This window comes from Pseudomonas sp. AC083, from assembly GCF_979253165.1.
In genome coordinates, this window is the sequence record NZ_CEEDDH010000015.1 from 55319 (window position 1) to 111463 (window position 56145).

At 60.3% G+C, this 56145-nt stretch carries 53 protein-coding genes and 4 tRNA genes (2 of these 57 only partly in view); 35 read left to right on the top strand and 22 right to left on the bottom strand.

All coding sequences use genetic code 11. From position 1 onward, the window contains the following. Positions 1-2940, bottom strand: the 5' portion of a protein-coding gene (morA, locus tag AC0IXA_RS20270) for a cyclic di-GMP receptor MorA (RefSeq protein ID WP_110603143.1). The gene continues 909 nt to the left of window position 1, outside the view; the window shows 2940 of its 3849 coding nt (coding positions 1-2940); its start codon is at positions 2938-2940; the stop codon falls past the left edge of the window. Positions 2941-3227: 287 nt separating this feature from the next. Here morA and ettA point away from each other — a divergent pair, with 287 nt between their 5' ends. Next, on the top strand, positions 3228-4892 hold the full coding sequence (ettA, locus tag AC0IXA_RS20275) for an energy-dependent translational throttle protein EttA (RefSeq protein ID WP_016773108.1): 1665 nt from the start codon (positions 3228-3230) through the stop codon (positions 4890-4892). Positions 4893-5242: 350 nt separating this feature from the next. Next, entirely contained in the window at positions 5243-6580 is a 1338-nt protein-coding gene (gdhA, locus tag AC0IXA_RS20280; RefSeq protein ID WP_471814393.1) for an NADP-specific glutamate dehydrogenase, read from the top strand. On the opposite strand, the gene AC0IXA_RS20285 is transcribed toward gdhA, so the two are convergent. From AC0IXA_RS20285 to AC0IXA_RS20300, 4 genes are all read right to left on the bottom strand, one after another. After that, positions 6577-7071, bottom strand: a complete 495-nt coding sequence (locus AC0IXA_RS20285; RefSeq protein WP_110646711.1) for a GreA/GreB family elongation factor — start codon at positions 7069-7071, stop codon at positions 6577-6579. The two genes, gdhA and AC0IXA_RS20285, sit on opposite strands and share 4 nt — an antisense overlap. A 70-nt stretch (positions 7072-7141) precedes the next feature. After that, entirely contained in the window at positions 7142-7498 is a 357-nt protein-coding gene (locus tag AC0IXA_RS20290) for a hypothetical protein (RefSeq protein ID WP_471814419.1), read from the bottom strand. Positions 7499-7717: 219 nt separating this feature from the next. Beyond that, on the bottom strand, positions 7718-9571 hold the full coding sequence (locus AC0IXA_RS20295) for an Lnb N-terminal periplasmic domain-containing protein (RefSeq protein ID WP_024014368.1): 1854 nt from the start codon (positions 9569-9571) through the stop codon (positions 7718-7720). 242 nt (positions 9572-9813) lie between these two features. Beyond that, positions 9814-10302 (bottom strand): DUF3015 domain-containing protein, encoded by a 489-nt coding sequence (locus AC0IXA_RS20300; RefSeq protein ID WP_016773112.1) that lies wholly within the window; start codon positions 10300-10302, stop codon positions 9814-9816. A 302-nt stretch (positions 10303-10604) separates the two neighbouring features. Here AC0IXA_RS20300 and AC0IXA_RS20305 point away from each other — a divergent pair, with 302 nt between their 5' ends. Beyond that, positions 10605-13043, top strand: a complete 2439-nt coding sequence (locus tag AC0IXA_RS20305) for a Lon protease family protein (RefSeq protein WP_471814394.1) — start codon at positions 10605-10607, stop codon at positions 13041-13043. A 325-nt stretch (positions 13044-13368) separates the two neighbouring features. After that, positions 13369-13689: a PA4575 family protein gene (locus AC0IXA_RS20310; RefSeq protein WP_016773114.1), complete on the top strand. Its 321-nt coding sequence runs from the start codon at positions 13369-13371 to the stop codon at positions 13687-13689. On the opposite strand, the gene AC0IXA_RS20315 is transcribed toward AC0IXA_RS20310, so the two are convergent. After that, the gene (locus tag AC0IXA_RS20315) at positions 13686-15515 is read right to left on the bottom strand and encodes a hypothetical protein (protein WP_471814395.1); all 1830 of its coding nucleotides are present in this window, start codon (positions 15513-15515) and stop codon (positions 13686-13688) included. The genes AC0IXA_RS20310 and AC0IXA_RS20315 overlap by 4 nt on opposite strands. Before the next feature lie 160 nt (positions 15516-15675). On the opposite strand from AC0IXA_RS20315, the gene AC0IXA_RS20320 reads away from it, so the two are divergent. From AC0IXA_RS20320 to AC0IXA_RS20330, 3 genes are all read left to right on the top strand, one after another. Then, positions 15676-16164 carry a TIGR00645 family protein gene (locus AC0IXA_RS20320; protein ID WP_016773116.1) on the top strand — a complete coding sequence of 163 codons (489 nt, stop codon included), beginning with the start codon at positions 15676-15678 and terminating at the stop codon, positions 16162-16164. Positions 16165-16295: 131 nt separating this feature from the next. After that, on the top strand, positions 16296-16601 hold the full coding sequence (locus AC0IXA_RS20325) for a DUF6482 family protein (protein WP_471814396.1): 306 nt from the start codon (positions 16296-16298) through the stop codon (positions 16599-16601). 120 nt (positions 16602-16721) lie between these two features. Beyond that, positions 16722-17339, top strand: coding sequence for an FKBP-type peptidyl-prolyl cis-trans isomerase (locus AC0IXA_RS20330; protein ID WP_016773117.1), 618 nt, complete (start codon positions 16722-16724; stop codon positions 17337-17339). 139 nt (positions 17340-17478) lie between these two features. Here AC0IXA_RS20330 and AC0IXA_RS20335 read toward each other — a convergent pair whose 3' ends face one another. The 3 genes from AC0IXA_RS20335 to AC0IXA_RS20345 form a co-directional block, all read right to left on the bottom strand. Beyond that, positions 17479-17736: a PA4570 family protein gene (locus AC0IXA_RS20335; protein WP_016773118.1), complete on the bottom strand. Its 258-nt coding sequence runs from the start codon at positions 17734-17736 to the stop codon at positions 17479-17481. Positions 17737-17940: 204 nt separating this feature from the next. Then, positions 17941-18282 carry a zinc ribbon domain-containing protein YjdM gene (locus AC0IXA_RS20340; RefSeq protein ID WP_016773119.1) on the bottom strand — a complete coding sequence of 114 codons (342 nt, stop codon included), beginning with the start codon at positions 18280-18282 and terminating at the stop codon, positions 17941-17943. A gap of 148 nt (positions 18283-18430) precedes the next feature. Then, positions 18431-19399: a polyprenyl synthetase family protein gene (locus AC0IXA_RS20345; protein WP_016773120.1), complete on the bottom strand. Its 969-nt coding sequence runs from the start codon at positions 19397-19399 to the stop codon at positions 18431-18433. Positions 19400-19778: 379 nt separating this feature from the next. Here AC0IXA_RS20345 and rplU point away from each other — a divergent pair, with 379 nt between their 5' ends. The 5 genes from rplU to AC0IXA_RS20370 all read left to right on the top strand — a co-directional run bounded on the left by rplU (position 19779) and on the right by AC0IXA_RS20370 (position 23534). Then, entirely contained in the window at positions 19779-20090 is a 312-nt protein-coding gene (gene rplU / locus AC0IXA_RS20350) for a 50S ribosomal protein L21 (RefSeq protein WP_007924746.1), read from the top strand. 35 nt (positions 20091-20125) lie between these two features. Then, entirely contained in the window at positions 20126-20383 is a 258-nt protein-coding gene (gene rpmA, locus AC0IXA_RS20355; RefSeq protein ID WP_016773121.1) for a 50S ribosomal protein L27, read from the top strand. 193 nt (positions 20384-20576) lie between these two features. Further along, positions 20577-21800 (top strand): Obg family GTPase CgtA, encoded by a 1224-nt coding sequence (gene cgtA, locus AC0IXA_RS20360; RefSeq protein ID WP_016773122.1) that lies wholly within the window; start codon positions 20577-20579, stop codon positions 21798-21800. A gap of 137 nt (positions 21801-21937) precedes the next feature. Continuing rightward, positions 21938-23056: a glutamate 5-kinase gene (proB, locus tag AC0IXA_RS20365; RefSeq protein WP_471814397.1), complete on the top strand. Its 1119-nt coding sequence runs from the start codon at positions 21938-21940 to the stop codon at positions 23054-23056. Between the two features lie 10 nt (positions 23057-23066). Next, positions 23067-23534 (top strand): CreA family protein, encoded by a 468-nt coding sequence (locus AC0IXA_RS20370; RefSeq protein ID WP_039761698.1) that lies wholly within the window; start codon positions 23067-23069, stop codon positions 23532-23534. A 184-nt stretch (positions 23535-23718) separates the two neighbouring features. Here AC0IXA_RS20370 and rpsT read toward each other — a convergent pair whose 3' ends face one another. Further along, positions 23719-23991 carry a 30S ribosomal protein S20 gene (rpsT, locus tag AC0IXA_RS20375; protein WP_003228351.1) on the bottom strand — a complete coding sequence of 91 codons (273 nt, stop codon included), beginning with the start codon at positions 23989-23991 and terminating at the stop codon, positions 23719-23721. Positions 23992-24243: 252 nt separating this feature from the next. Here rpsT and murJ point away from each other — a divergent pair, with 252 nt between their 5' ends. The 6 genes from murJ to ispH all read left to right on the top strand — a co-directional run bounded on the left by murJ (position 24244) and on the right by ispH (position 31796). After that, positions 24244-25782 carry a murein biosynthesis integral membrane protein MurJ gene (gene murJ / locus AC0IXA_RS20380; protein ID WP_016773124.1) on the top strand — a complete coding sequence of 513 codons (1539 nt, stop codon included), beginning with the start codon at positions 24244-24246 and terminating at the stop codon, positions 25780-25782. Between the two features lie 129 nt (positions 25783-25911). Beyond that, positions 25912-26850, top strand: a complete 939-nt coding sequence (gene ribF / locus AC0IXA_RS20385) for a bifunctional riboflavin kinase/FAD synthetase (protein ID WP_341639220.1) — start codon at positions 25912-25914, stop codon at positions 26848-26850. A gap of 13 nt (positions 26851-26863) precedes the next feature. Next, entirely contained in the window at positions 26864-29695 is a 2832-nt protein-coding gene (gene ileS / locus AC0IXA_RS20390) for an isoleucine--tRNA ligase (RefSeq protein ID WP_133339081.1), read from the top strand. After that, positions 29688-30200: a signal peptidase II gene (lspA, locus tag AC0IXA_RS20395; protein ID WP_024014359.1), complete on the top strand. Its 513-nt coding sequence runs from the start codon at positions 29688-29690 to the stop codon at positions 30198-30200. The genes ileS and lspA overlap by 8 nt, the downstream gene beginning before the upstream one ends. Further along, complete coding sequence (gene fkpB, locus AC0IXA_RS20400; RefSeq protein ID WP_206421544.1) at positions 30193-30645, top strand: FKBP-type peptidyl-prolyl cis-trans isomerase; 453 nt, start codon at positions 30193-30195, stop codon at positions 30643-30645. Before lspA ends, fkpB begins: the two co-directional genes overlap by 8 nt. 206 nt (positions 30646-30851) lie before the next feature. Further along, positions 30852-31796 carry a 4-hydroxy-3-methylbut-2-enyl diphosphate reductase gene (ispH, locus tag AC0IXA_RS20405; protein ID WP_016773129.1) on the top strand — a complete coding sequence of 315 codons (945 nt, stop codon included), beginning with the start codon at positions 30852-30854 and terminating at the stop codon, positions 31794-31796. Here the strand turns inward: ispH and AC0IXA_RS20410 are convergent. After that, positions 31753-32322, bottom strand: a complete 570-nt coding sequence (locus AC0IXA_RS20410; RefSeq protein ID WP_341639219.1) for a GspH/FimT family pseudopilin — start codon at positions 32320-32322, stop codon at positions 31753-31755. The genes ispH and AC0IXA_RS20410 overlap by 44 nt on opposite strands. Positions 32323-32452: 130 nt before the next feature. On the opposite strand from AC0IXA_RS20410, the gene AC0IXA_RS20415 reads away from it, so the two are divergent. From AC0IXA_RS20415 to thiO, 7 genes are read left to right on the top strand one after another with little or no spacing between them, the layout of a single operon-like run. Then, entirely contained in the window at positions 32453-32926 is a 474-nt protein-coding gene (locus AC0IXA_RS20415) for a GspH/FimT family pseudopilin (RefSeq protein ID WP_041477800.1), read from the top strand. Continuing rightward, a complete protein-coding gene (pilV, locus tag AC0IXA_RS20420) occupies positions 32923-33372 on the top strand; it encodes a type IV pilus modification protein PilV (RefSeq protein WP_016773132.1) in 450 nt (149 codons plus the stop codon). Before AC0IXA_RS20415 ends, pilV begins: the two co-directional genes overlap by 4 nt. Beyond that, complete coding sequence (locus AC0IXA_RS20425; RefSeq protein WP_341639218.1) at positions 33369-34082, top strand: PilW family protein; 714 nt, start codon at positions 33369-33371, stop codon at positions 34080-34082. The genes pilV and AC0IXA_RS20425 overlap by 4 nt, the downstream gene beginning before the upstream one ends. Before the next feature lie 10 nt (positions 34083-34092). Further along, a complete protein-coding gene (locus tag AC0IXA_RS20430; RefSeq protein ID WP_341639217.1) occupies positions 34093-34572 on the top strand; it encodes a pilus assembly PilX family protein in 480 nt (159 codons plus the stop codon). After that, positions 34559-37648, top strand: coding sequence for a pilus assembly protein (locus AC0IXA_RS20435; RefSeq protein ID WP_471814398.1), 3090 nt, complete (start codon positions 34559-34561; stop codon positions 37646-37648). Before AC0IXA_RS20430 ends, AC0IXA_RS20435 begins: the two co-directional genes overlap by 14 nt. Positions 37649-37663: 15 nt before the next feature. Further along, the gene (locus AC0IXA_RS20440) at positions 37664-38065 is read left to right on the top strand and encodes a type IV pilin protein (RefSeq protein ID WP_039761672.1); all 402 of its coding nucleotides are present in this window, start codon (positions 37664-37666) and stop codon (positions 38063-38065) included. Between the two features lie 57 nt (positions 38066-38122). After that, positions 38123-39223, top strand: coding sequence for a glycine oxidase ThiO (thiO, locus tag AC0IXA_RS20445; RefSeq protein WP_471814399.1), 1101 nt, complete (start codon positions 38123-38125; stop codon positions 39221-39223). Positions 39224-39311: 88 nt separating this feature from the next. Here thiO and AC0IXA_RS20450 read toward each other — a convergent pair whose 3' ends face one another. The 4 genes from AC0IXA_RS20450 to AC0IXA_RS20465 all read right to left on the bottom strand — a co-directional run bounded on the left by AC0IXA_RS20450 (position 39312) and on the right by AC0IXA_RS20465 (position 43611). Beyond that, positions 39312-40658, bottom strand: coding sequence for a sigma-54-dependent transcriptional regulator (locus tag AC0IXA_RS20450; RefSeq protein ID WP_471814400.1), 1347 nt, complete (start codon positions 40656-40658; stop codon positions 39312-39314). Beyond that, entirely contained in the window at positions 40655-42244 is a 1590-nt protein-coding gene (locus AC0IXA_RS20455) for a sensor histidine kinase (protein WP_471814401.1), read from the bottom strand. The genes AC0IXA_RS20450 and AC0IXA_RS20455 overlap by 4 nt, the downstream gene beginning before the upstream one ends. Further along, positions 42234-42467 carry a PP0621 family protein gene (locus AC0IXA_RS20460; protein WP_217865196.1) on the bottom strand — a complete coding sequence of 78 codons (234 nt, stop codon included), beginning with the start codon at positions 42465-42467 and terminating at the stop codon, positions 42234-42236. Before AC0IXA_RS20460 ends, AC0IXA_RS20455 begins: the two co-directional genes overlap by 11 nt. Positions 42468-42594: 127 nt before the next feature. After that, the gene (locus tag AC0IXA_RS20465; protein ID WP_016773139.1) at positions 42595-43611 is read right to left on the bottom strand and encodes an outer membrane protein assembly factor BamD; all 1017 of its coding nucleotides are present in this window, start codon (positions 43609-43611) and stop codon (positions 42595-42597) included. Between the two features lie 151 nt (positions 43612-43762). Here AC0IXA_RS20465 and rluD point away from each other — a divergent pair, with 151 nt between their 5' ends. From rluD to AC0IXA_RS20505, 8 genes are all read left to right on the top strand, one after another. Next, positions 43763-44725 carry a 23S rRNA pseudouridine(1911/1915/1917) synthase RluD gene (gene rluD / locus AC0IXA_RS20470; protein WP_016773140.1) on the top strand — a complete coding sequence of 321 codons (963 nt, stop codon included), beginning with the start codon at positions 43763-43765 and terminating at the stop codon, positions 44723-44725. Further along, complete coding sequence (pgeF, locus tag AC0IXA_RS20475; RefSeq protein ID WP_471814402.1) at positions 44722-45444, top strand: peptidoglycan editing factor PgeF; 723 nt, start codon at positions 44722-44724, stop codon at positions 45442-45444. Before rluD ends, pgeF begins: the two co-directional genes overlap by 4 nt. Positions 45445-45574: 130 nt before the next feature. After that, positions 45575-48139, top strand: a complete 2565-nt coding sequence (clpB, locus tag AC0IXA_RS20480; RefSeq protein WP_471814403.1) for an ATP-dependent chaperone ClpB — start codon at positions 45575-45577, stop codon at positions 48137-48139. Between the two features lie 297 nt (positions 48140-48436). Further along, a tRNA-Asn gene (locus tag AC0IXA_RS20485) sits at positions 48437-48512 on the top strand. 9 nt (positions 48513-48521) lie between these two features. Further along, positions 48522-48598, top strand: a tRNA-Pro gene (locus AC0IXA_RS20490). Positions 48599-48603: 5 nt separating this feature from the next. Continuing rightward, positions 48604-48679, top strand: a tRNA-Lys gene (locus AC0IXA_RS20495). A gap of 97 nt (positions 48680-48776) precedes the next feature. Continuing rightward, positions 48777-48853: transfer RNA gene (locus tag AC0IXA_RS20500), tRNA-Pro, on the top strand. 161 nt (positions 48854-49014) lie between these two features. Then, positions 49015-50640, top strand: coding sequence for a methyl-accepting chemotaxis protein (locus tag AC0IXA_RS20505; RefSeq protein WP_137215604.1), 1626 nt, complete (start codon positions 49015-49017; stop codon positions 50638-50640). A 154-nt stretch (positions 50641-50794) separates the two neighbouring features. Here the strand turns inward: AC0IXA_RS20505 and AC0IXA_RS20510 are convergent, their stop codons facing one another. The 4 genes from AC0IXA_RS20510 to AC0IXA_RS20525 form a co-directional block, all read right to left on the bottom strand. After that, the gene (locus tag AC0IXA_RS20510; protein WP_016773144.1) at positions 50795-52093 is read right to left on the bottom strand and encodes an NAD(P)/FAD-dependent oxidoreductase; all 1299 of its coding nucleotides are present in this window, start codon (positions 52091-52093) and stop codon (positions 50795-50797) included. 63 nt (positions 52094-52156) lie between these two features. Beyond that, positions 52157-52330, bottom strand: a complete 174-nt coding sequence (locus AC0IXA_RS20515) for a DUF3094 domain-containing protein (RefSeq protein WP_007909875.1) — start codon at positions 52328-52330, stop codon at positions 52157-52159. A gap of 51 nt (positions 52331-52381) precedes the next feature. Beyond that, on the bottom strand, positions 52382-52909 hold the full coding sequence (locus AC0IXA_RS20520; RefSeq protein WP_471814404.1) for an MOSC domain-containing protein: 528 nt from the start codon (positions 52907-52909) through the stop codon (positions 52382-52384). Beyond that, positions 52906-53532: a DUF1780 domain-containing protein gene (locus AC0IXA_RS20525; protein ID WP_007909887.1), complete on the bottom strand. Its 627-nt coding sequence runs from the start codon at positions 53530-53532 to the stop codon at positions 52906-52908. Before AC0IXA_RS20525 ends, AC0IXA_RS20520 begins: the two co-directional genes overlap by 4 nt. 190 nt (positions 53533-53722) lie before the next feature. Here AC0IXA_RS20525 and AC0IXA_RS20530 point away from each other — a divergent pair, with 190 nt between their 5' ends. Both AC0IXA_RS20530 and AC0IXA_RS20535 read left to right on the top strand, forming a co-directional pair. Continuing rightward, positions 53723-54412, top strand: coding sequence for an energy-coupling factor ABC transporter permease (locus tag AC0IXA_RS20530; RefSeq protein ID WP_471814405.1), 690 nt, complete (start codon positions 53723-53725; stop codon positions 54410-54412). 65 nt (positions 54413-54477) lie between these two features. Beyond that, on the top strand, positions 54478-54693 hold the full coding sequence (locus AC0IXA_RS20535; RefSeq protein ID WP_016773148.1) for a hypothetical protein: 216 nt from the start codon (positions 54478-54480) through the stop codon (positions 54691-54693). A gap of 7 nt (positions 54694-54700) precedes the next feature. Here the strand turns inward: AC0IXA_RS20535 and yacG are convergent, their stop codons facing one another. The 3 genes in view from yacG to AC0IXA_RS20550 are tightly spaced (each overlapping or abutting the next) and all read right to left on the bottom strand, a layout consistent with a single transcriptional unit that may run on beyond the window. Further along, the gene (gene yacG / locus AC0IXA_RS20540; RefSeq protein WP_016773149.1) at positions 54701-54901 is read right to left on the bottom strand and encodes a DNA gyrase inhibitor YacG; all 201 of its coding nucleotides are present in this window, start codon (positions 54899-54901) and stop codon (positions 54701-54703) included. After that, positions 54898-55521 carry a dephospho-CoA kinase gene (gene coaE / locus AC0IXA_RS20545; RefSeq protein ID WP_341639207.1) on the bottom strand — a complete coding sequence of 208 codons (624 nt, stop codon included), beginning with the start codon at positions 55519-55521 and terminating at the stop codon, positions 54898-54900. The genes yacG and coaE overlap by 4 nt, the downstream gene beginning before the upstream one ends. Further along, a protein-coding gene (locus AC0IXA_RS20550; RefSeq protein ID WP_471814407.1) for a prepilin peptidase crosses the window boundary here: on the bottom strand, positions 55518-56145 show its 3' portion. It continues 245 nt past the right edge of the window; 628 of the gene's 873 nt are visible here — the last part of the coding sequence; the start codon falls outside the window, past its right edge; the stop codon is at positions 55518-55520. The genes coaE and AC0IXA_RS20550 overlap by 4 nt, the downstream gene beginning before the upstream one ends.

The window sequence follows — 56145 nt, forward strand, 5'->3', positions numbered from 1 at the left end:
ACTCAGGGCGATGCCGATACTGGCGGTGACGAAGAACTCGCGGCCCTCGAGCACGAACGGCCGCACCAGGCTGGCGAGAATCTGCTCGGCGACATGAATCGCCCGGTTCAGCGCCAGTTCGCGATTGGAGCGATGCTGCAGCAGCAAGGTGAATTCGTCGCCGCCCATGCGCGCCACGGTGTCGTCGTCATCGACGCAGGCCAGCAGGCGCGTGGCCATGTCCTTGAGCATGCGGTCGCCGGCGGCGTGGCCGAGGGAGTCGTTGATCGGTTTGAAACGGTCGAGGTCGAGGAACATCAATACCACCCACGACTTCTGCCGTTCGGCCGCTTGCAGCGCGGTGTGCAGACGATCCTGGAACAGCGTGCGGTTCGGCAGGTGGGTGAGGGCGTCGTAATAGGCGAGGCGGTGGATGCGCTGCTCGCTGGCCTTGCGCTCGCTGATGTCGCTGAAGAAACACACGTAACTGGCCAGATCGCCCTCGTCGTCGAGCACGGCAGTAATGCCGACCCACGCCGGGTAGTGCTCACCGTTACGGCGCTTCATCCATACTTCGCCTTCCCAGGTGCTGTGCTCGTGCAACTGCTTGAGCACGTAGCGCAAGTGCGCGTCCTGCTGCTCGTCGACAGTGAGCATGTTCGGCAACTGGTCGAGCACTTCGCCCACGCTGTAGCCGCTGACCCGACTGAACGCTTCGTTGGCCTGGACGATGTACCCAGCGGGGTCGGTGATCAGGATCGCCGAAGTCGAGTGCTCGAATACCGTGGCGGCCATGCGCAGATCTTTTTCGGCACGGCGCTGCTGGCTGATATCGCGACCAACGCCGAGCACGCCTTCGAACGCGCCGTGTTCGTCCCATACCAGCACCAGGCGCAGTTCGATCGGAATCTTGCGGCCGTCGGCGCGCAGGCAATCGAAGAGGAACAGCTGCGTTTGCACCTGACTGCGCAGCAATGCCAGTTGCTCGGGCTTGTCCAGCGCCTTGCTGACGCGGTCCATCAGCACATGAATGCCATTCAGTTGCCCGGGATTGGCGATGATCGATTGCCAGCCGTTCTGGAAAATCCATTCGGCGTTGTAACCGAGCACCGCCTGCACCGACGGGCTGACGTAGTTCAGCGAGAGCTTGCTGTCGGTGGAGAAAATCACGTCGCTGATGCTTTCGGCGAGCATGCGGTAACGCTGCTCGCTGTCACGCAGCGATTCGCTGGCCTCGATCTGTTCGGTGATGTCCTTGGCCACGCCGATGATCCGCGTGACCTGATCGTGCTTGTCCCGCGCCAGCGCCTGTTCACGGATGTCGAAGCGCCGCCACTTGCCGTCGCGATGGCGGAAGCGCAATTGGCATTGCAACAACTGGCTGTAACCGGCGTGACGCTGCAACTGCCGCGAACGATGGTAATAGTCAGCGTCTTCCGGATGCAGAAGGATTTCCCAGAAGTACTCGCCCATCTGATGCAGTTCAGTGCGGTTGTAGCCCAGGGTCTGGCCGAGGTGGTGGTTGCTGAAGATCATCCGCTGGCTGATCACGTCCTGCACATACAGATGATCGGGCACGGTGCGCACCACATCCGACCAGAAACCTTCACGCTCCAGCAGCGACAGTTCGATCAGCTTGCGGCTGGTGATGTCGTTGATGCTGAGGATCACCGCTTTATAGTCGTGCTGCTCGCTCGGCAGGCGCAAAACCATCCACAGATGCTGGTCGCGACCGTTGCTGTTGGGCAGTTTGATTTCCAGTTCCAGCTGCTTCTGCTGTTGCAGGACGGCGTCGAGGATCTGCTGACCGATCGCGCACTGCGGATGGCGCTGGCCATCGATCAGCAGTTGCCAGGCATCGTCGCAGGAGTGCACATCGAGCAGTTGCAGGGCGACCTGGTTGACTTCGGTGACGCGCATTTCCGCAAGCAACTGCTGGCGCTGCTGCGGTTGGTCGAGCCAGGCCTTGAGCTGGTCACTGGTCTGGATCTGCGCCTTGTCGAACATCTGCTTGAGGCCGGACAGGTCAAGCACGCACAAGGCCACGCCGGTGCCTTCGAAAATATCCTGATAACGCCGCCGGCCTTCATGTACCTGGCGCTGGCGCCGACGCATGTTCAGCAACGCGATCACCGGCAACATCGAGAACGCCAGGCCGAGCAGGCATTTGCCAATGAACGCCGGCAGCAACTCTTCCAGTACGCGCTGGCGGTCGAATAGCCCGCGCAGTTGCCAGTCGCTGCTGCTCAGCGGCACGGTCAGCACGGTGTTGGCGACATCGTCAGGCGTCAGCCCGCCAGCCTTGACCGAGGGCAGCCCGGCGTCGCGGCTGATGATCTGGTGATTGAGGCGGTTTTCCACCAGCCACAACGGGCGCAGGGCGGTGGCGTCCTGTTTGGTCAGCGAATCGAAGAAGGTTGGCGTCAGGCGCAAGGCCCAGTAACCGCGACTGCTGCCGCTGGCCTGATGCAACAGCAGATGCACCACCGAGCCGTCATCGGCATTGCTGAAGTAATGCGCCTGGGCACGGCTGCGGCGTACCAGTTCGGTCAGGTAATCGGCGTCGGAACTGTCGGTGGCGCTGTCGCTGATGATGCGGCCGGAGGGCGAGAGCAGGGCCATGCTGCGAAGATCGGGCAGCGAGCGTTGCAGTTTGCGCAGGAGCATCTGCTGTTCGTCGGCAGTTTGCGGTTGTTCGACGATCGGTAGCAGATTGAGGGCGATTTGCGCATTCAGCGCCATGTTCAGGCTGACCTGAGCGGCGAGGTCGGCGGTGTAATCGATGGTGTACTGGCGCTGGTTCTTCTGGGTTTCACGCAATTGATCGAGCAATTGCCAGAACAGCAACGCGAGCAATAACAGCACGAGGGTGGCCAGCGCACCCTTTAATGTCCCGCGCAGGGGCGAGCCGGGCGCCGGTGGGGTGCTGCTCACAGAGGCTGGCGGAGTGACATTGGTCAAGCTGTGATCCTGCGATTTGGCTGGACTGGCGCGACGTGCACTATAAGCCGGACGCCCGAAGGGCGGCTAGCATGCCTTGACTCGTGGCGAAGTGCCAGCCCCTCGCGGCTGGACTGCCTTCCAGCATTAAGGTAGCTTTGCCGGTTAGACCGGGGGCGTTCCAGCCCCTACAATCAGACTTTTTCCAGCGCGCACGCATTGATCGCGATCAAGTGAACGACGCGCACAGTCTGGCCAGGCATCGCCTGCGCTCCAATCATTCATCTGTCACTGACCCAAGGTTCTCCATGGCTCAATACGTCTTCACCATGCATCGGCTGGGCAAAGTTGTTCCGCCGAAGCGGGAAATCCTCAAGAACATTTCGCTGTCCTTCTTCCCCGGCGCCAAGATCGGCGTGCTCGGCCTCAACGGTTCGGGTAAATCCACGCTGCTGAAAATCATGGCCGGCGTCGACACCGAGTTCGAAGGCGAAGCCCGTCCGATGCCGGACCTGAACATCGGTTACCTGCCGCAAGAGCCGCAACTCGACCCTGCCAAGACCGTGCGTGAAGTGGTCGAAGAAGCAGTCAGCGTGATCAAGGATGCGCAAGCGCGTCTGGACGAGGTCTACGCGGCCTACGCCGACCCGGATGCCGACTTCGACAAACTTGCTGCTGAACAGGCCAAGCTCGAAGCGATTCTGCAAGCCAGCGACGGCCACAACCTCGAGCGCCAACTGGAAGTCGCCGCCGATGCGCTGCGTCTGCCAGCCTGGGACGCGAAAGTCGAACACCTGTCCGGTGGTGAAAAGCGCCGTGTCGCCCTGTGCCGTCTGCTGCTGTCCGCGCCGGACATGCTGCTGCTCGACGAACCGACCAACCACCTGGATGCCGATTCGGTGGCGTGGCTGGAGCATTTCCTCCACGACTTCCCGGGCACCGTGGTCGCGATCACGCACGACCGCTACTTCCTCGACAACGTCGCCGGCTGGATTCTGGAACTCGACCGCGGCGCGGGCATTCCTTACGAGGGCAACTACTCGGGCTGGCTCGAAGCCAAATCCGATCGTCTGGCCCAGGAATCCAAACAGCAGTCGGCTCATGAAAAAGCCATGAAGGAAGAACTGGAGTGGGTGCGCAAAGGCGCCAAGGCCCGCCAGTCGAAATCCAAGGCACGTCTGCAACGCTTCGAAGAAATGCAATCGCAGGAATTCCAGAAGCGCAGCGAGACCAATGAGATCTACATCCCGGCCGGTCCACGCCTGGGCGACAAGGTCATCGAATTCAAGAACGTCACCAAAGGCTACGGCGATCGCGTGCTGATCGACAACCTGTCGTTCTCCATGCCGAAGGGCGCCATCGTCGGCGTGATCGGCGGTAACGGTGCCGGTAAATCGACGCTGTTCCGCATGCTGATGGGCAAGGAAACTCCGGATTCGGGCAGCATCGAAATCGGTGAAACCGTGCAGCTGGCCTGCGTCGATCAGAGCCGCGAAGACCTCGACGGCAGCAAGACCGTGTTCCAGCAGATTTCCGACGGTTCCGACCAGATCCGCATCGGCAACTACGAGATCCCTTCGCGCACCTACGTCGGTCGCTTCAACTTCAAGGGCGGCGACCAGCAGAAGTTCGTCAAGGATCTGTCCGGCGGTGAGCGCGGTCGTCTGCACCTGGCGCTGACCCTGAAGGAGGGCGGCAACGTCCTGCTGCTCGACGAACCGTCCAACGACCTCGACGTGGAAACCCTGCGTTCGCTGGAAGAAGCCCTGCTGGACTTCCCGGGCGCCGCCATTGTGATCTCCCACGATCGGTGGTTCCTTGACCGTGTCGCCACGCACATCCTGGCGTACGAAGACGACTCGCAAGCGGTGTTCTTCGAAGGCAACTACACCGAGTACGAAGCCGACCGCAAAAAACGCCTCGGCGAAGCAGCGGCCCAGCCTCACCGGGTGCGTCACAAGAAACTGGCCTGATTCGGGTTGGTTGCACAAGAGCGGAGCCTTCGGGCTCCGTTTTTATTTGCCCTGGGTTTTTCCTGATAAACCGAGTTGCGGCTTTCGCGAGCAGGCTCGCTCCCACAGGGGTAACGCAATCCAAATGTGGGAGCGAGCCTGCTCGCGAAGACGGTGTAACTATTGGTGCAAGTCTTGAATCTGTGCTCCCCGCTCAGGTGCAAAAACGCATCAAAAACCCCTCGGATTTATATCCTGTGCACCATTTAATTTCATAACTGCGACATCTTGCTCTGTTCCTGTGCGCAATTCGTTTGTTACAGTCCGGCCCAATCTCCTCCAACGACAATAAATTTGCCGAGACTTTGCCCATGATCGAATCCGTCGAATCCTTCCTTGCGCGCCTGAAAAAACGCGACCCGGATCAACCCGAATTCCACCAGGCTGTCGAAGAAGTCCTGCGCAGCCTGTGGCCGTTTCTTGAAGCCAATCCGCATTACCTGACTTCGGGCATTCTGGAGCGCATCTGCGAGCCGGAGCGCGCGGTGGTGTTTCGCGTGTCGTGGGTCGACGATCAGGGCAAGGTCCAGGTCAATCGCGGCTTCCGTATCCAGATGAACAGCGCCATCGGCCCGTACAAGGGCGGCCTGCGCTTCCATCCGTCGGTGAACCTCGGCGTGCTGAAATTCCTCGCCTTCGAACAGACTTTCAAGAACTCGCTGACCTCCCTGCCCATGGGCGGTGGCAAGGGCGGTTCGGACTTCGATCCGAAGGGCAAGAGCGACGCTGAAGTCATGCGTTTCTGCCAGGCATTCATGAGCGAGTTGTATCGCCACATCGGCGCCGACGTTGACGTGCCGGCCGGTGATATCGGTGTCGGTGCGCGGGAGATCGGTTTCCTCTTTGGCCAGTACAAGCGCCTGAGCAACCAGTTCACCAGCGTCCTCACCGGCAAGGGCATGACCTACGGCGGCAGCCTGATTCGCCCGGAAGCCACCGGTTTCGGCTGCGTGTACTTCGCCGAAGAAATGCTCAAGCGCCGCGGGCAGAGCGTGGAAGGCAAGCGCGTGGCGATTTCCGGTTCCGGCAACGTCGCGCAGTACGCGGCGCGCAAGGTCATGGATCTGGGCGGCAAGGTGATTTCCCTGTCCGATTCCGAAGGCACGCTGTACTGCGAAGCAGGACTGAGCGAAGAACAGTGGCTGGCGCTGCTGGAATTGAAGAACGTCAGACGCGGGCGCATCAGCGAACTGGCGAGCGCCCATGGTCTGGAATTCCGCGCCGGGCAGCTTCCATGGTCGTTGGCGTGCGACATCGCGCTGCCCTGCGCGACGCAAAACGAACTCGACGCCGAAGCCGCGCGCACGCTGCTGCGCAACGGCTGCGTCTGTGTGGCTGAAGGCGCGAACATGCCGACCACGCTGGAGGCTGTGGATATCTTTATCGAGGCCGGCATTCTCTTTGCGCCGGGCAAAGCTTCGAATGCCGGCGGCGTGGCCGTGAGCGGTCTGGAGATGTCGCAGAACGCCATGCGCCTGCTGTGGACGGCGGGCGAGGTCGACAGCAAGCTGCACGCGATCATGCAGTCGATCCACCACGCCTGCGTGCATTACGGCGAAGACAACGGTCAGATCAATTACGTCAAAGGCGCGAACATTGCCGGCTTCGTCAAAGTCGCCGATGCGATGTTGGCGCAAGGCGTGGTTTAAGCCGGTTCGATGCGGATCACTTCGATCAGTTGATCGCCGGCAGGCCGCTGCCACAGCACCTCATCGTTGAGCCGGGCGCCGAGCAAGGCCCGGCCCAGCGGTGAGGCCCAGTTGATCAGGCCCTGACTGGCGTCGGCCTGATCCTCGCCGACCAGTTGCACGCGGTGTTCAGTGTCGTGTTCATCGGCAAAAGTCACCCAGCTACCGATCTGCACCTTGTCGGTGGAAGTCGCAGCGACTGCAACTTGGGCGCTGCTCAGGCGTTGAGTGAAATAACGCAGATCCCGTTGCAGATCGGCCAAGCGTTGCTTGTCGGCCTGCTCGCCCTTGGCCGTTTGCTCGGCGTGCAGGCTCTGCAACTCGGTGACCTTCGCCTGCAACTGCGCCAGACCTTGCGGGGTGACGTAGTTGGGCTGCGTGCTGACCTGACGTTCGACGGGCTGATCGGCCTGCGCGGCGGCGTTGTCTTCGTTGACGAATGCGCGACTCATGAAGTCCTCCTGTTAAAGGATTTGGGCCATGGTTGCCGGCATTTGGTTTCAACGGATGTCTGCAAACGACCTATTGCGAGCGATAAGCCCGCCAGACGTCCTGGTCCTTCTGCTGCTGCCAGGCGCGTTCGCGTTCGTCCCAATGCTCGTTGCGATATTGCTCGCGATCCCTGTTTTCGAGCATCGCCTGACATTGGCGGAAGCCGTCGACCCAGCCGTCGGCGTATTGCTGGTCCTTGAGATAGCGCGGCACATTTTTGCGAAACTCACCGCTGATCGAGCCCGCCGCTTGCCGGCCGCTGACGCAACCGTCATCGAAACCGTCGGCGAAGGCCGGTGGATAACCCTTGGCGATCAAGTCTTCATGGGTGGTCTGGCAACCGCCCAGCGCCATTACAACACCCAACAACCCCACGCACCGCCACATCGCACTCTCCCGCGCCGATACTCGGCTCATAAGGAAAGTCTAGAAGGGGATTCATGAGGCGGCTGTCGAACGCCTGTGAAAAATCCATTGCACACCACAAAGCCCCTGTGGGAGCGAGCCTGCTCGCGAAGGCGTCGTGTCAGGCAACACTAATATTGACTGACCCACCGCTTTCGCGAGCAGGCTCGCTCCCACAGGGAGATTTACACAGGCTCGGGATCAGTAGTGATACCACTTCACTTCAAGCATGACTTCCGTTTCCGGGCTGGCGAGCTGGCTGAATTCACGTTGCGCGCTCAAGCGCAAACCGAGGTTGCGCGACAGCTCCCACTGCTGATTCAGGCTCAGGCTGCGGCGTACTTCGCCGTTGAAGAAGTAGTCGCCCTTGGCCTCCAGGCTCAGATTGCCCAGCGGGTTTTTCCACAGCACGCCGGTGTTGAAGCCACCGGCCGGGGAAACAAACTCGGCGAAGTCATTGTTGTGTTCCACGCGCACCGTGCCCAGCGCAAAGCCGAGCACGTCTTCGCCCAACTGCCACGTGCCGCCGCCGCCACCGTTGACATGGCTGACCAGCGTTTCGTCGTCATGCTTGCCCGGCACGCGCTCAAGGCCACCGGTGACTTGCCACGACAATGGTTGCAGCAGCTCGTTGCGCGGTGTCAGCGAACGAATGGTCGCCAGATCCAGTTGCTGTAGCTGCCAGTCATTGCCTTCGTATTGGCGCAGCTTCAGTTGCAGGATCTCAATCTGCGCGCCGAGAGGAAAGCTTTCGGCGTTGTCATTGAGGTCGTGATAAGCCATGCGCAGGCCATATTCGCCGAACGCGCGATCGCCGCGCGTACCGAGGCCTGCCTGCCAGGTGCGGGACTCGTGGCCATCTTCGGGCAGACCGGGTTGCGGAATTTCCAGCTCCGGCGCCGGGTTCTTGTTGATCGCCCGCAGCAGTTCGAAACTGCGCTGCGCTCGTTGCGGGTCGCGCTCCTGACCGTTGGCGCGGTAGCGCTCCAGACGATAGGCAGCGTCAACGATCAACGCCTGACGCGCGCGCGGCAGCGCTTTGAACGTTGGCTCTTGCAGGACTTTTTGATCGGCGCTGACTTTCAGCACCCATTGCTGTTCGTCATCGCTCAAAGGCTCGGCGCGGCTGAGCAGTTCACGTTCGCGGGACGGGCGATATTCGATGTGCTCGACCAGCCCGGCCTCTTTCACCGCTTTGACAGTGTCGGTCGGGATCGCGGTCAGTGGGAATTGTTCGGTCAGGCGCAGGCTCGGCCGCGCCACTTGCAGCAGCTCCAGCAAGCGATACGAGCAGTTTTCGTCGAAGAAGAAATAGTCGAACTGGATCTGCTTGAGCTCCCACACATGTTCGACCATGCGTGCGGTTTCTTCCTGAGTCAGATTGAGGCGGTATTCCCACAGATCGCGGTTTTCCAGGCTGCGGTATTCCGAGAGTTTTTCCTGATACGGCACCAGCGCGAACAGCCCCGGGTAGCCGCCCATCAAGCCTTTCCAGGCATACAGAATGCTGTTGTCCGAGCCTTCGATGTAGGCACCGAAGTTGATCGCGTAGCTGAGCAGCGAAGTCTTGTCGGCCTGCACGTCCGCCTGATCGATGCGCAGCAGGGTGTGGCCGAACATCGACGACGGGCTGTTGAGATACGCCGCCGGGAAAATCATCACCGCGCTGTGCGGCGAGACGTCCTTGAACCATTGCTTGTATTCGGCGCATTCCGGCGCTGGCAGGTCGGCGAGATTGAGCTGCGCTTTCAGCCAGCGTGTACGCGCCGGGTAGACGCATTGTGCGTGTTGTTCGCCGAGACTGGCCGGGGCGTACAACGCCTGCACGGTGGCGGCCAGTTCGCGGTCCGGATGCTCGTTGCCGTCGGGCGCGAGAAAGAACTTCTTGTCGCTGACATAGCTGCGCCAGCCGCCGAGTTTGGCGGTTTCGTAATGACCGAGGGAAATCCAGAAGCGGTCGTTGGCCAGTTGCTGCAAACGTTGAGGATCGATGTGAGGCGCGGCGGACAGCGGGGCGCAGACACAGAGCGCCAGCCAGGCAAGGCGTTTGAGCATAGGTGGCAACTTAAGTCGAAAGAAAACAAATCCCGGATCGGGGGTAATCACTGCACCCTGTGGCGAGGGGATTTATCCCCGCTGGGCTGCGAAGCGGCCCCATAAGCTGTGTCACCAATGCATCGGATACATCGCATGCACAGGTTTTACGACTGCTTCGCAGCCGAACGGGGAAAATCCCCTCGCTACAGACCGTATTCAAAATAAAACCCGCTTCCCGAAGGAAGCGGGCGGGGTCGAGCTTAAGCCTGAGTTGCGTACTTGGCCAGACGTGGGTCCGATTTCAGTACTGCCAGGGTGTTGGTATGCACGTCTTCAGCGGTCACGTCAGCTTTGCTGAAGATCTGCTGGAAGTGCTCGTGGGTCACTTGCGCGAAGTGCGCGCGATCTTCCGGTGCTACGCCCAGGACCACGGCATAAGTGGTCAGCGCTTCGCCGTTGCCTTTGGCCATGTCTTCGGACAGCTCGTTCATCATGCCATTCATGGCGAACCAGGATTTGCCGCCATAAGTCAGGGACGCGTTGGTCGAGCAGCCGTTGGTACCGGAGGTCATACCGAAGGTAGCGTTACCGGAAGTGCCGTTGGTGGTGGAAGCAAGGAAGTGCGCCGGGGTGCCACGCTGACCTTCGAACAGCATGTTGCCCCAACCGCAATCCGGGCCGCCCGGGGCTTGCGCCATTGCGTTGATGGATACAGCGGTGAAGAGAGTACCGAGAAGAATCCGTTTCATAGCTTTGTTCTCTTTATGTGCATACCAATGGACAGGGTTCTGGCCCTTCGCGCTCTGCCCGAGGACAAAGCCGAAAGTGTCAGTGGGCCGGTATTAGTTCCAGCCGCGCAGTTTGGAGTTTAGGCACGTTCCAGCGGTTCCGTGACTTTTTGCAAAATATTTGGAATAAACCTCTGATTTATCGGGACGCGTCGGCCGGCCGCGCGCTTGTCTATGCTTTGTCATGTGGCGCGCCTTGCCAGTGGGGCACGGGCAGCGCCAGAATGCCGCTACCTGCCCCGCCTGATTGTTAAGGAAGCCCGATGCCTGATCCTGTTGCTGCCAGCCTGCGTCTTGCGCCCGAAGCGCTGACTCGTCCGTTTTCCGCTGAACAGTTCAGCTTCACTAGCACCAATGATCTGGAGCCCTTTCGCGGTGTGCTCGGCCAGGAACGCGCGGTCGAAGCCTTGCAGTTCGGTGTGGCGATGCCACGCCCCGGTTACAACGTATTCGTCATGGGCGAGCCCGGCACCGGCCGTTTCTCGTTCGTCAAACGCTACCTGAAAGCCGAAGGCAAGCGCCTGCAGACCCCGGCGGACTGGGTCTACGTCAACAACTTCGATGAGCCGCGCGAACCGCGCGCACTGGAGCTGCCATCGGGCACGGCGGCCTCGTTCATCGGCGACATCAACGGCCTGATCGACAACCTGCTGGCGACTTTTCCGGCGGTTTTCGAACACCCGTCCTACCAGCAGAAAAAAAGCGCCATCGACCGCGCCTTCAACCAGCGCTACGACAAGGCGCTGGACATCATCGAGCGCCTGGCTCTGGAAAAAGACGTCGCCCTGTACCGCGACAGCAGCAATATCGCCTTCACCCCGATGCTCGACGGCAAGGCCCTGGACGAAGCCGAATTCGCGCAGTTGCCGGAAGCCGAGCGCGAGCGTTTTCACGATGACATTTCCGGCCTCGAAGAGCGCCTGAACGAAGAACTAGCCAGCCTGCCGCAGTGGAAGCGCGAGTCGAACAATCAACTGCGTTCGCTCAACGAAGAAACCATCACCCTGGCCTTGCAGCCGTTGCTGGCGCCGCTGTCGGAGAAGTACGCAGAGAACGCCGGGGTCTGCGGTTACCTGCAAGCGATGCAGGTCTACCTGCTGAAAACCGTGGTCGAACAACTGGTCGACGACAGCAAGACCGACGCCGTCGCGCGCAAGTTGCTGGAAGAACAATACGCACCGAGCCTGGTGGTCGGGCATCCGGCCAGCGGCGGTGCACCGGTGGCGTTCGAACCGCATCCGACCTACGAAAACCTGTTCGGCCGCATCGAGTACACGACCGATCAGGGCGCGCTCTACACCACTTACCGGCAGTTGCGTCCGGGTGCGCTGCACCGCGCCAATGGCGGTTTCCTGATTCTCGAAGCGGAAAAAATGCTCAGCGAGCCGTTCGTGTGGGATGCGCTCAAACGCGCCCTGCAATCGCGCAAACTGAAAATGGAATCGCCGCTGGGCGAGATGGGCCGCTTCGCTACCATGACCCTGAACCCGCAGCACATTCCGCTGCAGGTCAAAGTCATCATCATCGGTGCGCGGCAGCTGTATTACACGCTGCAGGATCTCGATCCGGACTTCCAGGAGATGTTCCGCGTTCTGGTCGACTTCGACGAAGACATCCCGATGGTCGACGAAAGCCTCGAGCAGTTCGCCCAGCTCCTGAAAACCCGTACTTCGGAAGAAGGCATGGCGCCGCTGACCGCCGATGCGGTGGCGCGGCTGGCGACCTACAGCGCACGGCTGGCCGAGCATCAGGGGCGCTTGTCGGCGCGCATTGGCGATCTGTTCCAACTGGTCAGCGAGGCGGATTTCATTCGCCATCTGGCCGGCGATGAAATGACCGACGCAGGCCATATCGAACGCGCCCTGAAAGCCAAGGCCACCCGCACCGGGCGGGTCTCGGCGCGGATTCTCGACGACATGCTCGCCGGGATCATCCTCATCGACACCGATGGCGCGGCAGTCGGCAAGTGTAACGGGCTGACGGTGCTGGAGGTCGGCGATTCGGCGTTCGGCGTGCCGGCGCGGATTTCCGCCACGGTCTACCCGGGCGGCAGCGGCATCGTCGACATCGAGCGTGAGGTCAACCTCGGCCAGCCGATTCACTCCAAAGGCGTGATGATCCTCACCGGTTATCTGGGCAGCCGTTACGCCCAGGAATTTCCGCTGGCGATCTCGGCGAGCATTGCGCTGGAACAGTCGTACGGTTACGTCGACGGCGACAGCGCATCGCTGGGCGAGGCGTGCACGCTGATTTCGGCGCTGTCGAAAACCCCGCTCAAGCAATGTTTTGCCATCACCGGTTCGATCAACCAGTTCGGCGAAGTGCAGGCAGTCGGCGGGGTCAACGAGAAGATCGAAGGCTTCTTCCGCCTCTGCGAAGCGCGCGGCCTGACCGGCGAGCAGGGCGCGATCATTCCCCAGGCCAACGTCGCCACTTTGATGCTCGATGAAAAAGTCCTCGCCGCCGTGCGCGCCGGGCAGTTCCACGTGTATGCGGTGCGTCAGGCCGATGAGGCGTTGAGCCTGCTGGTGGGCGAGCCGGCCGGGGAGCCGAACGCCGATGGCGAATTCCCCGAAGGCAGCATCAATGCCCGAGTGGTCGAGCGCCTGCGCGATATCGCCGAGATGATCAGCGAAGAGGACCTGAAAGAGGCCGAGAAGGAACTGGCGCAGGAGGCTCTCGCCGAAGCCAAACCGGCCTGATCAGTTCACGCCAGACCCTGTGGGAGCGAGCCTGCTCGCGAAAGCGCTGTATCAGTCGACGAATGAGTTGGCTGATCCATCGTCTTCGCGAGCAGGCTCGCTCCCACAATTTCTTTTCCAGATTGATCTCTGCGGGGATCTTCGGGGAATGTGCCACTACTCTGACGCCAATATTCACACAATGACCATTCGGCGCCTTCTGGTTCCATTTGGCTTGCGCGGGACACTTTTCTTCTATTCTCAGGTCAAGGATATCGACAGTATCACTGGATCGAGCCAGTCCTCCCGTGGGGGCTGAATACCGGCTTTACCGAGGGTCGCCGCCATGTCGCGCAACCTCTGTCTCACCCGTCAATGCCTGGGTCTGGTGACCCGGATCGAATGCGCCGTCAAGCCGCTGGCCGGCGACAACGGCATGTGGACGCTGCTCTTCGCGGCCGGCATGGCCGGCGAACAACCTTCCGCGATCAAAGCCCAAGGCCCGTTCCACGGCCCGGTGGCGGCCGAGTCGATTCTCGACACCATCGTTGAAAGCCTGACCCTGCATGGTTACGAACTGGCCGATGATCCGCAGATCTGGAGCCTGCACTTGCAAGCGCAGTTGCGGCAGATCAACGGCGGCCGTGGGCGCAGCCTCAACGGTTAAGGTGCTGACTGGTCGACCTGCGCCTTTTCGAGCTTGACCTCAAAACCGTATTGCACGGTGGCGAGGTCGGTGCGCTGATAGGTCTCCACGCGAGTCGGGCGACCATAAAAGTAGTGCACGCCGAGTAGCGCCGGGCCTTCGGTGCTGGCGTCGTGGCTGACCGAAAGAATCTGCTTGAGGTAATGGCCACTGTCGTCCTTGACGAAGAAACGCCATTCGTTGGCCGGGAAGGTTTTCAGGTCGACCACCAGCGTGTTGTCCTTGATCGCCAGGCCTTTGGGCAATGACTGCGCGTCGTAGGATTGCTTCGCCACCGTGGCCAGGAACAACGGCATCGAGCCCACGGCAATCGCCGGGGTTTCCGGAAACAAGTTCAGATCATAAGTAATCGTCGCTTGCAGCGGATCGACCTGGTACGCCTCGGGCGGCAGTTCGATCGGCTCGTCGAGTTTGCCGCCGCGCTTTTCCGTGAAGAAGGTCACGGGACTGACGCCGGGGTTGAGTTCGTCGCCAAGCAATTCGTCATTGAAGGTGCGGCGGTGGGAAAACTCGATACGCGCCGCGCTCGGCTCTTCCACCGATTGATGAATGCGCACGCCGGCCTTCAATTGTTGCTCAGTCAGGTCCGCGCCTTTGAGCCAGTTGGCGGCGAGATCGTCATACACCACCACGGGCAGGTCCAGCGGCTGCACGGCTTTGGCCGTGGTGTGCGGATTGAAGGTGCGCACCGGCAGATCCAGGGATTTGCGCGTCACCGTCGCCGAGGAGAAGTCGAGCACGCTGACTTCCAGTGTCTCGATCGGGCCGTGGAAATACACCTTGTTGTAGCGACGCGGGTGGTCTTTCTCGAAGGCTTGCTGGTCGTCGCTGAGCTGTTTTTCCAGGGTGTCGCTCCAGCTCTTCTGCTTCTGTAACTGCGTGAGTTGTTTCTGGTAAAACGCGACCTGCTCTGGGCTTTCGTTGATCGAACCGGCGCGCACCAGGTATTGGCCGCTGGCGTCGCGGGCCTGGACGATCAGCGGATTGATCCGGGTTTCGGCGACTTCTGCCGCCAGCGGCAGGCTGTTGCTGACTTCGACCTCGGCATAGTTCTTTTCCAGCTTGAGCAGTTTGACGCTGAGGTTGTCGTTCGTGCGAGTCTGGCCGACGTCTTTCTGCGTCAGGTCGAAACTGTACAGGCGACGCGGCGCGATGACTTCGACCTGGCCTTGCAGGCTGACCGGTTGTGGCAGGGTTTTCTTGTCGACGTTGAGGCCATCGATGAACGGGTAGGTCACCGTCAGGTCATCGGGGTTGGTCACGTTGGAGCTGGACGGGCTGAGTTGAATGCCCGGGTCGGTTTCCGACCACTCCGGCTGCCAGGCGATCACGCGTTTGTTGCTCAGCGTCACCGAATGCCATTCGATGCCGTGCGGAAACAGGAACCCGCCGGGAATGTTCAGGTTGAACGGGAATACCGGTTGCAGATCGGTCAGGTAATCCGAGCTGGCGTCCTTGTGCAGCACGAACAGACCGTTGATGAAGGTATCGACCAGCGCTTGCGGGGTAGGGTAGTGCTTGAGCACGGCGAGGGCGTCTGCGCCGTATTCGGTGTGCGGCGCGATGTCGTCGAGCTTGAGCCGGGCGCGTTCGAGCAACAGCAGCGAACCGCCGAGTTCGGTGATGGCGTCCTTGAGCTTGGGATCGCTGATCGTGTCCAGTGACTGTTCGAAGGTGGCGGTCTTTTCGTCGAGGTTGGCGACTTGTTTTTCATCGCCGGGCGAGCAACCGCCGATGAGCAAGGCGAGGCAGATACCGGCAGTCGTCAAGGCTGATCGCACATCCATTTCCACGCGTCCTGTCCACTGTCATTGGGCTGTCAATGCTTTGGACACTAGCAGAAAAACTTTGTCACACACACGCAGGTGGCGGATTTTCCGGCGGTTTCTGGCTGTCACAGCGGGCTGTTATACTCGCCGCCATTTCCAGCCCCTTGTGTGAGAGTCAATGGAACGCTTTATCGAAAATGCAATGTACGCCACCCGCTGGCTGCTGGCGCCGATCTACATCGGCCTGTCCCTCGGTCTGCTGGCGCTGGCATTGAAGTTCTTCCAGGAAATCATCCATATCCTGCCCAACGTCTTCGCCATGGCTGAATCGGATCTGATCTTGGTGCTGCTGTCGCTGATCGACATGGCGCTGGTGGGTGGTCTGCTGGTGATGGTGATGATTTCCGGCTACGAGAACTTCGTCTCGCAACTGGACATCGACGAAGGCAAAGAGAAGCTCAGCTGGCTGGGCACCATGGACTCGTCGTCGCTGAAGATGAAAGTCGCGGCGTCGATCGTGGCGATTTCTTCGATCCACCTGCTGCGCATCTTCATGGATGCCAAGAACGTCGATCCCGAGCATCTGATGTGGTACGTGATCATTCACATGACTTTTGTGGTGTCCGCGTTTGCCATGGGTTACCTGGACAAGGTCACCAAGCACTGATCAGCCGATCAAGGCAAAAAAACCGCCCGTCTGTTGCGAAACAGACGGGCGGTTTCGTTTGTGGCTTGTGCTTTCAAGCGCAGCGGCCTATGCCTGTAACGGTGCGATTCGCCACGGTGTGAGGTGCTTCCATGAACCTGCAAGAGTTGAACGCGTTTGCTGTTGCCAAAAAGGTCGACGAGTTGAACCTGATCTCCATGGAAGGAGGCATTTACCTGTTGGAAGCGAGGATGCATGGGACGGAGTATCCGTTGAGCGATCTCAAGGGCAATATGCTGACGCTGCGCTCAGTGGAGCACGCGCGGGATCTGCTGCATGCCTTCCCGGTGCTGCCATTCAACCTTGTGCACACCTCAGTCCATGACGAAATGTGCGGGCTGGTCGCTGACCTCGATGAAAGCCTGAAAGTGCCGCTCGCCTGGCGCTCGGCCCTGTAGCCTCGGCCCCAAGTCCGGGGTATCTGTGCTAGTCTGCTCGCCCTTTTGGTTCCGGGCGCGCCGGGACGCGCTGTGCACGCACGGCAAGTCCTGTGGCCGTCCGCACAGCGGAGCAGTGTCATGTCCGAAGTAAATCTGTCCACCGACGAAACCCGCGTCAGCTACGGTATCGGCCGTCAACTCGGCGACCAGCTGCGCGATAACCCGCCACCGGGTGTCAGCCTAGACGCGATCCTGGCCGGTCTGACCGACGCTTTCGCCGGCAAGCCAAGCCGTGTTGGCCAGGAAGAAATGTCCGCCAGCTTCAAAGTGATCCGCGAGATCATGCAAGCCGAAGCAGCTGCCAAGGCTGAAGCTGCGGCTGGCGAAGGCCTGGCCTTCCTCGCCGAAAACGCCAAGCGTGACGGCATCACCACCCTGGCTTCCGGCCTGCAATTCGAAGTACTGACTCAGGGCGATGGCGCCAAGCCGACCCGTGAAGACCAGGTGCGTACGCATTACCACGGCACCCTGATCGACGGCACTGTGTTCGACAGCTCCTACGAGCGCGGCCAGCCTGCAGAATTCCCGGTTGGCGGCGTGATCGCTGGCTGGACCGAAGCCCTGCAACTGATGAATGCCGGCAGCAAATGGCGCCTGTACGTGCCGAGCGAACTGGCTTACGGCGCGCAAGGCGTGGGCAGCATCCCGCCGCACAGCGTTCTGGTGTTCGACGTCGAGCTGCTGGACGTTCTGTAAAACCGAGCCTGCCTTGATGGCGGGCTGAAAAATGTGGGAGCGAGCTCGCTCGCGAAGGCGGTTTTTCAGTCGACTCATTCGTTGACTGATTTATCGCTTTCGCGAGCAAGCTCGCTCCCACAGGTTTTTTTAATGCTGCTCATATTTCGATCTTGTTGTGCAGCTCATTGGTCGGGCGCAACGCCCGGGCATAGCAGAACAGGAACAGATTGCGCACCAGCTCCTTGAGCACCAGCGGCTCGCTGGAATTGAGGCTGCTGACGTCCAGATCGCCTTGATCCTGCAGCTCATGCAACGCTTCTTCTTCAAGCACCGCACAGACTTCGCCGGTTTCCCGATGGAGGATTCTGAGGTACGGGTGTGGGCGATCCAGCCAGGCGTCGATCAAATAAGTCATGGGGTTCATCTCCTTGAAAGGTTTCAATGAGAATAATTCTTATTCATCAAATAGCAAGTGCCTATTGGCGGATCGTGGAGTTTTCCGGGTAAAGGTTGTGTCAGGTCAAAATGGCTGGCTGATGGCCATGCGCGGATTCATTGAGCTGAAGCGGGGAGGGCAAAGCTCCATCCCACGGCTGGCGCAGGATGGATGACGCAAGGCTCAGACTTTTCTGACGAACTCGGATTTGAGCTTCATTGGGCCGATGCCGTCGATCTTGCAGTCGATGTCGTGGTCGCCATCGCACAGGCGGATGTTCTTGACCTTGGTGCCGACCTTGACCACCAGCGACGTGCCTTTGACCTTGAGGTCCTTGATCACGGTGATGGTGTCGCCGTCCTGCAGGACGTTGCCGACCGAATCTTTCTTCACGGCATCATCAGCCGCCACTTCGGCTTCGCCGCTGGCAGACCACTCGTGGGCGCACTCGGGGCAGACCAGTTGGGTGCCGTCTTCGTAGGTGTATTCGGAATTGCATTTCGGGCAGGGTGGCAACGTGCTCACTAAGGTTCCTTAGGTATCAGGAGGGCTAAAGGGCGCACATTGTATAGGGTTTTAGCTTTTCAGGCAGGCAAAAGCAAAAGATCGCAGCTTCGACAACCCCCGTAGGAGCTGCCGAAGGCTGCGATCTTTTGATCTTGTTTCAGCAATATCAGTGCGTGCGGGCGACCGCGAACTCGCTCAGTTCCACCAGCGCATCTCGGTATTCGCTAGCGGGCAGCGCCTCGAGGCACTTGATCGCGCGTGCCACGTAATCGCGGGCCAGCTGCGCGGTGTACTCCAGCGAGCCGGACGCTTCGACGGCGATGCGGATGCTTTCCAGGTCTTCGATCCCGCCTTTCTGGATCGCCTGACGCACCAGTGCCGCCTGTTCGGCCGTACCTTCGCGCATGGTGTAGATCAGCGGCAGGGTTGGCTTGCCTTCGGCCAGATCGTCGCCGACGTTCTTGCCCAGGGTTTCCGCGTCGCCTTTGTAATCGAGCAGGTCATCAACCAGCTGGAACGCCACACCCAGGTGATCGCCGAACGTGCGCAGGGCTTCGCTCTGCTCGGCGGTCGCGCCAGCCAGGGCGGCGGCGCTGTGGGTCGAGGCTTCGAAGAGCATCGCGGTCTTGCCGCGGATGACTTCCATGTAGGTTTCTTCGCTGGTGCTGGCGTCACGCACCTTGGACAGCTGCAACACTTCGCCTTCAGCGATGATCCGCGTGGCTTGAGACAAAATCTTCATCACCGGCATCGAGCCCAGTTCGACCATCATTTCGAACGAGCGCGAATACAGGAAGTCGCCGACCAGCACGCTCGGGGCATTGCCCCACATGGCGTTGGCGGTCGAGCGGCCACGGCGCATGCCGGACATATCGACGACGTCGTCATGCAGCAGGGTCGCGGTGTGCAGGAATTCGATGGTGGCGGCCAGCAGGCGCATGTCGTCGCCTTCGCGACCCAGGGCCTTGCCACACAGCAACACTAATAAAGGACGCAGGCGTTTGCCGCCGGCCGACGTGATGTAATCGCCGATTTTCGATACCAGCGGCACTCGAGACGTCAGCTGCTTCTTGATGATGCCGTCGACGGCGCTAAAATCGTCCGCCACCGCGCGGTAGAAAGCTTGGGGTTGCATCAGCGAGAGTCGCTCCAGAAGGGTTGCGCGGCATGCTAGGACCCCCACCCAGACCTGTCAAGGCACGATCAGGCACTGTGAAAGCTGCTGCGCTCGGCAATCCTGCGTCAAAAACAGGCTCGGAATGCTCATTTACAACCCGTAAACTCCGCTTCCTCGCCTGTTTTTTCCTTGTCTTGCCTTCGCTCGCGACGCTTTCACAGTGCCTGTCGGCCACTTGCGCGAGGCAGATTGCTTGCGTACAATCGCGCACCCTGAACTTCCTGGGCAGCACCTGCCTTACGCAATTGCACTTGGGCCGTTCCAGCCCCATGCAGCCATGCCAGCCAATACCTCTTCTTATAAAGAGCTGGGTGAGCAGGATTATCGGAGAAATACCATGTACGCAGTAATCGTTACCGGCGGTAAGCAATACAAGGTCGCTGAAGGTGAATACCTGAAGATCGAAAAACTGGAAATCGCTACTGGCGAATCCGTGACTTTTGATCGCGTTCTGCTGGTCGCCAACGGCGACGACGTGAACATCGGCGCACCAGTTGTTGCTGGCGCAACCGTCAAGGCTGAAGTGATCTCCCAAGGTCGTCACGATAAAGTCCGCATCATCAAGTTCCGTCGCCGTAAGCACCACATGAAGCGTATGGGCCACCGCCAGTGGTTCACCGAGATCAAAATCACCGGTATTCAGGCTTAATTACAGCCTAATTCCTCACTAGGAGAATTGAACTCATGGCACACAAAAAAGCTGGTGGTAGTACCCGTAACGGTCGCGACTCAGAAGCCAAACGCCTTGGCGTGAAGATGTATGGCGGCCAGGTCATCAAGGCCGGCAACATCATCGTGCGTCAGCGCGGCACCCAATTCCACGCTGGCTACGGCGTTGGCATGGGCAAGGATCACACTCTCTTCGCTAAAATCGAAGGCGTGATCAAGTTCGAAGTAAAGGGCGCCTTCGGTCGTCGTTACGTGAGCGTAATCGCGGCTTAATCGCGAGATCGCTGGAGAAGCCCTGTCTTGCGACGGGGCTTTTTCGTTTGTGGGGTGAGTCTCTTGCAAAGCTGTTTGTATGGGCTGTCGGCGTGCGATGCAGGTCGTGTCTTGGGGTCGCTGCGCTCATTTTTGCAAGAGTCTTATGTCTTGATTGTTTTTCGGCTCGTCCGTACGGCGAGAGGCGTTGGTTATGAAGTTTGTTGATGAAGTATCGATTCGCGTAAAGGCCGGTGACGGTGGCAACGGTGCCATGAGTTTCCGCCGGGAAAAATTCATTGAAAACGGCGGCCCGAACGGCGGTGATGGCGGTGACGGCGGTTCCATCTACATGATGGCCGACGAAAACCTCAACACCCTGGTCGACTACCGTTACACCCGTCACTTCGATGCCGAGCGTGGCTCCAACGGCGGCAGCACCGACTGCACCGGCAAGAAGGGCGAAGATCTGATCCTGCGCGTGCCGGTCGGCACTACCGTGATCGACTCTGCCACTCAGGAAGTCATCGGCGACCTGACCAAGGCCGGTCAGAAACTGATGGTAGTGCAGGGCGGCTGGCACGGTCTGGGCAACACCCGTTTCAAATCCAGTACCAACCGTGCGCCGCGTCAGACCACGCCAGGCAAGCCGGGCGAGCAGCGTGACCTGAAACTGGAAATGAAAGTGCTGGCCGACGTCGGTCTGCTGGGCTTGCCGAACGCCGGTAAAAGTACCTTTATCCGTTCGGTCTCGGCGGCCAAGCCGAAAGTCGCCGACTACCCGTTCACCACGCTGGTGCCGAACCTGGGTGTGGTCAGCGTCGATCGCTGGAAGAGCTTCGTCATTGCCGACATTCCGGGTCTGATCGAAGGCGCTTCCGACGGTGCCGGCCTGGGCATTCGCTTCCTCAAGCACCTGGCGCGTACGCGTTTGCTGCTGCACCTCGTCGACATGGCGCCGCTGGATGATTCCAGTGCTCCGGACGCGGCTGAAGTGATCGTCAACGAGCTGATCAAGTTCAGCCCGTCGCTGGCCGAGCGTGATCGCTGGCTGGTGCTGAACAAGTGCGACCAGATCCTTGAAGAAGAGCACGATGCTCGCGTCAAGGAAATCGTCGATCGTCTGGAGTGGACCGGTCCGGTGTACGTGATCTCGGCCATCGCCAAGATCGGTACCGAGCGTCTGTGCCATGACATCATGCGCTACATGGAAGACCGTGCCGATCGCCTCGCCGCAGACCCTGCGTACAAGGAAGAACTGGCCGATCTCGATCAGCGCATCGAAGACGAAGCCCGTGCGCAGTTGCAGGCGCTGGACGACAAGCGTGCCCTGCGTCGCAGTGGCGTGAAGTCGGTGCATGACATCGGCGACGATGACTGGGACGAAGAAGATGTGGATGACGAAGACGGTCCGGAAATCATTTACGTGCGTGACTGATCCGTTGCGATAAACTTGAACGCCGCTCAATCGAGCGGCGTTTTAGTATCCGGAAATCGATCGTTGGTCAGCAATCGCCACGATTAACGTCACGGGCAGAGCCAGGTCGCGCTGCCCTCAAGCTAAGGTTGAAGATGATGCGGAGCAAGGTGACAGGTGCGCAGCGTTGGGTCGTGAAGATCGGCAGCGCTTTGCTGACAGCTGACGGCAAAGGGCTGGATCGCGCGGCAATGAGTGTCTGGGTCGAGCAGATGGTGGCGCTGCATGAGGCGGGCGTCGAGCTGGTGCTGGTGTCCTCCGGGGCGGTGGCGGCCGGCATGAGTCGCTTGGGCTGGACCGCACGACCCAGTGCCATGCACGAGCTCCAGGCGGCCGCTGCAATCGGTCAGATGGGGCTTGTGCAGGCGTGGGAGTCGAGCTTCGCCGAGCATAGCCGGCACACTGCGCAGATTCTCCTGACCCACGACGACCTCTCCGATCGCAAGCGCTACCTCAACGCCCGCAGTACCTTACGTGCGCTGGTCGAGCTGAAAGTCATTCCGGTGATCAACGAAAACGACACCGTGGTCACCGATGAAATCCGTTTCGGCGACAACGACACGCTGGCGGCGCTGGTGGCCAATCTGGTCGAGGCCGATCTGCTGGTGATCCTTACCGATCGCGACGGCATGTTCGACGCCGATCCGCGCAACAATCCCGATGCGCAGCTGATTTATGAAGCACGCGCCGATGATCCGGCGCTGGATGTGGTTGCGGGCGGTACCGGCGGTGCGCTGGGGCGTGGCGGCATGCAGACCAAACTGCGTGCAGCGCGCCTGGCAGCGCGTTCCGGTGCGCACACCATCATCGTCGGCGGGCGCCTTGAACGTGTGCTTGATCGTCTCAAGGCGGGCGAGCGCATCGGCACGCTGCTATCGCCGGAGCGCGGCATGCTCGCGGCGCGCAAGCAGTGGCTGGCCGGGCATCTGCAAACCCGTGGCACTCTGGTGCTGGATGAGGGGGCGGTGTCGGCGTTGTCCAAGGGCAACAAAAGTCTGCTGCCGGTGGGGGTGAAACTGGTTCAAGGCAGTTTCCGTCGTGGCGAGATGGTCGTCTGCGTAGCGCCGGATGGTCGGGAGATCGCTCGGGGTCTGGCCAATTACAGCGCCCTGGAAGCGCAAAAAATCATCGGTCAGTCGTCGGATGCGATTGTCGGTTTGCTCGGTTACATGGCGGAGCCGGAACTGGTTCACCGTGACAATCTGATTCTGGTCTAAGGAAAATTCGATGCGTGTAGCGAAAGGATTATTGGGCCTGCTGATGGCCATGCCATTGCTGGCCTCGGCCGAGGAAATCGGTCAGGTGTCGACGGTGTTCAAGTTCGTCGGGCCGAATGACCGGATCGTGGTCGAGGCCTTCGACGATCCGAAAGTCGAAGGCGTGACCTGCTACCTGTCACGCGCCAAGACCGGTGGAGTGAAGGGTGGTCTCGGTCTGGCAGAGGATCGTGCTGAGGCGTCGATCGCTTGTCGCCAGGTCGGGCCGATCAAATTCAAGGGTGAGCTGAAGGATGGCGACGAGGTGTTCAAGGAGCGCACTTCGCTGGTGTTCAAGACCATGCAGGTGGTGCGTTTCCTCGACAAGAAGCGCAACACGCTGGTGTATTTGGTCTACAGCGATCGCTTGATCGAGGGCAGTCCGCAGAATGCGGTCACGGCCATCCCGATCCTGCCGTGGGTGCCGGTCCAGCAATAAGCGCCACCAATCCGAACTGTGGGAGCGAGCCTGCTCGCGAAGAGGTCATGTCGGTCGATAGAAATATCAACTGGCAGATCGCATTCGCGAGCAGGCTCGCTCCCACACTTTTTTGCCTGTAGCTTGTTAAATCACAGGCAATAAAAAACCGACCCTGAGGTCGGTTTTTTAATGACTACGTCGATTAAGCGGCTTCTTTCAGCGCTTTGACGTGGCCATTCAGACGGCTCTTATGACGAGCAGCCTTGTTCTTGTGGATGATGCCTTTATCGGCCATACGGTCGATAACTGGCACAGCCAGAACGTATGCAGCTTGAGCTTTTTCAGCGTCTTTTGCGTCGATGGCCTTAACTACATTCTTGATGTAGGTACGAACCATGGAACGCAGGCTGGCGTTGTGGCTGCGACGCTTCTCAGCCTGTTTTGCACGTTTTTTGGCGGAAGGTGAGTTGGCCACCGTCGAGCTCCTCGAAAGACTTTTTAGGAAATAGCAAACAAAATAGGCCGCGAATCATGCCGATGAAGACTTGTCTTGTCAAGGGCACTTGAATCGTTCCGCTAAGTGGTAGGTATAAAGAGGCGGGATATTTATTTCCGGCGCTTGACCTGTAAACTCGCGAGCTTTGGCTCTGTGCTGTTGCGGCGCGGAGTATCGCACAAGTAGGCGCATTGTTCGCCTGCTGTTTATCGACAGGCACAAACTCTCTCAATGAATCTGCTCAAATCGTTGGCCGCCGTCAGCTCTATCACGATGCTTTCCCGGATTCTGGGTTTTGTTCGTGACACGCTGATCGCGCGGACATTCGGCGCCGGGATGGCCACGGATGCCTTCTTTATTGCGTTCAAACTGCCCAACCTGCTGCGGCGCATTTTCGCCGAGGGGGCGTTTTCCCAGGCGTTCGTGCCGATCCTTGCCGAATATAAAAGCCAGCAGGGCGAAGAGGCGACGCGCACCTTTATTGCCTATGTGTCGGGCCTGCTGACGCTGGTATTGGCGGTGGTGACGGCGCTGGGCATGATCGCTGCGCCCTGGGTGATCTGGGCCACAGCGCCCGGTTTTACCGATACCCCGGAGAAATTCCAGCTCACCTCCGATCTGTTGCGGGTGACCTTTCCTTATATATTGCTGATCTCGCTGTCGTCGCTGGCCGGCGCGATCCTCAACACTTGGAACCGCTTCTCGGTGCCGGCCTTCGTACCGACTCTGCTCAACGTCAGCATGATCGTGTTTTCGCTGTTCCTCACGCCGTATTTCGATCCGCCGGTCATGGCCCTTGGCTGGGCGGTGTTGGTCGGGGGTCTGGCGCAGTTGCTGTATCAGCTGCCGCACCTGAAAAAGATCGGCATGCTGGTGCTGCCGCGCCTGAACCTGCGCGACAGCGGCGTTTGGCGGGTGATGAAGCAGATGCTGCCGGCGATTCTCGGTGTTTCGGTGAGCCAGATTTCATTGATCATCAACACCATTTTCGCCTCGTTTCTGGTCGCAGGTTCAGTGTCCTGGATGTACTACGCCGACCGCTTGATGGAGTTGCCGTCGGGTGTATTGGGCGTAGCGCTCGGCACGATTCTGCTGCCGACGCTGGCCAAGACCTATGCCAGCAAGGATCGCCACGAGTATTCGCGAATCCTCGATTGGGGGCTGCGCCTGTGCTTTGTGTTGGTGCTGCCGTGCGCATTGGCGCTGGGGATTCTTGCTGAACCGCTGACTGTTTCATTGTTTCAGTACGGCCAGTTCAGTGGCTTTGATGCCGAGATGACCCAGCGTGCGCTGATTGCCTATTCGGTCGGCCTGCTCGGGATTATCGTGATCAAAGTGCTGGCGCCGGGCTTTTATGCGCAACAGAACATTCGCACCCCGGTGAAAATCGCAATTTTCACGCTGGTCTGCACGCAGTTGTTCAACTTGGCGTTGATCGGCCCACTGGCCCACGCCGGCCTTGCCTTGGCGATCAGTGCCGGTGCCTGCCTGAACGCCGGGCTGCTGTTCTATCAGCTGCGCAAGCAAAAGATGTATCAACCGCAGCCGGGCTGGGGCAAATTCGGCTTCAAGCTGGTCGTTGCGGTGACCGTGATGTCGGCGGTGTTGCTGGCGGGCATGCATTTCATGCCCGCGTGGGATGAGGGGCATATGCTTGAGCGCTTCCTGCGTCTCGGCGCGCTGGTGGTGGCCGGTGTGGTGGCGTATTTCGGTATGTTGCTGCTGCTGGGTTTCCGTCTGCGCGACTTCAATCGCAAGGCCTTGAGCTGAGGTTTCAGCCTTCATGAGCAGGCATGGGCCGGCGGTTTTGTCGGCTCGTTCACTTTGCGTTACGGTGTTGCCTGTCGTCGGCCGTCGGGTGTGGTTATAATCGACCACTTTATGAGCAAGAAGCGCGTTATGCAGCTGGTTCGAGGCCTCCACAACTTGCGCCCCCAGCATCGGGGCTGCGTCGCCACTATTGGCAACTTTGACGGTGTTCACCGTGGTCACCAGGCTATCCTGGCCCGGCTGCGTGAGCGTGCGCTCGAGTTGGGCGTACCCAGCTGCGTGGTGATTTTCGAGCCGCAGCCACGGGAGTTCTTTGCCCCCGACACCGCTCCGGCGCGTCTGGCGCGGTTGCGTGACAAGCTGCAGTTACTGGCCGCTGAAGGCGTCGACCGGGTGCTGTGCCTGGCGTTCAACCAGCGGCTGAGCAAGCTCAGCGCCAGTGAGTTCGTCGATACCATTCTGGTCGATGGCCTTGGCGTGCAGCATCTGGAGGTCGGTGACGATTTCCGTTTCGGTTGCGACCGCCTCGGCGATTTCGATTTTCTGATGCAGGCCGGGCAGGTTCACGGTTTCACTGTCGAAGCTGCGCAAACCGTTGAGCTGGACGGCATTCGCGTCAGCAGCACGCAGGTGCGCAACGCCTTGGCTGCGGCCGATTTTGCCTTGGCCGAACGCCTGCTCGGCCGTCCGTACCGCATCGCCGGTCGCGTATTGCATGGGCAGAAACTGGCCCGGCAACTGGGCACGCCCACTGCCAACATTCAACTCAAGCGTCGTCGCGTGCCGTTCACCGGGGTCTATCTGGTGAATGTCGACATCGACGACAAGACCTGGCCCGGTGTCGCCAATATTGGCGTGCGCCCTACGGTGCAAGGGGATGGCAAAGCCCACCTCGAGGTCCATCTGTTAGATTTTGCCGGCGATCTGTATGACCGGCGTTTGACGGTGGTTTTCCACCAAAAGCTGCGTGAAGAGCAGCGCTTCGCCTCTCTGGAGGCATTGAAAACGGCGATCAATGCGGATGTCGCCACCGCCCGTGCACTAGCCGCACCTAGCGCCCATCGCTAATGAAGAGCCTTAAATGACCGACTATAAAGCCACGCTAAACCTTCCGGACACCGCCTTCCCAATGAAGGCCGGCCTGCCACAGCGCGAACCGCAGATCCTGCAGCGCTGGGACAGTATTGGCCTGTACGGAAAGTTGCGCGAGATTGGCAAGGATCGTCCGAAGTTCGTCCTGCACGACGGCCCTCCGTACGCCAACGGCACGATCCACATCGGTCACGCACTGAACAAGATTCTCAAGGACATGATCATCCGCTCGAAAACCCTGTCGGGTTTCGACGCGCCGTATGTCCCGGGCTGGGATTGCCACGGCCTGCCGATCGAGCACAAGGTTGAAGTGACCCACGGCAAGAACCTCGGCGCGGATAAGACCCGCGAGCTGTGCCGTGCCTACGCCACCGAGCAGATCGAAGGGCAGAAGTCCGAGTTCATCCGTCTCGGCGTGCTCGGCGACTTCGCCAACCCGTACAAGACCATGGACTTCAAGAACGAGGCCGGTGAAATCCGCGCCCTCGCCGAAATCGTCAAGGGCGGTTTCGTCTTCAAGGGCCTCAAGCCGGTGAACTGGTGCTTCGATTGCGGTTCGGCTCTGGCTGAAGCGGAAGTCGAGTACGAGAACAAGAAATCGTCGACCATCGACGTCGCGTTCCCGATCGCTGACGAAGCCAAACTGGCTGCGGCGTTCGGTCTAGCCTCGCTGAGCAAGCCTGCAGCGATCGTGATCTGGACCACTACCCCGTGGACCATCCCGGCCAACCAGGCGCTGAACGTGCACCCGGAATTCAACTATGCCCTGGTCGATATCGGCGACAAGCTGCTGGTGCTGGCTGAAGAGCTGGTCGAAGCCTGCCTGGCGCGCTACGGCGTGCAAGGTTCGGTCATCGCCACCACCACCGGTAAAGAGCTGGAGCTGATCAACTTCCGTCACCCGTTCTACGATCGTCTGTCGCCGGTATACCTGGCTGACTACGTTGAGCTGGGCGCTGGCACCGGCGTGGTTCACTCCGCCCCGGCCTACGGCGTGGACGACTTCGTGACCTGCAAGAAATACGGCATGGTCAACGACGACATCCTCAACCCGGTACAGAGCAACGGCGTGTACGTGCCGTCGCTGGAATTCTTTGGTGGCCAGTTCATCTGGAAGGCCAACCCTGCCATCGTGGAAAAACTGACCGAAGTCGGTGCGCTGATGCACACCACCGTCATCGAACACAGCTACATGCACTGCTGGCGCCACAAGACCCCGCTGATCTACCGCGCTACTGCGCAGTGGTTCATCGGCATGGACAAGGAGCCAACCAGCGGCGACACCCTGCGCGTGCGCTCGCTCAAAGCCATCGAAGACACCAAGTTCGTTCCGGCCTGGGGCCAGGCGCGCCTGCACTCGATGATCGCCAACCGTCCGGACTGGTGCATCTCGCGTCAGCGCAACTGGGGCGTGCCGATCCCGTTCTTCCTCAACAAGGAAAGCGGCGAGCTGCACCCGCGTACCGTCGAGCTGATGGAAGAAGTCGCCAAACGCGTTGAAGTCGAAGGCATCGAAGCCTGGTTCAAACTCGACGCTGCCGAGTTGCTCGGTGATGAAGCGCCGCAGTACGACAAGATCAGCGACACCCTCGACGTCTGGTTCGACTCCGGCACCACGCACTGGCACGTCCTGCGCGGTTCGCACCCGATGGGCCACGAGAGCGGCCCGCGTGCCGACCTGTACCTGGAAGGTTCCGACCAGCACCGTGGCTGGTTCCACTCGTCCCTGCTGACCGGCTGCGCCATCGACAACCACGCGCCATATCGCGAGCTGCTGACGCACGGCTTCACCGTCGATGAGTCCGGGCGCAAGATGTCCAAATCGCTGGGCAACGTGATCGCGCCGCAGAAGGTGAACGACACCCTGGGCGCCGACATCATGCGTCTGTGGGTCGCTTCGACCGACTACTCCGGCGAAATGGCGGTGTCCGAGCAGATTCTGCAGCGCAGCGCCGATGCCTACCGTCGTATCCGTAACACCGCGCGCTTCCTGCTTTCCAACCTGACCGGTTTCAACCCGGCTACCGACCTGCTGCCGGCCGAAGACATGCTGGCGCTGGATCGCTGGGCGGTGGATCGCACGCTGCTGCTGCAACGCGAGTTGCAAGAGCACTACGGCGAATACCGTTTCTGGAACGTGTACTCGAAGATCCACAACTTCTGCGTGCAGGAGCTGGGTGGTTTCTACCTCGACATCATCAAGGACCGCCAGTACACCACCGGCGCCGACAGCAAGGCCCGGCGCTCGTGCCAGACCGCGCTGTTCCACATCTCCGAAGCGCTGGTGCGCTGGATCGCGCCGATCCTCGCCTTCACTGCTGACGAACTGTGGCAATACCTGCCGGGCGAGCGTAACGAGTCGGTCATGCTCAACACCTGGTACGAAGGCCTGACCGAGCTGCCGGAAGGCTTCGAGCTGGGTCGCGCCTACTGGGATCGCATCATGGAAGTGAAGGTTGCGGTCAACAAAGAGATGGAAATCCAGCGTGCGGCGAAAGCCGTCGGTGGCAACCTGCAGGCCGAAGTGACGCTGTTTGCCGAAGAGGCGCTGAGCGCCGATCTGGCCAAGCTGAGCAATGAGCTGCGCTTCGTCCTGATCACCTCGACTGCCAGCGTTGCACCATTCGTGCAGGCTCCGGCCGATGCAGTGGCCACCGAAGTCAGCGGTCTGAAACTGAAGATCGTCAAATCGGCGTTCCCGAAATGCGCGCGTTGCTGGCATTGCCGCGAAGACGTCGGCGTGAACCCGGAGCATCCGGAAATCTGCGGGCGTTGCGTCGACAACATCAGCGGTGCTGGCGAGGTTCGTCACTATGCCTGATGCCATTGGCCGTTTCGGACGGCTGAGCTGGCTGTGGTTGAGCTTGCTGGTTCTGGTCATTGACCAGGCCAGCAAGTTCTACTTCGAAGCCAAGCTCGAAATGTTCCAGCAGATCGTGATCATTCCCGACCTGTTCAGCTGGACCCTGGCCTACAACACTGGCGCTGCCTTCAGCTTCCTCGCCGACAGCTCCGGCTGGCAGCGCTGGCTGTTTGCCCTGATCGCGATTGTGGTCAGTGCCGTGCTGGTGGTCTGGCTCAAGCGTTTGGGTCGCAACGACACCTGGCTGGCCGTCGCCCTGGCGTTGGTGCTGGGTGGCGCGCTGGGCAACCTGTATGACCGCATTGCCCTGGGCCATGTGATCGACTTCATTCTGGTGCACTGGCAGAACCGCTGGTATTTCCCGGCGTTCAACATTGCCGACAGCGCGATTACCGTTGGCGCGATCATGCTGGCACTGGACATGTTCAAATCGAAGAAAACCGAAGAGGCCGCTCATGACTGAACCGCTATCGACTGAGCAACGCATCGGCCAGAACACCGAAGTCACCCTGCACTTTGCCTTGCGCCTGGAAAACGGTGACACCGTCGACAGTACCTTCGAAAAGGCCCCGGCGACGTTCAAGGTCGGCGATGGCAACCTGCTGCCGGGCTTCGAAGCCGCATTGTTCGGCTTCAAGGCCGGCGACAAGCGCACCCTGACCGTCGAGCCGGAAAACGCTTTCGGTCAGCCGAACCCGCAGAACGTGCAGACCATCCCGCGTTCGCAGTTCACCGACATGGAGTTGTCGCCGGGTCTGCTGGTGATCTTCAACGATGCGGCCAATACTGAGTTGCCGGGTGTGGTGAAGGAATTCGATGACACGCAAGTGACCGTCGACTTCAACCACCCGCTGGCGGGCAAGACGCTGACCTTTGACGTGGAAATCATTTCCGTCAAAGCGATCTAAAAATGCAGGAGTGAGCCTCTGTGGCGAGGGGATTCATCCCCGCTGGGGTGCGAAGCGCCCCCAGACCAGTCAACGGATTCTGAGATAAGTCCGTTGACGGTCTACGACTGCTAAGCAGCCGAGCGGGGATGAATCCCCTCGCCACAACAAGCAGGTCTCCACAGTCTGTTTTCCATTGTTTTCGCGCGCAAGACACGAGGCACAGCATGCAAATCAAACTCGCCAACCCCCGTGGCTTCTGCGCCGGTGTGGACCGGGCGATCGAAATCGTCAACCGCGCCCTGGAAGTCTTCGGGCCGCCGATCTATGTGCGTCACGAAGTGGTGCACAACAAGTTCGTCGTCGAAGACCTGCGCAGCCGTGGCGCGATTTTCGTCGAAGAGCTCGATCAGGTACCCGATGACGTGATCGTCATTTTCAGCGCCCACGGTGTTTCCCAAGCCGTGCGCAACGAAGCCGCCGGTCGTGGCCTGAAAGTCTTCGATGCAACCTGCCCGCTGGTGACCAAGGTGCACATCGAAGTCGCCAAATACAGCCGCGACGGTCGCGAGTGCATCCTGATCGGCCACGCCGGTCACCCGGAAGTCGAAGGCACCATGGGCCAGTACGACGCCAGCAATGGCGGCGCGATCTACCTCGTTGAAGACGAAAAGGACGTGGCCGCACTGCAGGTGCGCGATCCGGAAAGACTCGCCTTCGTCACCCAGACAACCTTGTCGATGGACGATACCAGCCGTGTGATCGATGCCCTGCGAACGCGCTTCCCGGCCATCGGTGGTCCGCGCAAGGACGACATCTGCTACGCCACACAAAACCGCCAGGACGCCGTCAAGCAACTGGCCGACGAGTGCGACGTGGTACTGGTGGTCGGCAGCCCGAACAGCTCCAACTCCAACCGTCTGCGTGAACTGGCTGAACGCATGGCGACTCCGGCGTACCTGATCGACGGTGCCGAGGACCTGCAACAGAGCTGGTTCGACGGCGTCGAGCGCATTGGCATTACCGCTGGCGCCTCGGCACCGGAAGTGCTGGTGCGTGGCGTCATTCAGCAATTGCAGGCCTGGGGCGCGACCGGTGCCGATGAGCTGGCTGGCCGTGAGGAAAACATCACGTTCTCGATGCCGAAAGAGCTGCGCGTCCGTTCGATCTGACCTTTCTGCTTTTGTCGCATAGCGCCTGTTCGGTCTCCTGACTGCCCAGGCGCACGCGACCGGTTGCTGCCAGCACGATCTGCCGCTGGCTGACCGGTTCGCGCGGCGAGCAGATGTGTATTGTCCCCGCCTGAAATCGCCGTCCCGGCATCAGCGGCTGTCCCAGATGACTGAACCGCACATAGCGGCTCACCCACCAGTTGCCGACAATTGGCACCTTCGCCTCACTGGCGCGTTCAACCAGCAGCGGATTGCTGCCGTCCTCCGGCCCCCTGCCGCTTCGATCCAGAATGATCCGCCAACCCTGACTCCAGTCACCGTCGATGCCATGGATCACCACGCTCTGATTGTGCGTGATCGCCAGTGTGCGAGCGTGGCGGATGCCTTCGAGCAGCGACTGCGCCGCGTGGTCGCGTTGAGTCGCCTGTTTGAGCGCGGCGAACGCCGGGCTGACCAGCAGCAGAACAATTGCGCCAATCGCCAGTCCCATAAGCAGTTCAATCAGACTGAAACCGTGTTGCGGCATGAAAAATCCCTCCGTGGCATGGTATGAGCAGCGCAATCCGTGCGCCGCGCAGGGCAAATCAGTCGGCGGGTGCCGAGCGAATGTTCTAGCGTGTAAAAGCAGGTATAGCCGACAGCAACGGAGGGCATCGATGGATCTTCGTACAAAAGGTTTCACGCTGGTCGAGTTGCTGGTCGCCATCGCGGTATTCCTGATATTGATCACGCTGGCGGTGCCGGCCTTTACCCGTACGATCCAGAGCAGCAAGGCGGATACCGAAGTCGGCGACTTGCAGCGGGCGATCAATTTCGCTCGCCTCGAAGCGATCAATCGCGGCGTGACCACGCGTCTGCGTCCGACCGCTGGCGGCAGTGTCTGGACCGGTGAGCTGGCGGTCTACGACAGCACTGGCAATCCGGCCAATGTGTTGCGGGTTGTTCCAGCGATGAGCAGTGGCGCGACTCTGACGCTACCCTCAGGAGTGACCGCACTGGATTTCAACAATCTTGGTGGTCTGGCGGCACCGTCGACGGCGGTAGTCATCGGTTACACGCTGGGCACGCAAAGCAGGACGCTGAACGTGTGTTTGAACGGACGCATTCAACTGGGTGGAAATTGCGGATGAGGGCAGGGAGCAAAAACGCACAGGAGGGCATGACGCTGATCGAAGTGCTGGTCGCGCTGCTGATTCTTACGGTCGGGCTGTTGGGCGCAGCGGCGGTGCAGCTCAATGCGCTGAAGTACACCGACAGTTCGCGGATGACCAGTCAGGCCAGCTTCATCGCCTATGACATGATGGATCGCATCCGCGCCAATTCCGGCGCCAACTACACCGTTACGCCACCGACCTCGGGCAATCTCAGTAATGCGCGGGACCAGGACCTCTACGACTTCACCACCAACATCGCCAACTTCGGCGGCCCGACCGCGACGGGCAGCATCACCCTCAACCAGCGGGTCTATACCATCACCATTACCTGGAGCGACGCGCGCGCGGCGAACGCTGCCAGTGCCCAGCGCAGTTTCGTGTTGACCAGCCGGGCGGCGGTCGATCCGGTGGCCACGCCATGAAGCACACCAGCCGTGGTTTCGGCCTGATCGAGTTGCTGATAGCTCTGGCTTTGGGGTTGATCGTCGTACCCGGTGTGGTGCAGATTTTCATCGCCGCAAAAAACACCTACGTCAGCCAGAACAGCGCCGCAGCGATGCAGGAAGATGCGCGCTTCGTCCTCAGCAAAATGATTCAGGAAATCCGCATGGTCGGCATGTTCGGCTGCCTCGGCACCATCGTCGACTCCAGTTCGGCAGGGGATTTCAACGCCGCGCAGCTCATCCCGATCAACTGGGATAACGCCAGTCTCAAGCTGACCCTGGTCACCGCCGATGTCGGCAGCGGCGGGGGCACACCGACCTGGACGGTAGTTTCCGATTGTCGCAACAGCGCGGTCGCCTACAGCGGATTGCGCAGCCCGACCACGGGGCAGATCGCGTTCCCGATCCGCCGTCTGGTCTACAGCTTCAGTAACAACCAGATTCTCATGGGCACCGGCAGCGGCAATCCGGCGCAGCAAGTGCTGGTGAACAATGTCAGTGCCTTCAACGTCACCTTTGGTCTGGCCAGCTCGGCGACCGACGTGGCGGCCTCGACCTACAGCAGCAACCCCGGCGATCCCGCGCGCATTCGCAGTGTGCGCCTGAGCCTGACCCTCACCGACCCGAACAATCGGGTGCGCAATCAAACCTTCAACGTGGTTGCGGCATTGCGCAACCGCTTGCCATGAGGGGGCGGCGATGAGGATTTCCTTGCAACAACATAAGGCCCAGCGCGGCATGGTCTTGTTGGTCAGTCTGGTGTTTCTGCTGTTGCTGACATTGATCGGTTTGTCCTCGATGCAGAGCGCCAACCTGCAAGAGAAAATGGCCGGCAGCGTAAGCCTGCGCAATCAATCATTTCAGGCGGCCGAAGCGGCATTGCGTGTGGGCGAAAGCGCAGTACAACTGGACAGTTATTCGTTGGCGGTGTGCAGCGGCACGAGTCAATGCCTGCCGCCAGCGGAGTCGTCAGTGGTCAGCTCGGCAGGTTTCAATTCGACCTCCGGAGTGACCTGGATCGCTGCCGGTAATGGCTTTTATGGCGTGCAGAACATCGGCACGACCCTGACGGCGGTGAACGTGCCGAGTAACACCTCGGCAACCCTGTATCGAGTCACTGCGGTTGGCATCGCCGGCAATTCGCGTAGCGTGGTGGAGAGTGTCTATGCGAAGTATTGAGCGCGGCCTGTCGCTGCTGGTCGGCATGCTCCTGAGCCTTTATCTGGCGGCACCGGCCTGGGCTTTCACGCCGTCCGATTCGCCATTGCTGAGCGCGGCTGCGGTGGCGCCCAACGTGATGCTGCTGATCGATGATTCGGGGAGTATGAACAGCATCATTTACGCCGCCGAATTCAACCCTAACGTCAACCGCACTCCCGCCCGCCAGTGCAATGCCTTCCTCGGATTGTGCTCTGCACTCAATGCGCCGCAGATTACCGGCGACACGGTGTTTCTATCGAGCCTGCCAACCTCCGGCTGCTCGGGAGGCGCGTATGCGTTCTACAACAACAGCGTGGCGCCGTTGTGCCTCAAGCTCCCCGACCCCGTAGGCAACGAGAACACTCGGTATTCCGCCGATTACATTTCCTACATAGTCAGCCTCGCCAACAGCAACGGCACCCGCGACTTCACCACGGGGGCGATTCCCAACGATTACCGGATGAACGTGGCGCGCAACGTTTCCACCGCACTGGTGAGCAGCAACCGCACCTTGCGCATGGGCCTGTCGACATTCAATCCGGCGACCAGCAGCAACCCGGGCAACGGCGGTTTCATCGCTCGCTCGATCACCGATTTGTCACCCGTCGCGGGCAGCGTCACCCAGGCCCAGGCAGACACCAACTACAACGCGCTGATCTCATCGATCAACGGCTTGAACGCCGTGGCCAACACGCCATTGGCCGAGAGCTATTACGAAGTCACGCGCTACATGCGTGGCTTGGCGCCTTACTACAACGGCACGCCGGCGACCTATACCAGTCCGATTCAATACCGCTGCCAGAAAAACTACGGCGTGGTGATTACCGACGGCTTGCCGACCTACGATCGTACCTTCCCGACCAACGATCCGCTGGGAGGCAGTCGCTTACCGAACTGGGATGGCGTGAATAACGATGGCGACAACCTCAACGGTGACGGTGAAGGTGACACTCTGTATCTGGATGACATTGCCAAATTCGCCTTCGACATCGACATGCGCTCGACCGGCACCGATGCCGCCGGCAAGAGCTGGAACGCGGTGGATTTTCCCCGGCAGAACATGAACACCTACACCGTGGGTTTCGCTGCGGATAACGATATGTTGTCCGACGCCGCCAGTTACGGGCAGGGCAGGTATTACCAGGCTACCGACAGCTCCGGGCTTAATGCGGCGCTATCGTCGGCACTGAGCGATATCACTTCCAAGGCCGGCTCCGGTGGTGCCGGCGTTGCCAGCAGCAGTACGTTGACCAGTGGCAGCAGTTTTTACCAGACAACCTACGATCCCAAGGATTGGCGCGGCACGATCAGGTCGTTCGGCTTTACCTCGACCGGCACGGTAAATACCTCGACGGCGCAATGGTCGACCGACACCACCATCGTACCCTCTGCTACAGCGCCGACTTTCCAGTCATGGAACACCTTGAGCAATACGCCCATTGCTCTGGCATTCGGCAGCTTTTCCCCAGCCCAGCAGAACACGCTGAATCAGGGCCTGCCCACCGGTGTCAGCGGCACTGAACTGGTGGAGTGGAGCAAAGGGACCAACAGGGCCGGGCTCAAAGTGCGCACTGCGCTGCTGGGCGACATCATCAATTCGCCGCTGGTGCTCGCGTCGCCTTCGGACAAGACCGCATCCGACTTGACGGGTGACAGCAGTTACACCAACTACCTGACCACCAAGGCTGCGAACATGAACACCAGTCTGGTAGTGAACGCCAACGACGGTTTCGTCAACGTGATCAATTCGGCGAACGGCACCCGCCGTTATGCCTACATGCCCTCCAGCGTGCTGCCTTCGTTGCGGCTGATTGCGGATACCAATTACGTCAACGGCGTCAGCCACAAGTTTCTCGTGGACGGTCAGGTCGGAGTGTTCGATGCGCAGGCCGGCACCACCTGGAAAACCCTGGCCATTGGCGGAACGGGGGCCGGTGGCAAAACCTTCTACGGGCTGCAACTGTTCGACGCCTCGGCAGGCAACGTGATCAAGGCACTGTGGGAAGTCAGTGCGCCGGCTACGGCAAATGCGTCGAATGCTTTCAATGATCTGGGTTACGCCTACGCGCGTCCGGAAGTGGCACGCTTGGCCAATGGTCGCTGGGCGACATTCATCGCCAATGGTTACGGCAGCAATTCGGGGGTTGCGGCTTTGTATGTACTGGATGCAATGGATGGTTCGCTGATCAGGAAAATCGTCATCGACAGCACGGAAGCCACTAACGGTCTGTCTTCGGTAAAACTCAGGGTCAATTCCTCGAACGTGGTGCAGGCTGCCTACGCTGGTGACCTGAAGGGGCGTATGTGGAAATTCGACTTGAGCGCGACGGCGCCGGAAAGCTGGGGCGTTGCGTTTGCCGGCAAGCCTTTGTTCACCGCCCCAGGCGGAGCAACGCAGCCGATCACCGCGCAACCGCTGCTGGCGGACAACCCACAGGGCGGCAAGCAGGTGTTCTTTGGCACCGGCAAGTTCAACGAGACTGCCGACAAGAGCAACAAGGATCTGCAGGCGTTCTATTCAATCTGGGACGCAGAGGGTGGGGCCGGACAAATCACCGTCAGCAGTTTGCAGGCACAGGCGATCACCGGTTCGTTCTCCGGCAGTTCCGGGCAGTTCCTGACCACCAGCCAGAATGAAACGACGTATCCGGGAGAAAAAGGCTGGTATTTGCCGCTGGTGTACAACAACGTGCTGACCGGCGAGCGAGTGATCAACCAGGCCAGCATTGTGCTGGGGCGAGTCGTTTTTACCACCGCCAGCGTCGATACCACCGACCCTTGTTCGAGCTTTGGTACGGGCAGGTTGGTCGAACTCGATGCGTTCAACGGTAAGATGCTCAACTACGCCGTGATTGACACCACTGGCGACCGTTTGGTCGACAGCAATGACATGATATCCAGTGGCGTGATTTTTACCGGCGGCATTCCGACCCTGAACTTCATCTCCGCTAACGGCGAGCGCAAGGGCACGACTGATACCAGCGGCGCGGTCACGGTCATTGTGGAAAAAGGTGGCGGCGGCAGCCGTCGTATCATGTGGCGACAAATCCAGTAAGCGAGAATTTGAGGCATGCGCAGATCCAGCCGAGGTTTTACCCTGATCGAGATCATGATCGTCATCGCGATTATCGGGATCATCCTCACCATCAGCATCCCCAGCTACAACGAATACGTGAAGAAGGGCCGTCGCGCCGAAGTGGTCTCGCTGCTCTCGGAGCAGGCGCAGACCCTCGAACGCTTCTACACCCGCAACAATGTCTACACCGGCGTCACCGGACTGAGCACGGGCAATGATTTCTACACCATCACCCCGACGCTGACCGACCAGACCTTTGTGCTGACCGCGACGCGTAAAACCGGCTCGGCCATGGCCACCGACAAATGCGGGGATTTCACCCTGACCAACACCGGCGTGCGAAGCATGAACAACGCGACCACCGGAGTGACCGCCAAGGATTGCTGGGGCCGCTGACGCATTCTTTTTCGGGCGCCTTTTGCGCCCACTGTCTTTTTTACGGTTGGATCAAACATGACCAGGCAACAGCAAGTGGTGATTGTCGGCGGCGGGGTGATTGGCCTGCTCACTGCCTACAATCTCGCCTCCGAAGTGCGCAGCGTGGTGCTGCTGGACCGCTCGAATGTCGGCCAGGAATCGTCCTGGGCTGGCGGCGGCATCGTCTCGCCGTTATACCCGTGGCGCTACAGTCCGGCAGTCACCGCGCTGGCGCATTGGTCGCAGGATTTTTATCCACAGCTCGGCGAGCGCTTGTTTGCCGACACAGGGGTTGATCCTGAGGTACACACCACTGGTCTGTATTGGCTGGATCTGGATGATGAAGCCGCAGCCCTGGCCTGGGCCGAGCGGGAAAATCGGCCGCTGCGGGCTGTGGATATCTCGGCGGCACATGACGCGGTGCCGGTGCTCGGCAGCGGTTTCAGCCGAGCGATCTACATGGCCGATGTCGCCAACGTGCGCAATCCACGGCTGGTCAAATCGCTGAAAGCCGCGCTGCTGGCGCTGCCGAATGTGACGATTCATGAGCAATGCGAAGTCAGTGGCTTCGTCCGCGAGGGCGAGCGCGTGGTCGGCGTGGAGACTTCGACGGGGTTGATCAATGGCGACCAGATTGTGCTGACGGCGGGAGCGTGGAGCGGTGATCTGCTCAAGACGCTGAACCTGACGCTGCCGGTCGAACCGGTCAAAGGCCAGATGATTCTCTACAAGTGCGCGGCTGATTTCCTGCCAAGCATGGTGCTGGCCAAGGGGCGTTATGCGATCCCGCGTCGCGACGGTCACATTCTGATTGGCAGCACGCTGGAGCACGAAGGTTACGACAAGACCCCGACCGATGTAGCGCTGCAAAGCCTCAAGGCCTCGGCGATCGAATTGTTGCCGGCGCTGGCGGATGCCGAAGTGGTCGGGCACTGGGCGGGACTGCGGCCGGGGTCGCCGGAGGGCATTCCGTTTATTGGCCGGGTGCCGGGGTTCGAGGGGTTGTGGCTGAACTGCGGGCATTACCGCAACGGGCTGGTGCTGGCGCCGGCATCGTGTCAGCTATTTGCTGACGTGATGCTGGGGCGGGCGCCGATTATTGATCCGGCGCCGTATGCGCCTGAGGGCCGCCTCTAGAGCAAGGTCAAAAGATCGCAGCCTTCGGCAGCTCCTACAATGAAATGCGTTCCCTGTAGGAGCTGCCGAAGGCTGCGATCTTTGCGATCTAATCCAGGCCCAACTTCTTCAGCCGATAGCGCATCGACCGAAACGACAGACTCAACCGCTGCGCCGCCGCCGTGCGGTTCCAGCGGGTTTCCTCCAGCGCCTGCAAAATCAGTTTGCGCTCGACGCTCTCCAGATAATCCTCGAGGTTGTCGATCTGTGTCAGATCGGCCATCGCCCCGTCCGCCGTGCAATTGCCTTCGCTCAAGCGCAGATCCTGCGCCTCGATCGTACGGTTTTCACACAGGGTGTGCGCGCGTTCGAGGACGTTCTCCAGTTCGCGCACATTGCCGGGAAAGCGATAGTTCTTCAGCGCCTCCAGCGCCTGCGGGTGCAGGCGCGCTTCGGGTTGTCCGGTGTCTTTGGCCAGGCGCTTGAGCACGTGCATGGCAAGCGCCTCGATGTCGTCACGGCGTTCGCGCAGGGACGGCACACGCAGTTCGATGACGTTGAGCCGGTAATACAGATCCTGGCGGAAGCGTTCGGCCGAAACTTCGGCTTCAAGGTCTTTGTGCGTGGCACAAAGGATGCGTACGTCGACCACCGTTTCCTGCTGGCCGCCGACGCTGCGCACGGCTTTTTCCTGAATCGCCCGCAGCAGTTTCACTTGCATCGACAGTGGCAAATCGGCGACTTCATCGAGAAACAGAGTGCCGCTATGGGCCGCTTGAAACAGCCCGGGCTTGTCCTCGACGGCACCGGTGAAGCTGCCTTTGCGGTGACCGAAGAACTCGCTTTCCATCAGCTCTGACGGAATCGCCCCGCAGTTCACCGGCACAAACGGCTGGCTGGCGCGCGGACCTTGTTCGTGGATCAGACGGGCGACCAGTTCTTTGCCGCTGCCGGATTCACCACTGATGTACACCGGCGCTTGACTGCGTGCGAGCTTGTCGATCTGCCTGCGCAGATTGGCCATCGGCGGCGAGTCGCCCAGCAAGCGTCGCTCGATTGCCGTGCTCAAGCCGCCCGCTGTCGGCAGGCGCAGCGCCGAGCTGACCAGTTCGCGCAAGCGCGGCAGTTCCACCGGTTTGGTGAGGAAGTCGAACGCCCCGGCCTTCAGCGCATTGATCGCAGTTTCCAGGCTTCCGTACGCCGTGATCATCGCCACCGGCAGGTGTGGAGCGCGTTGCTGAATGTGTTGCACCAGCTCCAGCCCGGTGCCGTCGGGCAGGCGCATGTCGGTCAGGCACAGGTCAAAGTGCTCGCGCTGCAACAGCGCCTGAGCTTCGCCCAGATTGCGTGCGCTGAAGGTCTCGAGTTTCATCCGTCCCAGGGTGATTTCCAGGAGCTCGCGGATATCCGGTTCGTCGTCGACGATTAGAATTTTTTGCCGTGGGCTTGTATTCAACTTTGTTTCCGTCCGTGAGCAAAAGTGATGCAAAAGCAGCCGCCGCCTTGGCGTGATTTGAAGTCTAGGCGTGCCTGGTTGCTTTCGCACAGCTCACGGGACAGATAAAGGCCAAGACCGGTGCCCTGGCTGCTGGTGGTGAAGAACGGCTCAAACAGATGCGCCTGTTCCTCGGCCGACACGCCGGGGCCGTTGTCCTGCACTTCGAGCACTGCCAATTGGCTTTCGGGGTCGACGAACAGTGCCAGCCAGACGTCGGCCTGCTCGTGCAGTTGGGCACTGTGACGCCAGGCGTTGCGGATCAGATTGTCGAGAATCTGCCGCAGCTGGTTGGGGTCCATCAGCGTGGTGAAATCGCCGGAATTGATTCGCAGATGAATGTGCTGGCGCTCGTTGGCCTGCTCGCGGGTTTCGCCGACGAAGTCTTCCAGCCACGGCTTGAGGTCCAGCCGTTGCGGCGCGCTTTGCTGGCGGCGGGACAGTTGCAGGACGTTTTCGATGACTCGGTTCATGCGCTGGGAGTGGTCTTGAATAATCTGCGTCAGACGCCGATCTGCGCTATCGAGTTCCTCGGACTCGGCCAACAGCTGCGCGGCATGACTGATCGCGCCCAGTGGATTGCGAATTTCATGGGAGATGCCGGCGGTCAAACGCCCGAGCGCAGCGAGCTTGAGTTGCTGCGCCTGTTGGGTGATTTGCGCCAGGTCTTCGAGAAACACCAGCGTCTGCTGGTTCGGACTCTGCTCAAGGGCGATGAAGCTGGGTTGCAGCTCAAGGCCATTGCCGGGGATTTTCAGGCTCTGCGGGCGCAAGGTCGGGTTGTTGCGCCACAGTTGCAGACGCTCGACCAGTGCTGGCGAATATTCGTCGACCAAATGACCTTGCAGGTGACTATGCCCGAGCAGACTCTGCGCACTGTGATTGGCCAGTTGCACCCGGCGTTGCTCGTCGAGCACCAGAATCCCCGTGCGCATGCGTTGCAGGATCAACGCGTTCAGCGCCTCCAGGCTGACCACCTCGCTGGCGCGCTGTTCGGCCAGGGTCTCGCTGACTTCGAGGCGGCGGATCAGCCCTTGCACCAGCAATGAGGCGGCGAAGCACAGCGCGCCGAGGGTGCCGGCTTGCAAGTAGGCGTTGGCGCTCAAGGGGCGGCTGAGCCCGAGCAGAAAGCTCAGGCCGACAATGCCGATCGCCGCAATGGCGGCAATCAGCAGGCCGATGCGTCGGCGCAGCAGGGTGTTGCTGATCGCCACCGAGACCACCAGCAAATTGCCCAGCGCACTGGCCACGCCGCCCGCCGCGTAGAACAGGCCGCACAACAGCAGCGCATCGACGAGCGCCAGGGTGAACAACTGCGCCGGGCGCCGGGTGTTTTCAAGGAACACCACCAGCAGCATATTGATGATCAGGTACAGCCAGCTGCCGCCGCGCAGCAGATCGTCGTTGGCCGACGTCAGCAGGCGGTTGTCCATGTTGCTGGAGATCAGCAACACCAGGGTGATGCCGACACTTAGACGGTACAGGTGATAAAGACGCAGCAGTCGCTGCGCCTGTTTCTGGTCGGCGTTGGCGGCCTCAGCGACCACTGGCGCCCGGGCCTTGCTCGAGATGAGCCTGGCTGCAATACCACTGTTGCTGGTTGCCCAGCGCGCGGTCGCGCGGCAGGTGCACGCCGCAATGTGCGCAACGCACCATCGGCGGCGCGTCCTGTTCGCGCGGCGGTCGGGTGGAGGCGGCGGGGGCCTTGAATTTGCGCCAGAGCCAGATGGCGGCGAAGATCAGGGCAATCCAGAACAATAAACGAAGCATGATGAGCGGCTTTTCGACTGATGATCCGGCAGTTTAGCCAAGGACCCGATCAGCGCACAGCCTATTAAAGCGCGGCAATGAAAAAGGGAGATCCGCAGATCTCCCTTTTTTCGTACCGCCGGTGTGATCAGTCGAACACGCCGAAGGTCATGTAGCTGAACCACGAACGATCGGTGTCGCTGGATTCCGGCTCTGGCTCTTCGATCACGTCGCCGTTCTCGTCCTTAGGCTTGAGCTCGTTCGGGATCGCATCTTTCGCGTCCTGGAACTGCTTCTGCACGTCCTGGTTGGCGCGGGTTTCGCCCGGCGGCAGCGGTGGACGCGATTCGATCAGGCCCAGAGTCGCCTTGCTCAGGAACGAACGGTTGTCGGCCTCGGCTACACGTGGCACGAACTGGCCATCTTGCAGGCTCGGGTGGTCCGGGTAGTTGAGCTTCAGGGTTTCCAGGCTGGTGGCTGCCAGATCGTCGAGATGCAGACGCTGGTAAGCCTCGGTCATCACCGCCAGGCCGTCGCCGACCGATGGGGTTTCCTGGAAGTTTTCCACGACATACTTGCCACGGTTGGCAGCGGCTACATAAGCCTGACGGGTCAGGTAGTAGTCGGCGACGTGGATTTCGTAGGCGGCCAACAGGTTGCGCAGATAGATCATGCGCTGCTTGGCGTCCGGCGCGTAGCGGCTGTTCGGGTAGCGGCTGGTCAGCTGCGCAAACTCGTTGTACGAGTCGCGGGCGGCGCCCGGGTCACGCTTGGTCATGTCCAGCGGCAGGAAGCGCGCCAGCAGGCCGACGTCCTGGTCGAACGAGGTCAGACCCTTGAGGTAGTACGCGTAATCCACGTTCGGATGCTGCGGATGCAAACGAATGAAACGCTCGGCGGCAGACTTTGCAGCTTCCGGCTCGGCGTTCTTGTAGTTGGCGTAGATCAACTCCAGCTGAGCCTGATCGGCGTAGCGACCGAACGGATAACGCGACTCCAGAGCCTTCAGCTTGGCTGTGGCGCTGGTGTAGCTGTTGTTGTCCAGGTCAGTCTGAGCCTGCTGATACAGCTCGGCTTCGCTGAGGTTTTCGTCTACGACTTCCTTCGATGAGCAAGCAGCGGTCAATGCGAGGATGGCGATCAGCAGCAGGTGTTTCACTTGCATGGCGGCTTGCGTCCCTATGACGGCCGCTGTCTTGGGCGGGGCCGTCCTGTTATGATGAGCGCCCCGTTGAAAAGCCTCGGGGCAAAAGACGCCGTATTTAACCACAAGCGCGCAGCCGAAACCAAAGGCTGTGCCGACGCCCAGTCCGAGCATGTCCGATAAAATTGAACTTCGCGCAGAGGTGCCGTCCGAATTGGGCGGCCAACGCCTCGATCAAGTCGCCGCCCAACTCTTCGCTGAGCACTCACGCTCGCGCCTTTCCGCCTGGATCAAAGAAGGTCGCCTGACTGTGGACGGGGCGGTGATCCGCCCGCGCGACATTGTGCATGGCGGTGCCGTCCTTGAGCTGACTGCCGAGCAGGAAGCCCAGGGCGAGTGGATCGCCCAGGACATCGAGCTCGACATCGTCTATGAAGACGACGACATCCTGGTGATCAACAAGCCTGCGGGCCTGGTGGTGCACCCGGCTGCCGGTCATGCCGATGGCACCCTGCTCAACGCTTTGTTGCACCATGTGCCGGACATCATCAATGTCCCGCGCGCCGGCATCGTGCATCGTCTGGACAAGGACACCACCGGTCTGATGGTGGTGGCCAAGACCATTCAGGCGCAGACCAAACTGGTTGCGCAATTGCAGAGCCGCAGCGTCAGCCGTATCTACGAGTGCATCGTGATCGGCGTGGTCACCGCCGGTGGCAAGATCAATGCGCCGATCGGTCGTCACGGCCAGCAACGCCAGCGCATGGCAGTGATGGAAGGCGGCAAGCCTGCCGTCAGCCATTACCGCGTGCTCGAGCGTTTCCGTTCCCACACCCACGTGCGGGTGAAGCTGGAAACCGGTCGGACCCACCAGATCCGTGTGCACATGGCGCACATCAACTTCCCGTTGGTCGGCGATCCGGCCTACGGCGGGCGTTTCCGCATTCCGCCTGCGGCCAACCCGACCATGGTGGAATCGCTCAAGCACTTCCCGCGTCAGGCGCTGCACGCGCGCTTCCTTGAACTCGATCACCCGACGAGCGGTGAGCGCATGAGCTGGGAATCGCCGCTGCCGGAAGATTTCGTCTGGCTGCTGACCCTGCTCAAGCAGGATCGCGAGGCCTTCGTCGGATGAACTGGCTGACGCCGGACTGGCCTGCGCCGGCCAGCGTCAGGGCCTGTGTCACCACCCGCGAGGGTGGTGTCAGCGAGGCGCCGTTCGACAGCCTGAATCTGGGTGATCACGTCGATGATCGCCCGCAAGCGGTGGCCGAAAATCGTCGCCGCTTGACCGAGCACTTCTCCATACAGCCTGCCTGGTTGCAGCAAGTGCACGGGATCACCGTTGCCCATGCTGATCCGGGCATCGTTGCGACTGCAGATGCCAACTGGACCGCAACGCCGGGTATTGCCTGCGCGGCGATGACGGCGGATTGCCTGCCGGCGTTGTTCTGCAATCGCGCAGGCACCCGTGTAGCGGCGGCCCATGCCGGTTGGCGTGGTCTGGCGGCGGGTGTGCTTGAAGCGACCCTCGATAGCCTCGATGTTGCACCTGAAGACGTGCTGGTCTGGCTCGGTCCGGCGATTGGCCCGCAAGCCTTTGAAGTCGGCGCGGAAGTACGCGAAGTCTTCGTCAAGCAGTTGCCGGAAACGGCGACAGCCTTCGTGCCGAGCCACAATCCCGGCAAGTTCATGGCCGATATCTATCTGCTGGCGCGCCTGCGTCTGGCTGAACGGGCTGTCACGGCTGTTTATGGTGGAGGTTTCTGCACCGTGACCGATCCGCGCTTCTTCTCCTATCGCCGTGCGTCGCGCACCGGTCGTTTCGCCTCTCTTGTTTGGCTCACCCGCTAAACTCTCTGATCTGCATCAACTCTCCGACGCTTGAATCTCCCAGAATCGACCGCATCTACAGTGGTATCTGGCAGGTTTCTTTATTCAGGATGGTTTCTTAGGTCCGGCCTGCTCAAAAGGAAGGTGACCCATGCGTATTGACCGTTTAACCAGTAAATTACAGTTGGCCCTGTCCGACGCCCAGTCGTTGGCGGTTGGCCACGATCATCCGGCCATCGAGCCGGCGCACTTGATGCAGGCCATGCTTGAACAGCAGGGCGGTTCGATCAAGCCGCTGCTGATGCAGGTAGGCTTCGACGTCAACAGCTTGCGTAAAGAGCTGACCAAAGAGCTCGATCAACTACCGAAAATCCAGAACCCGACCGGCGACGTCAACATGTCGCAGGATCTGGCGCGCCTGCTCAATCAGGCTGACCGTCTGGCTCAGCAGAAGGGCGACCAGTTCATCTCCAGCGAACTGGTGCTGCTCGCCGCGATGGACGAGAACAGCAAGCTCGGCAAGTTGCTGCTCGGCCAAGGTGTGAGCAAAAAAGCTCTGGAAAACGCGATCAACAACCTGCGTGGTGGCGAAGCGGTAAATGACGCCAACCACGAAGAATCGCGGCAGGCGTTGGACAAGTACACCGTCGACCTGACCAAACGCGCCGAAGACGGCAAGCTTGATCCGGTGATCGGCCGTGACGACGAGATCCGCCGCACCATTCAGGTTCTGCAACGCCGTACCAAGAACAACCCGGTGCTGATCGGTGAGCCTGGCGTGGGTAAAACCGCGATCGCCGAAGGCTTGGCCCAGCGCATCATCAACGGCGAAGTGCCGGACGGCCTCAAAGGCAAGCGTCTGCTGTCGCTGGACATGGGCGCGCTGATCGCCGGCGCCAAGTATCGCGGCGAGTTCGAAGAGCGCCTGAAAGGCTTGCTCAACGAGCTGTCGAAGCAGGAAGGGCAGATCATTCTGTTCATCGACGAACTGCACACCATGGTCGGCGCTGGTAAAGGCGAAGGCTCGATGGACGCTGGCAACATGCTCAAGCCTGCGCTGGCTCGCGGCGAGTTGCACTGCGTCGGCGCGACCACGCTCAACGAGTATCGCCAATATATAGAGAAGGACGCGGCGCTCGAGCGGCGTTTCCAGAAAGTCCTGGTGGACGAGCCGAGCGAAGAAGACACCATCGCCATTCTGCGTGGCCTCAAGGAGCGTTACGAGGTCCACCACAAGGTGGCGATCACCGACGGCGCGATCATTGCCGCGGCGAAACTCAGCCATCGCTACATCACGGATCGGCAGTTGCCGGACAAGGCCATCGACTTGATCGATGAGGCCGCCAGCCGTATCCGTATGGAGATCGACTCCAAACCGGAAGTACTCGATCGTCTGGAGCGGCGCCTGATTCAGTTGAAAGTGGAATCCCAGGCGCTGAAGAAAGAAAGCGACGACGCAGCGAAGAAACGCCTGGAAAAACTCCAGGAAGAAATCGAGCGTCACGAACGTGAGTATTCGGATCTGGAAGAAATCTGGAACTCGGAAAAAGCCGAGGTGCAGGGTTCTGCTCAGATCCAGCAGAAGATCGAACAGTCGCGCCAGGAACTGGAAGCCGCACGCCGCAAAGGCGACCTGAATCGCATGGCCGAGTTGCAGTACGGGGTGATCCCCGACCTGGAACGCAGCCTGCAAATGGTCGACCAGCACGGCAAGAGCGAAAACCAGTTGCTGCGCAGCAAGGTGACCGAAGAAGAGATTGCCGAAGTCGTGTCGAAGTGGACCGGCATCCCGGTGTCGAAAATGCTCGAAGGCGAGCGCGACAAGCTGATGAAGATGGAGAGCCTGTTGCACAAACGGGTGATCGGTCAGGAAGAAGCGGTCGTTGCAGTGGCCAACGCCGTACGGCGTTCCCGCGCCGGGTTGTCCGACCCGAATCGTCCGAGCGGCTCGTTCATGTTCCTCGGCCCTACCGGTGTTGGTAAAACCGAGCTGTGCAAGGCCTTGGCCGAGTTCCTCTTCGATACCGAAGAGGCGATGGTGCGGATCGACATGTCAGAGTTCATGGAGAAACACTCCGTGGCTCGTCTGATCGGTGCGCCACCGGGCTACGTCGGCTATGAAGAGGGCGGTTACCTGACCGAAGCGGTGCGTCGCAAGCCGTATTCGGTAATCCTGATGGACGAAGTCGAGAAGGCGCACCCGGATGTGTTCAACATCCTCCTGCAAGTGCTTGAGGATGGCCGGCTGACCGACAGTCACGGGCGTACGGTGGACTTCCGCAACACGGTGATCGTGATGACCTCCAACCTCGGGTCGATGCAGATCCAGGAACTGGTCGGTGATCGTGAGGCGCAGCGTGCTGCTGTAATGGACGCGCTGACGTCGCACTTCCGTCCGGAGTTCATCAACCGGGTCGACGAGGTGGTGATCTTCGAGCCGTTGGCGCGGGATCAGATCGCCGGGATTACCGAGATCCAGTTGGGTCGCCTGCGCAGCCGTCTGGCCGAGCGCGAGCTGAAGCTGGAACTGAGCCCGGAGGCGATGGACAAGCTGATCGCGGTCGGTTACGACCCGGTGTATGGCGCACGTCCTTTGAAACGGGCGATCCAGCGCTGGATCGAAAACCCGCTGGCGCAGTTGATCCTGTCGGGTCATTTCATGCCTGGCGACACCGCCATCGGCAAGGTCGAGAACGACGAAATCGTTTTCGGCTAAGCCTCAGCGGCAATGAAACCGGGAAGGCCTCGCATTGCGAGGCCTTTTTTTCGCCAGGCTGTTGAACTCAAAGGAAAAGGCTTGTAAAGTGCGCCCCGCAGTCAGTCACCGGCAGCGTTTCAACCCACCGGGTTGGAATCTGAAATAAGTTGCAAATCATTAACTTGAAAGCAATTTAGGGGGTTGACAGAGGTGTTCTAGGTTGTAGAATAGCGCGCCTCAGACACACGAACGCAGCGATGCGAACGGGTGGCGAGATGCAACAAAGCTTCACCGTTGTAAATTGAAATGTGTAGTTCCGTGATAGCTCAGTCGGTAGAGCAAATGACTGTTAATCATTGGGTCCCAGGTTCGAGTCCTGGTCACGGAGCCAATTTCAAACCGGGGTATAGCGCAGTCCGGTAGCGCGCCTGCTTTGGGAGCAGGATGTCAGGAGTTCGAATCCCCTTACCCCGACCATATTTGGGTCGTTAGCTCAGTTGGTAGAGCAGTTGGCTTTTAACCAATTGGTCGTAGGTTCGAATCCCACACGACCCACCATTTTTGAAACCAGTTTGCGCTGGGATCGAATCTTAAGATCAGAGGCCAAAAGCGCTGATCGAAGAAGGCGATCTTTGAAAGGTCGCCTTTTTTTTACCGGGGTATAGCGCAGTCCGGTAGCGCGCCTGCTTTGGGAGCAGGATGTCAGGAGTTCGAATCCCCTTACCCCGACCATATTGAAAATCCTCGTATCGAAAGATACGGGGATTTTTTTTGCCTGCCGAAAGCTGAATCCCTTCAAGTCGTCATACAACCTGCCGATAGCCCGCTAACACGAGGGGACTGCCAACGCTTCGCCCCTTGATCCGGCCATTACAAGAATAAGGGCGTTCGTCATGTTGCTTCGTCAGTTGAATATTGCTCCCCGGGCTGCCCTGGGATTTGCCCTGATCGCGGTGTTGGTGGCCTTGCTCGGCGTGTTTGCGCTGGGGCAGATGTCGAGCATCCGCGACAGTGAGGTCGCGGTGGAAAACCGCTGGTTGCCGAGCATCCGTGGCGGCGACGAGATCCGTGAACTGATGCTGCGCATCCGTACCATCTCCCTGCGCATGGCGCTCGATCAGGATCCGGCCAACATCGCCACCTATCGCGGCCAGATGGACACCCGCGACAAGGAGCTGAGCGAGAAGATCGCCGCCTACGACAAACTGGTCGACACTGCCGAAGGCCAGCAGCTGTATGACCAGTTCAAGAAAACCTTCGCCGCCTATCGCACCGGCATTGCCCAGTCATTCACCCTTGCCGAGCAAGGCAAGCGTGACGAGCTGACCAAATTGCTCCTGGTTGACATGAAGACCGTGGTCGACGGCTCCGGCAAACAACTCAACGATCTCGCCGATCTGTTCGCCCGCCAGGTCGCTGCCGAAAGCGAGAAGTCCGCCGCGCATTATGAAACCTCGCGCACCATCGTTACTCTTTTCATTGCCTTGGCAGCGCTGGCCACGGTGGCGCTGGCGATGTTGCTCACGCGCAGTATCGTGCGTCCCCTGAGCAGCGCCGTGGATGCCGCAGAAAGTGTCGCCAAGGGCGATCTGACCCGACCGATCGAAACCCATGGCAATGACGAAGTCAGCCGCTTGCTCAAGGCCTTGGCGACGATGCAACAGAACCTGCGCGAAACCCTGCAAGGTATCAGCGGCTCAGCCACACAACTGGCCACCGCCGCTGACGAACTGAGTGCCGTCACCGTCGACAGCACCCAAGGCCTGCAAGAGCAGAACAACGAAATCGAACAGGCCGCCACTGCGGTTAACGAGATGACCGCTGCGGTGGAGGAGGTCGCGCGCAACGCGGTGTCGACGTCCGATGCCACGCGCCAGTCCAGTCAGTCGGCGCAATTGGGCCAGGAGCGCGTCAGCGAAACCGCCAGTGCGATCAACGCCCTGGCCAGTGATGTACAGAACACCGGCGAACTGGTGCAGTCGCTGGCCAATCAATCGCAGGACATCGGCAAGGTTCTGGACGTGATTCGCGCCATCGCCGAGCAGACCAATCTGCTGGCGCTCAACGCTGCCATCGAAGCGGCTCGTGCGGGCGAAAGCGGTCGCGGCTTTGCGGTGGTGGCCGACGAGGTGCGCGCACTGGCGTATCGCACCCAGCAATCGACGCAGGAAATCGAGCAGATGGTGCAAGGCATGCGCAGCGGCTCGAGCCTGGCGCTGGAGTCAATGCAGGCCAGCGCTTCCCGTGCGGCGAGCACCTTGGTTCTGGCCGAGCGGGCAGGTGAGGCGCTGGTGACGATCACGGCGTCGGTGCACGAGATTCACGAGCGCAACCTGGTGATCGCCAGCGCTGCCGAGGAGCAGGCGCAGGTGGCGCGGGAAGTGGATCGCAATCTGGTGAACATTCGCGACCTGTCGGTGCGTTCGGCTGCGGGGGCTGATCAGACCAGCGCATCGAGCCACGAACTGTCGCAACTGGCCAATGCGCTACAGGGCATGGTGCGACGCTTTCAGCTCTGATGAACAGCGATTCATTACAGGCCGTCCTACTGATTTGAGAACAGCACGAAACAATGTGGGAGCGAGCCTGCTCGCGAAGGGGCCGGATCATTCAACGACAGTGTTGACTGACCCACCGCTTTCGCGAGCAGGCTCGCTCCCACAGATGTTGGCCTTAGTGCAGTTTCAGACGCGGTTCGGTGCCACGACCAATCTTGCTCCCCAGCATCAGCATCGCCGTGCGGAACGGCCCGTACAGCGCCATCTGGTGCATGCGGTACAGCGACACATAGAACATCCGCGCCAGCCAGCCTTCGAGCATGACGCTGCCGGTCAGGTTACCCATCAAGTTACCCACAGCAGAAAAACGCGACAGCGAGATCAGCGAGCCGTAGTCGGTGTATTTGTACTCCGGCAGGGTCTTGCCTTCGATGCGCAGTTTCAGCGACTTGGCCAGCAACGAGGCTTGTTGATGCGCCGCTTGTGCCCGTGGCGGCACGTTGCGATCAGTGCCCGGTTGCGGACAGGCCGCGCAGTCACCGAAGGCAAAGATGTTTTCGTCGCGAGTGGTTTGCAGAGTCGGCAGCACTTGCAGCTGATTGATGCGGTTGGTTTCCAGACCGTCGATGTCCTTGAGGAAACCCGGTGCGCGAATGCCGGCAGCCCAGACCTTCAGGCTGGCCTTGATCTCGTTGCCATCGGCGGTGATCAGGCTGTCCGCAGTCACTTCGCTGACTGCTGCGTTGGTCATCACATTGACCCCGAGCTTTTCCAGGGTCTTGTGCACCGGCCCGCTGATGCGCTCCGGCAGGGCAGGCAGCACCCGTGGGCCGGCTTCGATCAACGTGATGTGCATGTTTTCCGGTTTGATCCGGTCCAGACCATATGCGGCCAATTCATGGGCGGCGTTGTGCAGCTCTGCCGCCAGTTCGACGCCAGTGGCGCCAGCGCCGACGATGGCCACGCTGATTTGCTCGACCACATCGGTCTGCCCGGCGTGGGCGCGCAGATAGTGATTGAGCAATTGCTGATGGAAGCGCTCGGCCTGTTTGCGTGTATCGAGGAACAGGCAATGCTGCGCCGCGCCCTGGGTGCCGAAATCGTTGGTGGTGCTGCCCACGCTGATCACCAGCGAGTCATAAGCCACTTCACGCGCCGGCACCAGCTCGACGCCGTTTTCGTCATAGGTCGCGGCCAACTGGATTTTTTTCTGCGCGCGATCGAGCCCGCTCATGCGCCCGAGCTGGAACTCGAAGTGGTTCCATTTCGCCTGGGCGACATAGTTGAGTTCGTCTTCAGAGGAGTTCAGGGAACCGGCGGCCACTTCGTGCAGCAGCGGCTTCCAGATGTGGGTCAGGTTCGCGTCGACCAGCATCACGCTGGCCGTGCCGCGCTTGCCCAGAGTCTTACCCAGGCGGGTAGCCAACTCCAGACCGCCGGCGCCGCCGCCGACAATGACAATACGATGGGACATAGGGATAACTCGCAAGGTTTTTAAAGGAAATCGGTGCGGTTACCCGAGGGAGCGCAAGGCAGCTCATAACGTCAGGTAACTGATAAATCGGCTCAACAGGCCCAGACCAATGGTCACTGCCAGCACCAGCACCAGGAGCATCCACGGCCGGAAAGGCCGGCGCTCGACACGGTGTTGGGACAGTTGCAGGTACTCTTCGACATGCTTTTGGTCTTCGGGGTTCAGGCGGCTGGTCATATTTGCCTCGTCAGGTAGACGTTACTGAATGAGCACAGGCTACAGCGGTTTTCAGCCCGGATTGAACGCAGCGTAGCCACTGTCCGGAACCGGTTCGACGCACACGCTATCGTCGAGGCGAATGATGCCGCTTTGTAACACCCGGGCGGTGATCCCGCCATGCCCGCGCACGGCTTGAAAAGTGCCCGGGCCGAGACTGTTCTGCAAGCGTGCACAGGGCTGACACCAGCCAGTGGTTTCGAGTATCGCCTGCCCGACGCGAAAGCGCCGCCCCTTCAGGCTAAACAAATTGATTCCGCTTATAACGAGATTGCGCCGCAGATCTTCAGGCCGGACCGGCTCGTCATCGGGACGGCCCATCAATGCATTGATCACCGCCAAGTGCTCCCACTGAATCAGCGTCACCTGTCGCGCATTGCGAACGCCCGGGCGGGCGTGGTCGCCGGTGAGCCCGGCTTCCAGCCGCGCCTCGACCGCCTCGAGCTCAAGCATCGGCCCACGGGACTCTGGACGCACGCCGATCCAGCGCACACGACCGGTTTGCGGAACCTCAGCGATCAACTGCTGCAGCGGCGTCACAGGCTGATACCCACGTCGAACACAATGCTGCGGCCGAGGTTGCTGCGCAGAAAGTCCGGTGCGTCGGGGTGGGCGAACAACACGCGGGCGAATGTCGGGCCGACCAGCGACAGCGAGCGCCAGCCCTGACGCAGATATTCGGTCGGTGGCGGGAAATGACTGTTGAGGTCCAGCACTTCGCGTTTGAGGCTGGCGAAGGCGATGATGTCCAGCTCACCCAGATCCATGCCGCGTTCCTTGTAGTTGTGCGCCTTCTTGCGCAGCGTTGGCGCCAGACGCAGGAGAAATTCATTGGCCGGGATGCGTTTGGGCTTGGCTTCGCGGCGCACCAGTTGGCTCAGGGAGAACGCACTGCGCCGACGCTGCAACTCGTCGCGCCATTCATCATTGAGACGGCGGCCTTCATCGAGGACGAAAAAAACTTCGAAATTGGCATCGCGGAACAACACGTCCGGCGGCTCACCGGCCGGCGCGAATTCGTCGGCGCGGTAGGGGATGTTCAGACCTTGCAGCAGGCGCTGGCAGACCCAACGCTCACGCTCCCATTTGCGGGCATTGGACAGGAACGCATTGGCCTGCTCGGCCGCGATGGTCAGCAGGCGTAAATAATCTGAATCATCCATAAGCCCAAGCTTAGCGTCCAAATGCGACAAGCAGATAGCTTTGCATCGGCTCAGACATAAACGTCGCGCGATTGCGCCCTTGTAGGAGCTGCCGAAGGCTGCGATCTTTTGCTTTTATAAACAAGATCAAAAGATCGCAGCCTTCGGCAGCTCCTACAAAAAAGCGTGTCGAGTAGCAGGTGAGGGAATCATGATCGGCGCCGAACTGCTTTCAACGGCAAGCCTGACGCTCGGCTGGCTGATTTATCTGCCGGTGCTGCTCTGGGCGATCATGCGTTCGCCATGGGTCGAGCTGTTCAGCGACAGTCGCCGGCAGCACTTGCTGTTCGGCACGGTGTTCGCGCTATTTCTGCTGTGGCTGGTGCGCAGGGATTTCGACACCGGCGTGTCGTATCACTTTATCGGCATGACGGCGGTGACGCTGCTGCTCGATTGGCCGCTGGCGATCGTCGGCGGGCTGGTTGCGCAGATGGGGCTGGTGCTGCTGGGGCGTCAGGACCTGGCTGCGGTGGGCGTCAATGGCGCGTTGCTGATTCTGCTGCCAGTGCTGATCACCGAATGCGTGGCAATCCTCGTGGAGCGTGCGCAACCACGAAATCCGTTCGTTTACATCTTCTGTTCCGGTTTCTTCGCCGCTGCGTTGTCCGGCCTGTTGTGCCTGATTCTGAGTCTGACGTTGCTGTGGTACGACGGCCTCTTCGCCATGCCGGAATGGCTGGAAGATTTCGTCGGCTACCTGTGGTTGCTGCTGTTCCCCGAGGCCTTTATCAACGGCATGGTCGTCAGCGCGTTGGTGGTGTTCTGCCCGGAATGGCTGGAGACCTTCAACCGCACCCGTTACCTTTCAGCGCCGTGGAAGGACGACGATCCGAAGTCTTGATCCACATCAAACCGGCCATGCCGCAGAAATTTCATGCTCACGCAAATCCCTTCAGGAGCAGTGGCATGGGCGTGTACGAATGGGCGCGGCAGGAAACCCGGCAGAGTCTGGAGCTGGCGCAGGAAGTGGGCTTTGACCCGGGCCTGAGTTTGCGCGCCCTGCTCAGCGCCGTGGTGCAGCAGAGCAAGGCCGTGCGCAATGCCGAAGACCTGGCCGACGAGTTGCGCTTTCTTGCGGAGAACCTCGACGACAGTCAGGACTACGGCTTTATGCGGCCCTGATCAGCGATCAGTGACGCGGATCGAAATCGCCGGAAAACAGCTCGTCTTCGGCATCCGGGGCGACCGGAATCTTGTGCTCTTCTGAGGCCCAGGCGCCGAGGTCGATCAGTTTGCAGCGGTCGGAGCAGAACGGACGGAATTTGTTCGCCGGGGTGAATTCGACGGGGGCGCCGCAGGTTGGGCATTCAACGGTTGGAATCTGGCTCATGCTTGGCCTCCGGATAAAGTCAGATAAAAGTGATGCAGACGCTCGACTTCGCTGTGCAGCCAAGAAAGGTCGCGGTCGTTGACGATCACGTCGTCGGCACGGCTCACGCGGTCTTCACGGCTCGATTGCGCCTTGAGGATCGCCTGCACCTGCGCTTCGCTGGTCTGGTCACGCTGCAAGGTGCGTTCGATCTGCAGTGGTTGCGGCGCATCGATGACCAGAATGCGCTGAGTCATCGCGTATTGCCCGGACTCGATCAGCAACGGTGAAACCAGAATCGCGTAAGGCGATTTTGCCTGCGCCAGGTGATGAGCGATTTCTTCGCCGATCAACGGATGCAGCAGCGCTTCAAGCCAACGCCGCTGTTCAGGGTCTTCAAAAATCAGTTTGCGCAGGGCGGCGCGGTCCAGCGTGCCGTCGGCCTGCAACACGGCGGAACCGAAATGCTCGGCGATTTTCGCCAGCGCCGGACGCCCCGGCTCGACTACCCAGCGCGCCGCATGATCGGCATCCACCACATGCACGCCGAGGTCGATGAAGTGCTGCGCCGCCGCGCTTTTGCCGCTGCCGATGCCGCCGGTCAGGCCGAGGATCCAGGGTTTTTCCACAGGGGTATTCATTTCAAACCGACAGACTGCCAATAGAAGTCGGTTATTTGACCACCCCAGAGCAAGGCAATCCAGCCGGCAATTGCCAGAAAGGGCCCGAAGGGGATCGGCGTCGAGGTTTCCTGGGCGCGCAGGCGCAGCATGACGACGCCCAAAATCGCTCCCACCATGGATGACAACAGAATCGTCAGCGGCAGAATCTGCCAGCCACCCCAAGCGCCAAGCAAGGCCAACAGCTTGAAATCGCCGTGACCGATGCCGTCCTTGCCGGTGAGCAGTTTGAACAGCCAGAACACCGACCACAGCGCCAGATAACCCGCGACTGCGCCCCACAATGCATCTGGCAACGCCACGAACACGCCGAAGCTGTTGACGATCAGCCCCAGCCACAGCAGCGGCAGCACCAGCACGTCGGGCAGCAGCTGATGTTCGCAGTCGATCAGACTCATCGCCAGCAAGCCCCACGTCAGCAAAATCAGCAAGCTCGCCGGCCAGCCGAAGCCCAGATGCCAGGCGATGAATGCCGAGAGCAGGCCGCAGGCCAGTTCGGTCAGCGGGTAACGTCTACTGATCGGCGCCGAACAGGCCGAGCAGCGCCCGCGCAGCAGCAGATAACTGAGCAGCGGAATGTTTTCC

Bases quoted from the DNA above. Each gene is read 5' to 3' on its own strand.
- AC0IXA_RS20335 (WP_016773118.1), bottom strand. From the start codon at position 17,736: ATGACTTATTTGATCGACGCCTGGCTGGATCGCCCACACCCGTACCTC.
- AC0IXA_RS20430 (WP_341639217.1), top strand. From the start codon at position 34,093: ATGAGGATTTCCTTGCAACAACATAAGGCCCAGCGCGGCATGGTCTTG.
- AC0IXA_RS20530 (WP_471814405.1), top strand. From the start codon at position 53,723: ATGATCGGCGCCGAACTGCTTTCAACGGCAAGCCTGACGCTCGGCTGG.
- AC0IXA_RS20505 (WP_137215604.1), top strand. From the start codon at position 49,015: ATGTTGCTTCGTCAGTTGAATATTGCTCCCCGGGCTGCCCTGGGATTT.
- rplU (WP_007924746.1), top strand. From the start codon at position 19,779: ATGTACGCAGTAATCGTTACCGGCGGTAAGCAATACAAGGTCGCTGAA.
- AC0IXA_RS20435 (WP_471814398.1), top strand. From the start codon at position 34,559: ATGCGAAGTATTGAGCGCGGCCTGTCGCTGCTGGTCGGCATGCTCCTG.
- AC0IXA_RS20425 (WP_341639218.1), top strand. From the start codon at position 33,369: ATGAAGCACACCAGCCGTGGTTTCGGCCTGATCGAGTTGCTGATAGCT.
- AC0IXA_RS20305 (WP_471814394.1), top strand. From the start codon at position 10,605: ATGCCTGATCCTGTTGCTGCCAGCCTGCGTCTTGCGCCCGAAGCGCTG.
- lspA (WP_024014359.1), top strand. From the start codon at position 29,688: ATGCCTGATGCCATTGGCCGTTTCGGACGGCTGAGCTGGCTGTGGTTG.
- AC0IXA_RS20330 (WP_016773117.1), top strand. From the start codon at position 16,722: ATGTCCGAAGTAAATCTGTCCACCGACGAAACCCGCGTCAGCTACGGT.
- AC0IXA_RS20345 (WP_016773120.1), bottom strand. From the start codon at position 19,399: ATGCAACCCCAAGCTTTCTACCGCGCGGTGGCGGACGATTTTAGCGCC.
- proB (WP_471814397.1), top strand. From the start codon at position 21,938: ATGCGGAGCAAGGTGACAGGTGCGCAGCGTTGGGTCGTGAAGATCGGC.
- ispH (WP_016773129.1), top strand. From the start codon at position 30,852: ATGCAAATCAAACTCGCCAACCCCCGTGGCTTCTGCGCCGGTGTGGAC.
- gdhA (WP_471814393.1), top strand. From the start codon at position 5,243: ATGATCGAATCCGTCGAATCCTTCCTTGCGCGCCTGAAAAAACGCGAC.
- AC0IXA_RS20515 (WP_007909875.1), bottom strand. From the start codon at position 52,330: ATGACCAGCCGCCTGAACCCCGAAGACCAAAAGCATGTCGAAGAGTAC.
- clpB (WP_471814403.1), top strand. From the start codon at position 45,575: ATGCGTATTGACCGTTTAACCAGTAAATTACAGTTGGCCCTGTCCGAC.
- yacG (WP_016773149.1), bottom strand. From the start codon at position 54,901: ATGAGCCAGATTCCAACCGTTGAATGCCCAACCTGCGGCGCCCCCGTC.
- AC0IXA_RS20325 (WP_471814396.1), top strand. From the start codon at position 16,296: ATGAACCTGCAAGAGTTGAACGCGTTTGCTGTTGCCAAAAAGGTCGAC.
- AC0IXA_RS20285 (WP_110646711.1), bottom strand. From the start codon at position 7,071: ATGAGTCGCGCATTCGTCAACGAAGACAACGCCGCCGCGCAGGCCGAT.
- AC0IXA_RS20410 (WP_341639219.1), bottom strand. From the start codon at position 32,322: ATGCCGCAACACGGTTTCAGTCTGATTGAACTGCTTATGGGACTGGCG.
- ileS (WP_133339081.1), top strand. From the start codon at position 26,864: ATGACCGACTATAAAGCCACGCTAAACCTTCCGGACACCGCCTTCCCA.
- cgtA (WP_016773122.1), top strand. From the start codon at position 20,577: ATGAAGTTTGTTGATGAAGTATCGATTCGCGTAAAGGCCGGTGACGGT.
- AC0IXA_RS20310 (WP_016773114.1), top strand. From the start codon at position 13,369: ATGTCGCGCAACCTCTGTCTCACCCGTCAATGCCTGGGTCTGGTGACC.
- AC0IXA_RS20300 (WP_016773112.1), bottom strand. From the start codon at position 10,302: ATGAAACGGATTCTTCTCGGTACTCTCTTCACCGCTGTATCCATCAAC.
- pgeF (WP_471814402.1), top strand. From the start codon at position 44,722: ATGAACTGGCTGACGCCGGACTGGCCTGCGCCGGCCAGCGTCAGGGCC.
- AC0IXA_RS20370 (WP_039761698.1), top strand. From the start codon at position 23,067: ATGCGTGTAGCGAAAGGATTATTGGGCCTGCTGATGGCCATGCCATTG.
- AC0IXA_RS20290 (WP_471814419.1), bottom strand. From the start codon at position 7,498: ATGTGGCGGTGCGTGGGGTTGTTGGGTGTTGTAATGGCGCTGGGCGGT.
- AC0IXA_RS20440 (WP_039761672.1), top strand. From the start codon at position 37,664: ATGCGCAGATCCAGCCGAGGTTTTACCCTGATCGAGATCATGATCGTC.
- ettA (WP_016773108.1), top strand. From the start codon at position 3,228: ATGGCTCAATACGTCTTCACCATGCATCGGCTGGGCAAAGTTGTTCCG.
- rpmA (WP_016773121.1), top strand. From the start codon at position 20,126: ATGGCACACAAAAAAGCTGGTGGTAGTACCCGTAACGGTCGCGACTCA.
- pilV (WP_016773132.1), top strand. From the start codon at position 32,923: ATGAGGGCAGGGAGCAAAAACGCACAGGAGGGCATGACGCTGATCGAA.
- AC0IXA_RS20525 (WP_007909887.1), bottom strand. From the start codon at position 53,532: ATGGATGATTCAGATTATTTACGCCTGCTGACCATCGCGGCCGAGCAG.
- AC0IXA_RS20295 (WP_024014368.1), bottom strand. From the start codon at position 9,571: ATGCTCAAACGCCTTGCCTGGCTGGCGCTCTGTGTCTGCGCCCCGCTG.
- thiO (WP_471814399.1), top strand. From the start codon at position 38,123: ATGACCAGGCAACAGCAAGTGGTGATTGTCGGCGGCGGGGTGATTGGC.
- AC0IXA_RS20415 (WP_041477800.1), top strand. From the start codon at position 32,453: ATGGATCTTCGTACAAAAGGTTTCACGCTGGTCGAGTTGCTGGTCGCC.
- ribF (WP_341639220.1), top strand. From the start codon at position 25,912: ATGCAGCTGGTTCGAGGCCTCCACAACTTGCGCCCCCAGCATCGGGGC.
- AC0IXA_RS20465 (WP_016773139.1), bottom strand. From the start codon at position 43,611: ATGCAAGTGAAACACCTGCTGCTGATCGCCATCCTCGCATTGACCGCT.
- AC0IXA_RS20460 (WP_217865196.1), bottom strand. From the start codon at position 42,467: ATGCTTCGTTTATTGTTCTGGATTGCCCTGATCTTCGCCGCCATCTGG.
- AC0IXA_RS20315 (WP_471814395.1), bottom strand. From the start codon at position 15,515: ATGGATGTGCGATCAGCCTTGACGACTGCCGGTATCTGCCTCGCCTTG.
- murJ (WP_016773124.1), top strand. From the start codon at position 24,244: ATGAATCTGCTCAAATCGTTGGCCGCCGTCAGCTCTATCACGATGCTT.
- AC0IXA_RS20510 (WP_016773144.1), bottom strand. From the start codon at position 52,093: ATGTCCCATCGTATTGTCATTGTCGGCGGCGGCGCCGGCGGTCTGGAG.
- fkpB (WP_206421544.1), top strand. From the start codon at position 30,193: ATGACTGAACCGCTATCGACTGAGCAACGCATCGGCCAGAACACCGAA.
- AC0IXA_RS20320 (WP_016773116.1), top strand. From the start codon at position 15,676: ATGGAACGCTTTATCGAAAATGCAATGTACGCCACCCGCTGGCTGCTG.
- rluD (WP_016773140.1), top strand. From the start codon at position 43,763: ATGTCCGATAAAATTGAACTTCGCGCAGAGGTGCCGTCCGAATTGGGC.
- AC0IXA_RS20535 (WP_016773148.1), top strand. From the start codon at position 54,478: ATGGGCGTGTACGAATGGGCGCGGCAGGAAACCCGGCAGAGTCTGGAG.
- coaE (WP_341639207.1), bottom strand. From the start codon at position 55,521: ATGAATACCCCTGTGGAAAAACCCTGGATCCTCGGCCTGACCGGCGGC.